The following is a 45,063-nucleotide window of genomic DNA, read 5'->3' on the forward strand; positions in this document are numbered from 1 at the left end:
ACGCTCGTACTCGCGAACGAACTCACGGACCTCTTCGACGGTGAATCCCACAACGCTGACCATGCGAGATCACTCTCCTTTGCTTGATCGTGACTGACTCACAACCAGCTTGGCAAAGAGGGTACATACGCATATACGCGCATGTACTGCAGGTTTGCGCATGTGATGCGGCAGCGACCGGCCCGAGCCGTCCCACCATGCCGACATGAGATGATTTGCCTATGACCCAAGCACCGGCCCCGATGTACACGCGCGCGGCCAGACGAGCGGCCCGCACGGTGATCGGACGCTACTCCACCAGCTTCTCCCTGGCCTCCCGCCTGCTGCCCAGCCCCGTTTCGGAACGTATCGGCCACCTCTACGCAATGGTCCGCGTGGCCGACGAGGTCGTCGACGGCGCCTGGCCGGACGCCACCGGCGCACAGAAGATCGCGGAGCTCGAGGCCTTCCGCGCCCGCATCGTCCGTGCGGTGGACTGCGGTTTCTCCTCCGATCTGATCGTTCACGCCTTCGCCCAAACCGCCAGGGCGACCGGGATCACCGCCGAACTCTGGGACCCGTTCTTCGCCTCGATGGCCGCCGACGCGGACCCCGAACCCCACACCCCCGAAACGCTGGCCGCATATATCCACGGTTCCGCCGAGGTCGTTGGACTGATGTGCCTGCGCATCTTCCTCGCCGACGCACCGGTCCCGGCCGCGCGCCTGACCCGGTTGGAGGACGGGGCCCGGGCCCTGGGCTCTGCATTCCAGCGCGTGAACTTCCTGCGCGACCTGGCCGAGGACGCGGACGAGCTGCACCGCGCCTATCTGTGCGCATGCCCCGAAACCGGGGAAACACCCCCGGATACCGGGGCATCTTCCCGGTTTGGGGGCATGAACGCCACTGGCATGAACGCCGAGGCCAAGGACCGTGAAGTCGCCGTTATCCGCGCAGACCTGGCCAGGGCGGCGGCCGTCATCGACGAACTGCCCGCCCCCGTACGGCCCGCCGTCTGGGCGGCCCACGACCTGTTCGCCGAACTCACCGAGCGGCTGGACGCCGCACCGGCCGAACTCCTGGCCACTTCCCGGATCCGGGTGCCCGATGCGAAGAAACTGGCGATCGTGGCCGGCGCCGTGTGCCGGGGCGCGACCTCCCGCTCCGGGCAGGCGGGCTCCCCGACACGCACTCTGCTGGAGCGCGCCCTGCTGCCGCACGCCCCGCGCAGCCTGCGCCGAAAGAGCCGGCAGCAGGCGGACCAAGCCCGGGCGGACCAACACCGAACAGACCCGCATGACGAGGACCGGCACGCATGAGAATCGGTGTGATCGGTGGGGGGATCGCGGGTTTGGCCACCGCCACCCTGTTGGCCCGCGCGGGCGCCGATGTGGATCTGTGGGAGAAGAACCCTCAGCTCGGCGGCCGCGCCGGCATCATCGAGGACTCCGGTTTCACCTTCGACACCGGCCCCAGCTGGTACCTGATGCCCGAGGTCTTCGAGCACTTCTTCAACCTGTGCGGCACCTCGACGGACGAACAGTTGGACATGGTCACGCTGGACCCCGGCTACCGCATCTTCGATACGGCCGGCTCCGGTTCCATCGACGTCCCCGGCGCCATCCCGACCGGAGGTCACAGCCCGGCGGCCACGACCGCCCCCATCCACACCGGATCGACCGGAGGTCACGGGGTCCCCCGCGAGCGCGTGCTGTCCCTGGCCGAGTCCCTCGAACCCGGCTCGTCCCACACGTTGGACGCCTACCTGGACGGAGCGAGTGACACCTACCGGCTGGCCCTCGACTCCTTTCTCTACACAACTTTCACGGGCGTGCGCGGCTACTCCGCACTGGCCTCGGCCCGGGTGCTTAGCAGGCTGCCGCGGCTGCCGGGACTGCTGGCCGGCAGCCTGGGGCACCGCGTCGAGCGGACGGTCGAGCACCCACTGCTGCGCCAGATGCTGGGCTATCCCGCGGTCTTCCTGGGCACCGAACCCCGGCGCGCGCCCGCGCTGTACCAGCTGATGAGCCATCTGGATCTGGTCGACGGCGTGCAGTACCCCCTGGGCGGAATGCACACGATCATCACGGCGATCGCGGGTCTGGCGCGGGCCGCGGGCGTGCGCATCCACACCGGCGCCGAGGTCGTGGCAGTGCGGGCGGACCGCCCCACCTCCCGCGGCATGCGGGGCTCCGGCCGGAGCGGCAGTGTGCACGAGGTGCTCATCCGGCGCTCGACCCCGCGTCCGATCCCGCTCTCGACTCCACACGGGGATCCGGCGGGAACCGGGCCCTCGCTGGAGTCGGTGCCGCTGGACTTCCTGGTCGTGGCCGGGGACCAGCACCACTTCGAGACGCGTCTGCTGCCCGGATGGGCGCGCACCGTGCGTCCCCAGGCCTGGGGACGCACGGTGCCTGGTAGGGCGACTATCCACAGCCCGGTGACGCACGGTGGCACACGCGAGCGCGTGGCATCGGCGCTGGGAGGCCGCAAGGACCCCGGCTTCGGGGCGCTGACCCTGATGCTGGGGGTACGCGGACGCCTGCCCGAGCTGACCCACCACAATCTGTTCTTCACCCGCGACTGGGACCGCAACTTCGACCAGATCTTCACCGAGCGCGTCCTGCCACAGCCGGCCAGCGCCTATGTGTGCGCACCATCGGTCACGGACCCATCGGTGGCACCGGCGGACTGCGAGAACCTGTTCGTCCTGGTCCCGGTCCCCGCCGATGAACAGCTGTGCGCAGGCCGGAACGACGTCGAGGACTATGCCGACGGCATCGTCGATGCCATCGGCGCACGCATATACGCCCCGGATCTGCGTGAGCGCACGCTAGTCCGCCATCTGCTGGCCCCCGGTGACTATGCGCGCGCCTATTACGCCTGGTCGGGCACCGCACTGGGACCGGCGAACACGCTGTTCCAGTCCGCGATGTTCCGCGGGCGCACGCTGAGCCGGCGCGTGGGGAACCTGGCCTATGCCGGAACCTACGCCGCGCCGGGGGTGGGCCTGCCGATGGCGCTGATCAGTGCGGAGAACGTCCTCAAGGCACTGTTGGACGACCGCTCCACACATCCGCTGGAGCCCGCGGCACTGCGCAAGGAGGCCCTGCGCGGGGAAACACCGTGCCCGGGAACGCTGCAGCCGGGCGCCGGCCGCACGGGGGTACAGCACCCATGACCTTCGCCTACCTCGGCTGCCTGCTGGGCGGGCTGGCCTGCATGGGATTGCTGGACTGGCGCTTCGGCCTGTTCTGGTTCGCCGATGCTCGCCGCGCCGCCTGGGTGCACGGGATCGGCTTCGTGTGCTTCATCGCCTGGGACCTATTGGGGATCGGCTTCGGCGTGTTCACCCGTGGCCCCAGCCCCTATTTGTCCGGCATCGAGATCGTCCCCCACCTGACGCTGGAGGAACTGTTCTTCCTGGCCTTCCTCATCTGGTGCACCATGGTCCTCTACACGGGATCGGCGAGGATCCTGCACACCCTGCGCAAGCGCCCCGGCGGCTCAGGGGACAGACGATGACCTATACCCTGATCAACCTGGTCTTCCTGGTCCCCGCCGCCATCGTGTTCGGCGTGGCGCTGCGCCGCGGCCGGCAGTCGCGCCGCGGCGGACTGTCGTGGCGCGCGGGGCTGAGCGCCGCCGCGATCCTGTTCGCGCTGACTATAGTGTTCGACAACATCATGATCCTGGTGGGGTTGATGGAGTACAGCAGCGCACACTCCAGCGGAGCGCGCATCGGCCTGATGCCGGTGGAGGATCTGGCCTACTCGCTGTTCGCCGCCCTCGCCCTGCCGGCGCTGTGGAGCCTGTTGGGTCCGACACCACAGCGCGGGCAACCGAGTACCCTGGCCGATACAGGCGAGTCGTCGACGGGAGGAACGCACACGCATGCAGACGAACGCTGAAACCATCCACACGGCAGACGGTCACGCATCCCTGGGCGATGTCATCCGCTCCTCGCGGCCGATCTCCTGGATCAACACGGCCTTCCCCTTCGGCGCCGCCTACCTGCTGGCCGGCGGCAGCCCGGACTGGACGTTCTGGATCGGCTGCCTGTTCTTCCTCATCCCCTACAACCTCGCGATGTACGGCATCAACGACGTCTTCGACTACGAATCGGACCTGCGCAATCCACGCAAGGGCGGCGTCGAGGGGCACCTGGTGCCACCGGGCCACCATCACACGATCATCACCTCGGCCATCCTGAGCTGCCTGCCCTTCATCGCGTACTTCGTGGTCGTCGGCTCCTGGGCGATGGTCGGCGTGCTGGCGCTGAGCCTGTTCGCGGTGGCCGCCTACAGCGTCAAGGGGCTGCGGTTCAAGGAGGTGCCGATCCTGGACTCGGTCACCTCGTCCGTACATTTCTCCTCCCCCGCCTGGTTCGCCCTGGCCTGCGTGGGCGCCTGGCCCGACGCCACCGGCGCCCGCGTGCTGCTGGCCTTCTTCCTGTGGGGCGTGGCCAGCCAGGCCTTCGGCGCGGTGCAGGACGTGGGCCCCGACCGCGCGGCCGGCCTGAAGTCCGTGGCCACCGTGCTGGGCGCCAGGGCCACCTGCCAGCTGGCGGTGCTGCTCTATGCGGTGGCCGGCGTCCTCGTCGCCTTCGCGCCCTGGCCCCTGTGGCTGGGCTCGCTGCTGGCCGTGCCCTATCTGGTGATGGCCGGGCGGTTCTGGAACATCTCGGACGAGGACTCCGCCCGTGCGCACGACGGCTGGAAGTTCTTCATCCGCATCAACTACGTGGTGGGCTTCTTCACCACGGTCCTCATGATCATCTGGAAGGTAGTTCTGTGACAGACGCTGCACCCGCCGGCTTCCCGGCCGCTCCCGCCGCCCATGACGGGTCCGCCCCGCTCATCCACTTCCTGGCGCTGGGCGGCACGATCGCCTCGGTCCCGGCGGATTCCGGGAACGCCGGCGTGACCCCACAGGTAGGGGCCGAGGCCATTGCGGCTGCCGCGCGCCTGGACACCCTGCCGGGCACCGGGCTGGCCGGCGGTCCGGGACCCGAGCTGCTGGGCCCGGAGGGCGCGCCGGCCGGCGGGGTGCGCGTGACCTTCGAGCAGATCGCGCAGGTGGGCTCCGGCGCGATCACCCTGGACCACCTGGCACGCGTTGTGCGCGCCACCCGCAGAGCCGCTGCGGCGGGCGCCCGCGCCGTGGTGCTCACGCAGGGCACCGACACCCTGGAGGAGTCCGCCTTCGCGCTGTCGGTGATGAACGATGCGGGCATCCCGATCGTGCTGACCGGCGCGATGCGCGGGCCATCCCTGCCAGGCGCCGACGGTCCCGCGAACGTCCGCGCGGCCGTGGTCACCGCGCTCGACGAGCAGATGTCGTTCCTGCCGGCCGTGCTCGTGTTCAACGACGAGGTGCACGACCCGACGTTCGTGCGCAAGGCGCACGCGTCCTCGGCGTCGACCTTCACCTCGGGTCCCGCAGCCGGGCCCTTGGGCTGGGTGTCCGAGGACCAGCTCGTCCTGGCGCATATGCCCGCCCGGGTGCCCAGCCCCTTCGGCGTGCCCGAGCAGGAGCCGGGGCCGGAAGGCGCGGCGGGCGCTGGAGCGAACGGCGCGGCGGCCTCGGGCGAGCCTGGCACCGAGCTGCCGGAGATCGCCGGGCGCGGCACCTATCCGGACGTCGCGCTGATCGAGGTGGGCATGGGCGAATCGCTCAAGCTGCTGTCGTACCTGCCGGATGCGGGCTACGCCGGCGCGGTGATCGCGGGTGTGGGCGGCGGCCATGTGCCGTTCTGGGCCCTGGGCGAGGTCGAGGCCCTGGCCAAGCGGGTGCCCGTCGTCTATGCCTCGCGCACCGGCTCGGGCCGGACCCTGGAGTCCACCTATGGCTATCCGGGCTCGGAGTTGGACCTGCAGCGGCTGGGGCTGATCCCCGCGGGCTTCGTCGATGCCAGGAAGGCCCGCCTGCTGTTGACCCTGGCGCTGGCCGCGGGCGCCGAAAGCGAGCAGATCGCCCAGGTCTTCGCCTTCTTCCGCGGGTAGGTTCCCACTCGATGGGGCATGCGTTCATCGAATGTCCCGGCACCGTGAAGTTCTAAACCCCGAGGGGCCCCCACGTTTCGGGAGCCCGCCACCGCGTCCATTCCGGGGAGAACGCCCAGTGGGCCGGGTGTGCCCCGTCTTCGAGGGCAGCCAGCGCGATCTGCGAGTTCGCGCGGATCCGCTCCGTGATCCGGGGTGTCCACATGCCGAATTCGACCGCGCCGGCCAGCTCATCCTCATCCTTGAAGCGCCGGCTCCCATCGGGGCGCACCACCACGTCGAGGATGTGGTCGGCGGTGAACAGGTCTGCTGCGACTCCGACGTCCCCGCTGTCCAACAGCCGGTGCTGCTGTTCGAGGTTGATGTACCAGGACTTGTGCGCCCCGGTGCGGTCGCGGAAGACCCAGACGGAGAAGGGGCTGTCCGCCGGCACAATGCGCAGCACCCCGCTGCCGTACCAGGAGCCCGGCACCTGCACCCGGGTGGGCGGATCCGGCACGAAGCGCACGTCGAAGGGCACCAGGTGCGGATTGATGTCCGCGTAGCCGACCAGCCGGGACTCGACCGTCACACTGTCCCCCGCCAGCCACAGCACGATGCCGCGCTCATCGTGGGCGACCACGCGCAGCGGCTGGACGACCTCGGTCAGGTGACGCGGGTAGTCGTGGCGGCGGAAGTGCCAGCGCACCACATCGCCGTGTTCCAGGTAGGGGCCCGAGGCGACCGGCCGGGTGCCGACCGGCAGCTCCAGTCCGAAGGGGTCGGTGGCACCGCGCACCGACTCCGAGGCGCCAGAGCCCTCTGCGCCCGAAGCCCTCACGCCTGGCCCACCAGCTCTTCCCACTCCCAGCCCAACCAGGGGCTGAAGGCGAAGGGGGTCGCGCGCAGCGCCTGAGTGAGTTGCTCGGGGGCGACCCAGGCGAAGTCCATGACTTCGTCGGCGCGGGCACGCACATCGCCGTCGATCTGCGCGGTGTAGACGGGGCAGATCTCGTTCTCCACGATGCCCGAGGCGTCGATCGCACGGTAGCGGAAGTCCGGCAGGACCTCGGTGATGTCGGTGATGCGCATACCCAGTTCGTCCTGGGCGCGCCGCGCGATGGCCTCGGTGTCGGGTTCGTCCGGACCGGGGTGCCCACAGAAGGAATTGGTCCACACGCCGGGCCAGGTCTTCTTGCTCAGCGCGCGGCGGGTCAGCAGGATCTGGCCCTGTTCATTGTGGACGAAGCAGGAGAACGCCCGGTGCAGGGGCGTGTCCTCCGTGTGCACGGTCGCCTTGGGCGTGGTGCCGATCGGATTGCCGGCGTCGTCCAGGAGTACGACCAGTTCTTCGCTCATTGCGCGCGGGTCCCTTCGAAGATGCTGTTGGCTGTGTGCCGTATGACTGTGTGCCGGGGGCCCGGATGCGCAATCGCACTCGGTATCCTCGGCGGTCATCCCATCCTAATCAACGGCACTGTCACACCGTTCATTCCGGTCACACCCCTGAATGACTTCCACTACTTACCGAAGTGGTGAAAATCCGGCATTTCGGCTCGGAAATCAACATTTCGGTAAGTAGTGGAAAGAGAGGGCCCGGGAGCCGTCGTCAGCGGAGTGGAGCCGGGGCTCGCACTCCGGGGGATCTCACCGCTTGGAGGCGCGGTAGCCGGCATGACGCGCGGCAGCTGCCGAGGAGAAGCACTCCTCCGGGTTGGTCCGGTCGTAGTAGGTACCGCCGGGCACATGGTAGATGCCGGACTGGTTCCCCTTGATCGGGTACGCCCTGGGGCAGTTCCAGCCCGAGGGGACGTAACGCGTCCCGCGCTTCTTCTTGGCCTTCGCCTTCGTCTTGATCACCTTGAGCGTCTGCTTCTTGGAGACCTTGTAGACCTTCTTCTTGCCCTTGAGCGAGTACTTCACGGTCGTCGTGACCTTGTATGTGCCGGCCTTGAGCTTGACGGACTTCTTGTTCTTCGCGACCGTCTTCTTGCCCTTCTTGACGGTCAGCTTGGCGGACTTGACCTTGACCTTCTTGCCCTTGGAGTACTTGGGCTTGACGGTGGCCTTGGCGGATCCCTTGACCTTCTTATTGGGGATCTTCTTGACGGTGACCTTCTTGGCCGCCGAGGTCGCGGCCTGGGCCGTGGCGACCGTCGCCTCGGGTGCCAGGGCCTGGATGGCGGGGGTGCCACCGGCGACGAGGCCGAGGGCCACTGCCGCAGAGACGAGGACGCGGGAGATGCGGGATGTTGCGCTCATATTCACTTTCATGAGTGGGTCCGCCCAATGCGGACTACCTGAGCAGAACTTTAGCGGAAGCTCCGAGAAACATAAGGTGAGGTGCATTACAGTGCGATGGCGAGGAGCACCCCGTATGTCGGCGGAACAGTCCGATGTCAGACCTCCCGGCTAGCATGGTCGCATGACCACTAGCCCGCTCCAGACACCCACGCTGTTCGATGATCCTCTACAGCGCGCCAGGAGCTTTCCGCGTCTGCGGTACATGGGATCGAAGTACCGGCTACTGCCCGCGCTCTGGGAAGTCTTCAATCACGTGGGTGGCACCACTGCGGTTGATGCTTTCTCCGGATCCGGAGTGGTCTCATATCTGTTGAAGTCCATGGGGTTCTCCGTGGTCAGCAATGACTTCCTCCATTTCCCCACGACGATCACCCGGGCCACGGTAGAAAACCAGCACGCCACCCTACCTACAGACCTGGTGGAGAAGATCTGTGGACCGGCAGCAGATGACCGCGACTTCATCCAGAGCACATTCGACGGATTGTACTTCAGCGCCGAAGACAGGGCATTCCTCGACTCGGCTTGGTCCCATATCGACCAGTTGGACGACTACACCCGCGACATCGCGCTTGCCGCCTTGGTTCTGTCCGCCGCCCGCAAACAGCCGCGAGGCGTCTTCACCTTCACCGATTCGTCCCGCTATGCCGATGGCCGCCGCGACCTCCAACTCCCACTGCACCAGCACTTCCGCGAACACGTCACAGATTACAACTCAGTGGTCTTCGAATCGGAGCGGACCAGCATGTCCGTCCATGGAGACGTGTTCGAACTCCCGCAGGACTCCCCCGACCTGGTCTACCTGGACCCGCCCTATGCCCCGCCCAGTGACGACGCCGACTATATGAAGCGCTATCACTTCCTCGAAGGCCTCAGCCTGTACTGGCGCGGAGTCACCATCATGGAGAATACGAAAACCAAGAAGATCGAGAAGAAATACACTCCCTTCGCATACAAACGGACGATTGAAGATGCGTTGGACCGCACTTTCGACAAGTTCAAAAACGCCGGGGCGATCATCCTGTCCTATTCGTCGAACGCGTTGCCCGGACGCGACCGCATCATTGAAATCCTTCAGGCCTACAAACCGCGGGTGGAAGTACGCGAAGTAGACCATACCTATGCGTTCGGAACGCACTCCGCTGCCACCAGACGAAACGTAACCGAATACATCTTCGTGGGCAGGGACTGATGAGCACTCCTGTCACCTTCGACGACTATCTATCCTCGCTCGGCCGATTGACACCCCATATCGACCCGACTTCGACAACTGCCCAAACAGAAGCGATCAAGGGTGCAGCCCAGAGCCTTGAATGCATACAGGAGATCAGCGTAGAGGCCCTTGCCGATTGGGTTATCCGCTACCCGGCAGACGTCCCCGTCCTCGGGCTCATGGTCGGGCTCAGCCAGGAAAAGCTCAAAAACGCCCTGCGCAACCGCTTCGACACATCCGGCTGGACGACCTTGGCCAAAGCAGAGCCCGAAGCTCTCATCACCTGGTTCGATGAAGAGTTCGACCTGGTCAGGCTGACGGCCGCACAGCTGAACCACTCCTACACCCTGGGCGACATCTTGGTGGCCAGGGCCGGTACCAGAGTCACGGCTACCCGTGCGGGCGTATCAGGGCGCAGAGTTGAGGACCGAATCGAAGCGGTAGCCATCGAGCTCGGTCTGCCCTATGCCACTCGGACACGATTCACCGGCCGCAATAACCGCAGCGCGCCGTGCGACCTCGTGATTCCAGGAACTGCGGACCCACAGATCGTCGTAGCGGCCAAGGGATTCGATTCAACCGGAAGCAAGCTGACCGATGCGGTCAGGGAGATCGAGGAAATGGCAGAAGTCCGCTTGCCCCGCCAATACGTTATGGCAGTCATCGACGGCATCGGCTGGAAGTCCCGTCAATCGGACCTGCGGAAGATCCATCAGTTGTGGACCGACCGGCAAATCGACGGAATGTACACCCTGAAATCCCTCGACACATTTCGGGATGATCTGCGATCCGCCGCGTTGAGGACGGGGCTGCTTCCAAAGGTCTAATCGGATCACTTCCAGCCGCCGCCCCCGCACCACACCCACCCCACCCCGCTCCCATCGCGGACAGCACCCCGACCCAATCGGGAGACATGTATAGCATGGCTATATGTCTCCCCGCTCACACGCTCAGCCCACCCCAGCACATCCCCCCAAGGCCCCCGGCATCCTCTTGTTCGTGCTCGTCGCGACCATGGCGATCGGCCCGATCTTCAACTACTCGCTGGGCGCGCTGAGTTCCGAAGTGGTGCGGACCTATGGCATCACCGAGGGACAATACGGCCTCATCATCACCCTGCTGTTCATCATCGCCGGCGGCAGTTCGATCGTGCTGGGCATCCTGTCGGACCGCATCCCCGTACGCCTGCAGATCACTCTGATCTTCCTGACCATGGTCGTCTCCTTCCTGGTCAGCATCACGGCCCCGACCTATGCGGCACTGCTGGTCGCCGCGGTCTTCGCAGGCCCCGCGGCGGCCCTGTCGAACCCCGCGACCAACCGGATCATCGCACACAGCGTCCCCCTGCGACAGCGCGGCGCATGGATGGGCTGGAAGCAGTCGGGCGTGCAGTTCGGCCTCCTGTTCTCCGGTTTGACAGTCCCGCTGGTTGGCGGCCTGGCCGGCTGGACCGGCGTCGCCATCATGTGCGCGTCCGTCGCCGGCGTACTGCTGGTCGTCGCTTGGTTCGTCATCACCCGCCTACAAAACTCCCCCACCGAGGCCACCACCCGGCAGGTGCTCCCCGAGGACGCGACGGACGCCACCGACTCCGGCGCGGAACCCGCCGGGGCACCCCGGCCGAGCGATACCGCCGGCCCGGCCGAGGCCTCGGCCGGGGAACCGCAGCCGGCGCGCCTGCCGCTGGCCGTCTGGCTGTTCGCCGTCTGCTCCTTCCTCAACGCGGTGGGCACGCAGGGCCTGAACGCCTACGCCTCGCTGTTCGCCGTGCAGACCGTCGGATTCCCGATCCAGTTGGCCGGCCTCCTACTGGCCGCGATCGGCGTGGCCGGCATCCTCAGCCGCAACGCCTGGGGCCGGATGGCAGGCCGCTTCGCCCGGCCCGCGGCGATGATCAAGACGATGAGCCTGGGCGGAATCGTCGGCCTGGCCTGCCTGGCCGCCGTCGCCCTGTGGCACATTCCCGTGTTCCTGTGGCTCGGCGTGCTGCTGCACGCGGCGTTCCCCCTGGCGGCGAACGTCGTCATCAACTCCGGCGTCATGGCGGTTGCGCCGAGGTCCAAGATCGGTGTGGCCTCGGGCCTGGTGGCCGCCGGGATGAACTTCGGGTTCGCCGTGGGCCCCGTGCTGGTGGGCTTCGGTTTCGACAACTGGAACAGCTACCTGCCCGGCTGGATCGTACTGGCGATCATGTACGCCGCCTGCTTCGCAGTGGCCGTGTGGTTGGGCCGCGCCCAAAGGGGACACGGCGCACCCGCGGTGGGCTGAGCACTGCCCAGCCGACCACCAGCCGTCCGGGCGCCGGCCAGCCGCCCCTTCCCACCTCGTGTTTCACGTGAAACACCACTCAACCGACACACCACTCAACCCGCGGCCGGCTCCCCCACCTGCAACGAGCCCGCACCGTGCCCGGACACCCAATCGCGCACAACGCCGTGCCGATCGATGTGGACAGTGGGTCCCGTTGTCGATGAGGAGACGACCTCCGCGCCCGACTGCACGGCCCGAATCGCCAGGTCGGCCGCGTGCAGCCGCTGTTGCAGGGGCCCGTAGGCGGCGTCGTTGATCGGCACCAGCACCAGGTCGGCCTCCCCGATCCGGGCGACACTGTCCGGATAGTGCATGTCATAGCAGACGTAGGCCGTCACCGCGCGCCCCGCCAGCCGCACCGACCCGGCGGAGTACTCCCCCGTGCCGATCTCGTCCGGGGCGATGTGGAGCTTCGCATTGACCAACACCTGGCGCCCCTCGGCGTCGACCATGATGACCCGCTTGAGGTGGTCCGCACCGCGCACCTCGACGGCGTGGAAGACGATGGCCACGTCCAGCTCGCGGGCCGCCTCGGCCGCCCGGGGCCGCAGATCCCAGGACAGCGAGTTCTCCGGCCATACGACCACGGTCGGCCCCGCCGCGGCGCTCCGCGCGCCGGATTCCTCCAGGGCCGCCGAAGTGGCCCGTTGCAGTGCGCCGACGTCCTCCCGAGTCGCGGGCACATCGACGCCTCCGGCGGTCGGTTGCTGGAGCGCGAGGATCCGCGCGGGACCCGACGCCGGCCCCGCACCGGGCATCCGCCAGACTATGACGTTGGCCCCGGCGACCACGCCCATGAGCACCACGGCGAGCGCGGGACCGGCCAGCGTCCGCGCGAGGCGCGCCCGCGGAGTCGGCAGCGCTCGACCGGCGAGCCCGGCCCTGCCGGCGGACGGCCTCCCGCTGGCCGGCAAGGTCCCGCCAACAAGCGCCGCCCGCCCCACGCCCACGAGCAGCCACGCGATCAGCGCATTGGCCAACACGACCGCGGCCTCGAGCGTGGTCTCGCCGCCGAGGGGGCCCGGCCCCAGGCCCGCCAATTGCAGCACCCCGCTGTTGCGCCACACCGCATACCCCAGGTGCGGGATCCACCAGTCCTGCGTCACGGGCAGGTGCATGCGGACGAATGTCAGCGCGGGCCAGCAGACCACCAGCAGGGCCAGCACGAACGGGAATGCGAGCCGGCGCAGTTCGAACAACCGGAACAGATTGGCCGCCAGCGCCACATAACCCACGCTCGCCAGCACGGCCAGCCACACGGGCATGAAGGTGTAATACCAATACGTGGTGGGCAGCAGCCAGGCTGCGAAGAAACACAGTCCGGCCGGGTAGCAGCGTCGCGGGGGAATCCGCCGGGCCAGGGCCAAGGACGGGGCGATGGCACAGAAGGCCGGCAGCTGGAGCCACCACACGTCGAGGAAGGTCGCCAGGGCGACCATCGCCCCACCGGCCGCGAAGACGAACCACGCGCCCTTACCGAGGAGCACACCGGACGGTCGGCCACCGAAGCCCGCCGCATCGCCCGCCGCGCCGCGCCTCACTGTGTGATCGGCCATGTCCGAACCCCGTCCCCGGGCCGACTGTGGCCCGTCACCCAATCATCGTAGTAGCGGCTCAGCAGTCACACCGCCCAGAACGGTCTAAGGTGGACCTCGGCCCGCGCACGGTCGGACCGGTGCGCAGCGGACAGTTGCACCAGGGCCGATCCGAAGGGAACACCATGCCCACACCACCGAACAACGGCCACTTCGCACATTCGGGCACGCACGAACAGGCGTGGCCGGCACTGTGGTCGATGATCATCGGCTTCTTCATGATCCTGGTCGACGGCACCATCGTGTCGGTCGCGATGCCGCGCATCGCCGGGGACTTCGACCGCAGCGTCACCGATGTCATCTGGGTCGTCAGCGCCTATCTGCTGGCCTATGCCGTGCCACTGCTGGTGACCGGGCGGATGGGAGACCGCTTCGGCCCCAAGCGCGTCTACCAGATCGGCCTGGTCGTCTTCACCCTGGCCAGCCTGTGGTGCGGCCTGTCCGGCGGGCTGGCCATGCTCATCGTGGCGCGCGTGGTCCAGGGCCTGGGCGCAGCCCTCATGTCCCCGCAGCCCATGGCCGCCATCACCCGCCTGTTCCCCGTCGAACGGCGCGGACCGGCGATGAGCGTCTGGGGCGCCACCGCCGGCGTGGCCACCCTGGTGGGCCCGATTCTGGGCGGGGTGCTGGTCGATGCGGTCGGCTGGCAGTGGATCTTCTTCATCAACGTACCCATCGGGATCGTGGCCTTCATCCTGGCCGAACGCAATGTCCCGCGCATGGCCGTGCACTCCCACCGCTTCGACATCCTGGGCGTCTTCCTGTCCGCCGTGGGTATGTTCCTCATCGTCTTCGGCATCGAGGAGGGCGCGAAGTACCGCTGGGGCGTCATCACCGGGATCCTCTCCATCCCCCTGCTGATCGGCCTGGGCGTGGTGTGCATGGTCGTCTTCGTGATCTGGCAGGGGGTGCAGCGCCGCACCGAACCACTGGTGCCGCTGCGCCTGTTCCGCGACCGCAACTTCACCCTGGCCAATGTCACGGTGGCCACGATCGGCGCGTCCATCAGCACCTTCGCGCTGCCGCTGGTGACCTGGGCGCAGACCGTCCCCGGGTATTCGCCCGCACAGTCGGCCCTCATCATGGCACCGCTGGCGGTGATCGGCGGGGCCCTGTCGCCCATTGTGGGCAAGAACCTCAACCGGTGGAGCCTGCGCTGGACGGCCTGCATCGGGTTGGCCTGCTTCGGCATCGGCCTGGCGCTCGAGGCCGCGGTCATCTCGACGAATCCGCATTGGTTGTGGGTCGCCCTGGCCTCGATCCCGATGGGCATCGGCAACGCCGCGATGTGGGCGCCGCTGTCGATGCTGGCCACCCGGAACCTGGGCCCGCGCGAGGCCGGGGCGGGTTCGGGCATCTTCAACACCACGCGGCAGATCGGCTCCGTGGTGGGAGCCGCGGCGGTCGCGGCGATGATGACGGCGCGCCTGAACACCCGGCTGGCCGAGGCCGCAGCCGGGATGGGCGGTACCGGCGGCTCGGGTGGTGGCGCGGGTTCCGCCGGGACCGGCCAGGACGGCGCTGGTGCCGGCGATGCGGGTGCCGGTGCGGTCGAGCAGGGGGCGGGTGCGGCCTCGCTCCCCGACTTCCTGCACGGCGCGTTCTCCCAGGCCATGGGCGACACGCTCTTCCTGCTGGTGGCGATCGTGGCCGCGGGCGTCGTCGCCACCCTGTTCATCAGCTCGGGACGGGCGCTAAGTAGGAAGTGACGGGGCGGGTGCAGCGCCTGGGGTGACTGCGCACACGTAGGCTGGAGCCCTATTCATTCATCCGCCTTGTACACAAAGGAGGCACCCATGCGCATGCCCATCGGCGAGTTCCTGCTCACGCGCCTGGTCCAGGCCGGCGTCACCGAACTCATCGGCGTCCCCGGCGACTTCAACCTCAATCTGCTCGAGCAGGTCCCGCAGGTCCCCGGCATCCGCTTCGTCGGAACCACCAACGAGCTCAATGCCGCCTATGCAGCAGATGGCTACTCGCGGGCCCGCGGTCTGTCCGCCCTGCTGACCACCTATGGAGTGGGCGAGCTCAGCGCCCTGAACGGGATCGCGGGGGCTGCGGCCGAACACGTGCCGGTCGTCTCCATCGCCGGCGCTCCCCCGCTGTACGCCACCGAGGGCCGCTGGGAACTGCACCATTCGATGGCCGACGGCGACTTCAGCAATATGCTCTCCTCGATCGGCCAGTTCACCGCCGCAGCCGTGCGCATCACCCCGATCAACGCGGCCGAGGAGATCGACCGCATCCTGCACACCGCGATCCGCGAGAAGCGCCCTGTGCACATCCAGGTGCCCAGCGATATCTCGCATCTGACGATCGAGGTCCCCGACGCCCCCTTCGACCCCGGACTGCCGAGTTCCGATCCGGAACGTCTGGCCGCCGCGGCCGATGCCGTGCTCGAGCTATGGGCCAGGGCCCAGCGCCCGGCCATGCTGATCGACCAGGATGCGGACCGCCATGGTTTCGCCACGGCTCTGCAGGCCCTGTCCCGCCTGACCGGCACGCACTATGCGCAGTTGGGCACCGGCAAGGGGATTCTCAGCGAACACGATCCGCTGTTCCTGGGCACCTATGGCGGGGCCAACTCCCCCACCGGGGTCCGCCTGGCGATCGAAGACGCGGACTTCCTGCTGACCACCACACCGCGCTTCATCGAGACGAACTCCGGATCCTTCACCCATCATCTGCCCCAGCAGGCGATCGTCGACATCGGCGACCAGCACGTCAGCGTGCACGGCGCCGAATACGTGGGGATCACGGTGAGCGAGCTGCTGGCGGTGCTGGTCGAACGACTCGAGGACGGTTCGGGGGCCGCTGCGCCGGGCGGAAGCGCCACGGCGGGTGACACCGCCGCCGGAGCCGGCGTGGCCTCGGCCCCGAAGGCACCCGCCGCAGACGTGGCCGGCCCGGACATGCCCGGCCCGGACGCCCCGCTGGACCACGCGCGCCTGTGGCCCCGGATGGCGGCCTTCGTGAACCCCGGCGACACGGTGATCGCAGAGGCCGGGACCTCGCACATCGGCCTGTCCGTGCAGACGCTGCCGGAGGGCGTGCGCTACATCAACTCGGGCATCTGGGGTGCGATCGGCTTCACCCTGCCGTGCCTGTTCGGTTCCCAGCTGGCCGAACCGGAGCGTCGGCATCTGCTGTTCATCGGGGACGGCTCGTTCCAGCTGACCGCGCAGGAACTGTCGACGATCCTGGCCCATGAGCAGGCGCCGATCATCTTCCTGCTGAACAACCGCGGCTATACGATCGAGCGCTGGATCATGGGCATGGACGCCGCCTACAACGATGTGGCCGACTGGGACTACGCCGCTCTGCCGCAGGTGTTCAAGCGCGACTCCGCGATGCGCAGCCACCGCGTGCACACCTTCGGGCAGTTGGAGGAGGCGCTGGCCGCCGCCGGCGCGGCGCAGGAGCGCGGCGTCGGTTCGTTCGTGGAACTGCACCTGGACGCCGAGGACGCGCCGGCCGGGCTCAAGGCCTTCGGTCCCGCGACGGCCCGGTTCGACTACGGCCCGCGCGGTCCGGTCAACGGCTGAGCCGCACGGACGCCGGCATCTTTGGACCATCTGTCTCAGATTGGACCGGACGAACGGCCCAATCTGAGATAGACGGTGCGAAGTTGCCGCGCACCGACACCGCGCACCCGCCACACACCCGATAGACGTGATACCTGTCACATTCATGAAACATCGACTCACTACGGTAGCCGCATGACATCGACTGCACAGACCCCGGCCGCAGCCGGCACCGAAGCCCTGGTGGACATCCGCAATGTTGAGAAGTACTACGGAGACTTCCACGCACTCAAGGACATCAACCTGCAGATCGCCCCCGGCGAGGTGGTGGTGGTGATCGGGCCCTCGGGCTCCGGCAAGTCCACCCTGTGCCGGACGATCAACCGGCTCGAGACGATCGAGTCGGGCACGATTTCCGTCGATGGTGCACCCCTGCCGGCCGAGGGCGCGGCGTTGGCGAATCTGCGCTCGGAGGTCGGCATGGTCTTCCAGTCGTTCAATCTGTTCGCGCATATGACGATTCTGGAGAACGTGACCCTGGGTCCGATCCGGGTGCGCCGGCTGTCGAAGGCACAGGCCGAGGCCGAGGCGATGGAGTTGTTGGCCAGGGTGGGGGTGGATCATCAGGCGCAGAAGTATCCCGCGCAGCTCTCCGGTGGGCAGCAGCAGCGTGTGGCGATTGCGCGGTCTTTGGCGATGAAGCCGAAGGTGATGCTCTTCGATGAGCCGACCTCGGCTTTGGATCCGGAGATGATCAACGAGGTCCTCGATGTGATGGTGGGCCTGGCCAAGGAGGGGATGACGATGGTGGTGGTGACCCATGAGATGGGGTTCGCGCGCAAGGCCGCGGATCGGGTGGTGTTCATGGCCGATGGGCAGATCGTGGAGGTGGGCACGCCCGAGGAGTTCTTCACCAATCCTCGCTCGGAGCGTGCGCAGACGTTCTTGGCCCAGATCCTCGGCCACTGATGCGAACGGCTCGAACAACCGCCGGCACCACGGCCCCCGAAACCCCCACGGGATCCGCGCCCACCCACCCCATGCGGGACCTAGCCCGCGCCGCGGCTCTGACGGACCCGGCCCCCGATGCCCCGATCGTCTGGGTCTCCGAACCCATCGCGGCCTCGGCAGTGGCCGAACTCTCCGACTTCCTGGTCGTCCCCGGCTACGGCCCCACCGCGGTGCCGTACGCGCGGATCGCCCCGGTCGTGGCCGCCGTCATGCTGCGCAGCAGGGCCTTCCCCGCCGCCGAGGTCGCGGCCGGCACGAGCCTGCGGATCATCGCCAGGCACGGAGTCGGCTTCGACGCCGTGGACATCGGCGCGGCGGCCGCCCGCGGCATCCCCGTGACCAACACACCGGGCGGCAATGCGGTGGCCGTGGCCGAGCTGACCCTGGCCCTGATCCTGGCGGTCTACCGCCGCCTGCCGATCGCCGCACACGCCACCGACCGGACCCCGGACGGCTTCGAGGCCCTGCGTGGGCACAACGTCCAGGGCAAGACCCTGACCCTGGTGGGCGCGGGCTCGATCGCCAGGGCGGTGGCCGTCCGCGCGCTGGCCTGCGGAATGCGGGTGCGCCTGGCGATCATCGACTCCGCGGACGTGGACCGGGTCGAGCGGATCCGCCGGACGGCGGCGGAACTCTCCGAGGTGGCCCCCGCACTCGGCTCGGCCGAAACCCCATCCGGCTCGGCCGCGGCACCGACAATCGAAACAGTCGAGGCCATCGACCTGGATACCGCCCTGGCCGACACGGACGTGCTCAGCCTGCACGTTCCACTGAGCGACCGGACCCGCCACCTGATCGACGCTGCGGCCCTGGCCCGGCTGCCGGACAGGGCGATCGTCGTCAACACCGCCCGCGGGGGCATCGTCGACGACACGGCCCTGGCCTCGGCCATCGCCGCAGGGGATCTGGCGGGCGCCGGGCTGGACTGCACAGAGGTCGAGCCGGTTCCCACCGACCACCCACTGCGCAAGCTGCCGGGTGTGATCGTGACCCCGCACATCGGCGCACTGACCGCGGAGACCGCCGACATCGTGGGCTGCCAGGCAGCTCGGCAGATCGCCGCTGTGCTACACGGCGGCCGGCCGCAGCACGTGGTGAATGCGCATCTGCTGCCCGCGGCGGACTGATCCGGCGCCAGACTGACGCCATCGGAACCCACCCGCTTCGAAACACCTCCGAAACACGCTCTTCGCTCGACCGATACACCCCACTCCTAGGCTCACTATCAGTGATGCACATCACACTAGAAGAATGTGAGTACCAAATGAAGAAGCTCGTCACCGGAATCCTGTCCATCACCGCAGTGGGCGCCCTGGCCCTGACCGGCTGTGGCAAATCGGGCAGCCCCACCGATTCCGCCGACGGCGGCACGGAGGCGCCGGAATACACCGTCGCCTCCGATGTGAAGCTCGACGGCAGCCCCACCATGAAGCGGATCGAACAGAACGGCAAGATCAAGATCGGCATGGCCATGGACTCGCCGGGCCTGAGCTACAAGGGCACCACGGACAAGGAGCCCAAGGGCTACAACGTGGAAGTCGCCAAGATCGCAGCCGCCTCCCTGGGCCTGGGCCCGGACAAGATCGAATACGTCGACACCTCCACGCCCAACCGCGAACCGTTCCTGCAGAACGGGCAGGTCGACATGGTGGTCTCCAGCTACACGATCAACGATGAGCGCAAGAAGGTCATCGACTTCGCCGGCCCCTATTACAACGCCGGCCAGGACCTGCTGATCAAGGACGACGACGATTCGATCAAGTCCAAGGGGGACCTGGCCGGCAAGACCGTGTGCTCCACCGCCGGCTCCACCCCCGCACAGAACATCAAGGCGAACTTCAAGGAGACCAAGCTGGTCACCTACGACAACGGCAGCAAGTGCCTATCGGATCTGCAGAGCGGGAACGTCGACGCCTACACCACCGACGACATCGTGCTGCGCGGTTACGCCGCCGCCAATGAGGGCCTGAAGGTGGTGGGCGATCCGTTCACCGAGGAGCCCTACGGCGTCGGCCTGCCCAAGGGCGACAAGGAGATGCGCGAGGCGGTCAACGACGGCCTGGAGAAGGGCGGGGAATCCGGCAACGGCGATATGAAGAAGGCCTGGAGCTACGTCTTCAAGACCGAGGACGGCTACCAGGACCCGAAGGTCGACCGCTACTGAGCCCGGGGCCCGGGCCGGCTCGGAACCGGCCCGGGCCCTCCGTCCTGCCGAGGGAGAACCCCGCCCATGTCCCTGAGTCAACTCATCGTCAACTTCGGCCACGGCATCCTGGGCACGCTGCAGATCTTCGTCCTGACATTGATCCTCAGCCTGATCCTGGGCGCCTTCCTGGCCGTCCTGCGGGTCAGCCCCGTGCCGATCTTCCGGTTCATCGGCGGCCTGTACGTCAACATCATCCGCAACACCCCCGGCGTGCTCATCCTGTTCTTCTGCGCGTTCGGCCTGCCCTACCTGGCGGTGCGGTTCAGCTCCGATCCGGGTGTCAATTCGTACTTCTACGCGGTCCTGGCCCTGTCCCTGTACACCGCGGGCTTCATCTGCGAGGTGTTCCGCTCCGGGATTTCGACAGTGCCGTTGGGCCAGTCCGAGGCGGCACGGGCCATCGGCCTGCGGTTCGGCCAGTCGTTGCGCTTCATCATCCTGCCGCAGGCCATCCGGACGGTCATCCCGCCGTTGGCCAGCGTCATCATCACGATGCTCAAGTCCACCTCGATCACCTCGGCGTTCAACAACCAGGAGATCATCTTCGCGATGCAGAACGCGATCGAGAAGCGCGGAGACATCGTCGTGCCGATCCTCATCGGCACCGCGGCCGTCTACATCGTGTTGAACTTCCTGCTGGGCCGCGCATTCAAACTCATCGAGAAGAAGGCGGTGATCCTGCGATGACGAACGCGGCCCTGGCCCACTTCGACGTCCCCGGTCCCAAGCAGAAGCGCACCATCAACATCGTGTCCGTCATCGGCACCGTGGTGTTCATCGGCCTGATCGCCTATGTGATCTACCGTTTCCAGGTGACCGGCCAGCTGGACCCGAAGAAGTGGGACCCCTTCACCTATTCCGATATCCAACTGGCCCTGCTGCAGGGCCTGTGGTCGACCATCCGGGTTGCTCTGATGTCCGCGGTGCTCACCCTTGCGATCGGCTTCATCTTCGGCCTGGCCCAGTTGTCCCGGGTCAAAGCCGTGGCCGGCACCGCCACCGTGCTCATGGAGCTGTTCCGCGGAGTCCCCGTGCTGCTGCTCATCTTCATCATGTTCTACATCGGTGCGGGCAATCTGAGCCCCTACTGGTCGGTGGTGCTGGGCGTGGCGGCCTACAACGGCATGGTCGTCGCCGAGATCATCCGCGCCGGCATCCTGTCGGTGCCGGCCGGCCAGCAGGAGGCGGGCAAGTCGATCGGCCTACGCAGCCCGCAGATCATGATGCTCATCCTGCTGCCACAGGCCCTGCGCGCCATGACGCCGACCCTGGTCAGCCAGATGGTGGTCATGCTCAAGGACTCCGCACTGGGCTACCTGGTGACGTACACCGATCTGCTCTACGTGGTCAACAACATCGGCCGCGACTTCAACAATCTGCTGCCCACCTTCATCGTGGGCGCCGCCCTCTACGTGGGGCTCAACCTGTGCATCTCCGGTGTGGCGAAACTGCTGGAGATGCGACAATCGCTCAAACTGTCCTTCTCACTCAAGGGCGTCGGCCCCGCCGCCCGCCAGTAAGTACCGTGGCACTATCCGCACCGAAGCGAAAGAGGAATGTCCGTGTCCACTGACTCCCCCGCCCTCTACACCCCCGCCGCCGACTTAGCCGCCATGATGGCGGCCAGCCTGCGCGGGGAGGCCACCTCCTACCCCGCCGACTGCGTCGACATCTCGAAGGGCGAACCGGATTTCGACACCCCGGCGCCCATCATCGACGCCATGACCGATGCGCTGCGCTCGGGCTATACGCACTACACCTCGCTGGTGGGCGACCCCGAGCTGCGCGCGAAGATCGCCGCGAAGTACGCCCACTGCCCCACGCCGCCGGATGCCGCCGATGTGCTGGTGACCCACGGCGGGGCGGCGGCCATCATGTCGACCATGTCGGCCGTACTCAATCCGGGCGACACCGTGGTCATCCCCGAGCCCACCTTCTCCGTCTACGCGGACACCGCAAGGTTCCGGCAGGCCAAGGTCGAGTTCGTGCCGCTGACCACCGATCTGCACCTGGACCTCGACGCACTGCGCACGGTCCTGCCGGGGGCCCGGCTGCTGGTCCTGTGCAATCCGGGCAATCCGACGGGTGCCGTGTGCTCCCGGGCGGACCTGGAGGCGGTGGCGGACATGCTGGCCGGCACCGACACCCTGCTCCTGGCCGACGAGGCCTATGAGAACTTCGTGTTCGAAGGCGAGTTCACCTCTGCGCTTGACGTGCCGGGGCTGGCCGAGCGCACCATGCTGGTCCAGACCTTCTCCAAGTCCTATGCGATGACCGGGTGGCGGCTGGGCTACGCCATCACCCCACCGGGGGTCACGCAGGTGGTCCAGCGGATGCACCGGCTGATGAACGGCAGCGTGTCCACCGCGGGCCAGCGCGCCGCGATCGCCGCGCTGGATCTGGGCGAGGCGGGCTATGCGGACATGGTGGCGACCTTCCGGCACCGCCGCGACTACGTCTCGGAGCGCCTGGACGACATGCCGGGCGTCACACACGTCAAACCGCAGGGTGCCTTCTACACGCTGTTCGCCTATCCGCAGGACCTGCCCAGCACCACGATGCTGGCCCGGCTGGGAGAACGCGGAGTGGCGCTGCGGGCCGGTGCGGAATACGGGCCATCCGGCGAAGGCCACCTGCGCCTGTCCTTCGCCGCCGACATGGCGACCCTGGTCCGCGCGATGGACATCATCGAACTGGGGATCAAGGAGATCGAGGGGTAGGCGGGTGCCCGAACACGTCGTTCCCACGGAAACACGGTGCCCTAGGGGCGTGTTTGCGTGGGAACGACGTGTTTAACTCTGCTGACAAGGAGCCACACCCAGTAGACAAGGGCTGCCAGTGTCGAAATCACCCCGAGGAAGAATGCAATGGGCGCCGAGGTGAACCAGTAATCAACCGATACCGTCGTTGGACCAGCAACCGGACCATAACCACACGACACGTGCGGCGGGAACTCCTCGATCGATACACCAGAGCCAAATGTGATCATGTCAGTTTCATGCCCCACACAACCCACCGCTGCTGACCGGGCCCGGATCGACCAGAAATCCAAGTAGATCAACACATAGTAGGACAGTGCGATCAGCAAGGGACCGGCGATGGACAGCGTGATCATCAGTCTTCGCAGGGCGACTGAATTGCTCATCCGGATCTCCTCGCAATATGGTTCAGCAGGTTATCAAACATGCGTCCTTGTGGGTGAGCATCTTGGGATCATGCGTTTCAGATTGGGCCGGACGAACGGTCGAATCTGAGACAAACGGCCCAACGATACAGCGCGGGCGGCCGTACACCCCTACAGGTGCAGGAATTTGGCGAGTTCGTGGCGGAGCTCGGCGCCGCGCGCCAGGGGGATGGTCAGCAGGGTGAACAGGCTCAGGCAGGCGCTGAGCACCGAGGGCCAGGGATTGCTCACCCAGCCCAGGGCCAGGAACACCAGCGGCACCAGGCCCAACAGCACCGTCAAACCGCTGTAGACGATGTGCTCGCCCACCTCGATCCGCAGTGAGAACACCGTGATGAGGACCGCCACGATCATCGCGGCGCACACGATCGGCACGGCATAGGTCAAGCCCCAGTCGTGCCAGCCTGTCAGATAGTCCCAGTACACGGCCACCAGGGACAGCACCACCACCAGGGACAGAGCCGTGCGCGCCACATTGCGCCGCTGGCTGGCCGCGGTGAGCACCACCAACCACATGGCAGACACGCCCAGCCACAGGGACCGGAACACGCCTACACCGGAGAAGCTGCGCTCGAATAGCAGCTGCACCGCCAAGGACCCCAGCACCACCGCCAGCGACGATGCGGCCAGGGCGCGGAACAGGCGCCGGCGCGAAAAGGTCAGGGGGACCTCGGGGAAGGGGCCGGGCAGAGGATCGCCGGTCAGCGCGGTGGTGCACAGGGGGCAGCGCGTCCAGTCGCCCAGCACGTGTGCGCTGCAGGCGGGGCAGTACCGGCCGGCCGCGCCGGGGTCGGGCTGATCCTGCCCGCCGGGCCGCTCTTCCGGTTCGCCGGCTCCCCTCACGGCGTCCGCCCCGGTCACGAGGCCGCCCTTTCCAGCTCGGCCTCGGTCACCCGGGCAGCTGCCACGGTCACGGGCACCCCGCGCTCGGTCAGCAGGCGGACGAACTCGGCGATGTGGCCGGTCTGGGAGAACGGCGAGGTGAAGGTAAGCGTGAAGGTCCCCGCGTGGGATGCCACGCAGAACTGCGGGCGGGCGGCGGAGACCTGGCACTGCAGTGGGCCCACGTGCCGAGCTGCGGCAGGAGGCAGTTCGACGCGGCCCAGGTTCGACACCGCGATCGACAGGCTGTGGTTGTTCAACCAGTTGAGCAGGCGCAGGATCGGGTCCTTGAGCAGGCGTGGGACGGCGCGCAGCAGCGGATTGCGTTCGAAGGCGATGAGCCGGCGCAGCCCGCGTTCGAGTTCGGCGGGTTCGATCAGCGGGACGAACTGCGATTGCAGATCGCGACAGACCGTGGACAGGGAGTCGGGGTCGGTCCGCCGAGCCGCTGCATCGTCATTCGGGCGGGTGGGGTCCCCAGCGCGCAGCGGGCCGTAGGCGTGGGCGATGCGCACCGTTGCGAAGAAGTTCCGCGGCGAGGTCGAGGGGAAGAACTGCCGTAGGTTCACCGGCACGGATGCCGCCAACGTCTGGGGCCTTTTGAACGCTTGGGGATCCGCCGCGCGCAGGGCCTGGAAGAACAGGGCGGTGAAGTAGATGGTGGGCGAGACCGCTTCGGCCTTCGCCAGGTTCAGGGCGGCACGGGCCGGCATGGTCAGTTCCACCGCCCGCGTGCGGTTGTCCGGGTTCCGGGCGCCGCGGACCCGGTAGGCCCGGCCCGGCCGGGAGCGCTTCGTGTTCGCAGTTGCCGATGCGGTTGAAGTCTCCGGGCCGGGGCGGGAACCTCGCGGGTCCGAAGCATCAGGTTCCGAGCTACCCGGGTCTGAGGTATCCGGACCCGGAGTGCGCCAGGAATTGCGGCGGAAGTGCTGGGCGAAGCTGTCGACGGCCAGGTCGAGTTCGGACTCGACACGGGCGGATCCGGGGTGTGGGCCCGCACTCCCCGCGGCCTCGGCCGGGGCCGCAATCCCGGTATCCGCTGTCCCGACGGTGGCGTCGTCGGCTCCATCCATCCCGCCGGCCGGTGCGGCGGGGAACTCCTGTGGATAGCGCAGGCGCGAATACGCTTCCAACAGATCGCTTAAGAACCACAGAGCACCGGTGCCGTCGGACAGCGCGTGGAAGACCTCTACGCTGATGCGGTCCTCGTGGTAGACCACGCGAAACAGCAGATTGCGCCGCTCCGGATGATAGAGCGCGGCGCAGGTCGGCAGGTCCTCCTGTTCGACCCGCGGACGCAGATCGCTGTCCTGCAGGTAGTACCAGAAGACCCCGCCGCGCAGCACCGCGTGGTAGAGCCGGTAGCGGTCGAAGGTCTCATCGAGGGCGCGCTGCAGAAGTTCGGGATCGACCGGCGCGTCCACGGTGCCGCCCAGTCGAAAGACCTTCGGATCGGACTCGGTGCGCGCGGCCAGAAAGATATTGGAGGCGTTGTCCAGGCGCACCCAGGTGCGACGGTCCGGAACGCTGCGGCGGCCTCGGCGGCTCATGGCGTGCCCTCCTGCGGCCCCGCATCGGGCGCCGCGTCGGGAGCTGTATCGCCCGCGGATGCCGGGCTGTCCCCGGCCTCGGCGCCGTCGAGGAATTCGTTGATCACACGGTAGGACTCCCGCAGGGCGCTTGCGAAGGTCGGCAGGGTGATGAAACCGTGCAGGGCGCCGGGCACCCGGTGGATGCGCACCCGGTTTCCGGCGGCGCGCAGGGCCCGACCATAGGCCTCTCCCTCATCGCACAGCAGATCGAGTTCCGCGCTGATGAGCAGAGTGTCGGGCTGTCCGGCCAGTTCTGCGGCCGGGGCCTCCAGGGGTGCTACCCGCGGGGTCCGGCGGGTGGCCGGGTCCGGCGCGTAGAGCTCGAGGTATTCGTCGATCTCCGTATTGGTCAGCCGGTAGTCCTCCCCGTGTTCCCTGACCGAGGCGAACGGCGAGCTGGCGGGGTCGTGGTTCCAGTGCGTGACGGGGTACAGCAGGATCTGGCGGCGCGCCGTCGGCACACCGCGTTCGGCCAGCACCTGGGAGACCACTGCGACCAGATTGCCACCGGCCGAATCCCCCATCAGCACAATGCGCGAGGCATCGACGACCCCTGCGCGATCCGGTTCGGCCAGCAGCAGGCCCGCGACCCGCACACAGTCCTCGAGCCCCGCGGGGAACGGGTGTTCGGGTGCCAGACGGTAGTCCACGGAGGCGACCACGCAGCCGGTGGCCTCGGCCAGGTGGGCGCAGGCCGGTGTATAGGACTCGATGTCCCCTGTCACCCAGCCCCCGCCGTGGAAGAACAGCAGCACGTCCTCGCGGGTGCGCGTGCGCGGTTCGAATACGCGCACGGGAATGGTGTGGGAACCGGTTTCCGCCTGGATCTGCGTGTCGAGGAAGTGATAGCGCGGTACGGGCCGGGCCGCCAGGCCGCGTTGGACCTTCCGGACCTTCTCGTAGTCACGGCGCATATCGATCCGGGGCGCGGCGAAGAGTCGCAACACGGCCCGCAGCAGCGGATTCATGTACCAAGCATAGGGGCCGGGGCTGACACGGGCTCACAGTCTGCGAGCACTGGATGGGCGCGGGGCCCACTCGCTCCCCCGCAAACACCACCCCAGCGCGAGAACAACCGGTAAGCGCGAGAACGCCGTGCTACAGCAAGTCATTCGCGCGCCGGCCTGGTGTCCGTCGAGGTGTTCATGCGGTCGTCGGATAGAGCACGCCGCTCACCGCATCCGCGACGATTCCCACCAACGCCGAGGTCTCCCCCGGCCCGGTCGATTCCCCCGCGGCCGCTGTGCCCCACCGGGCGACACCGGACACCAGGTCCAAGAGGACCGCGAGCGCTGCGAGTCGGCGGGGTTCCGGCGCGTCGAAGGGCTCCAGCACCGCCGAGACCCGCGCGACGAACCCGACGGTGGGCTCGCCCTGTGCGGCATCCGGTGGGATCTGCGCCAGCCAGGCGTGCCTCCGGTGCAGCTCGACGAGCTCGGCGATGAGGCTTTCCAGACGCCCCCGCCGCAGGGCTCGGGCGGCTTCGGTCCCGGTACTGGATCCGGCGGCTGTGCCGGGTACCGCCACTGCCGACCGGTCCTTCGCTGAGGCGGCGTCATTGCAAACCGCGTCATCGCACAGCACCGCGTCACCGCACGTCGCACCGTGGCACAGCGCAGCGCCGTCCACCACCGCATCGCGCATCGCCGAGAGCAGATCGGAGCGGTTCGCGACGTGCCGGTACAGGGCCGCCGGGGTCGCGGACAGATGCGCGGCCACACTGCGCATGGTCACGGCACCCAGTCCCTGCTCGTCCGCCAGAGCCACCCCGGCTCCCGCAATGGCCCGCCGTGTCAGCCGCGGCGGGCGGCCGGTGCGGACTGGACGGCTCGGGCGGCTCGGACGCGCCGTCACAGTCCGGCCACCCAGGCGCGCAGCCCGGCGGTACTGGGGAGCACCGGGCCGGGCAGGCCACAGACCTCCCCGCCGGACCTGGCCCCGGGCTCATCGCAGGTCGGGTGCCCGCTGCTCCGATGCTCGCCGTCGTGCTGCCAACCGTCCCCGGCCTCGGCGGCCAGGGTCCGACTCAACCGTCCGGCCACCTCCCGTGGGCCCGGGTCGCCCACCACATGGTCCACCGCGGCCGCAATCGCCTCGGGCGAAGCGCCCTGCCGCCCCACCAGGTCGACGCCCGCGCCCAGGGTTCGCACGCGCGCGGCCCAGAAGAACTGATCGGTGTGCTGCGGCAGCGCCACGGCGGGCACCCCCGCGCGCAGACAGGCCGCGGTGATCCCCGCACCCGCCTGGTGGATGCACGCCGATACCAGCGGCAGCAGCCGGGCGTGCGGCACATCGCCCACCGCGCGGACCCGCCCCGCGGAGTCGGCGAGGATCGACTCCCAGCCCGATCCCTGCACGATGATGCGGCGCCGGCTCGTGCGGACGAATTCGCGCAGGCCCGGATGCGCGCCGGTGGCCACACTCCCCATGCTCACCAGCACGGGGGCCGAGCCGGCATCGGGGACCACCCCGGCTTCGGCGGCAGCCCCGGTGGCTCCGGGGTCAGCAGCGGCCCTGGCGGTTGTCAGGAAATCACGCAGGTCCGCATCGGGACTCCAGTCGACGTCCAAGGGCCACCACGGCCCGTCCAGGCTCAGATTGTCCGGCCAGTCGGCGGGCCGGGGCATGATCGTCGGGCTGATCCCGTGGTGCACGGGCAGGCCGGCGCGCAGTCTGCGCCGCCTGGCGGCCGCCGGCGACTCGCGTGGCAGGCCCAGTTCGGCCCGCAACCAGGCCGAGGCCCGGGTCACCGGACTGGGCATCCGCGCGAACAGTCCGCCCAGGGACAGGTTTCCCAGGCCGCCGGGGTTGAGCCGGGCCGCGACTCGGGAATCGACCAGGCGGGAGAGTGTCATGGGCGGGTAGGCGCGGCTGGGCTGATCGGGTTGGAGCAGGGCCTCGGCCGAGGGAATCCCCAGGGATTCTGCCAGATCGTGGCCGTAGGGCGAGATCGGATTGGTGAGCACCGCGCCGAACGGATCCCCGGAGTCCGAGGCCAGCCGCGCGGCGTGCAGAGCGGCCTGCGCACCGGCGCGCATATAGGTGTGCAGATGCGCCAGATAGGCCGAGGCCCCCGGCCGACCGGTGGCCCCGCCCTGCTCACCGGCAGGCCCACCGGCAGGCTCCGGGGGCTCCAGCGGAACGTCGAACGGCACCAGGCCGGCCCCCGCCCGCTCGACGATCCCGGCATAGTCGCGGTGGGCCACGAGCGTGACCCGGTGCCCCTCGTAGCGCAGGTCGTGGGCGATCCGAGCCGCGGGCTCCACGTCCCCACGCGAACCGGGGGCCAGAATCAGAACGTGCATGGGCGGACACCTCTCGGGTGGGGTTGAATAGGACTTAGTAAACAACGTTAACTAAGTCTACCCCGAGGCTCCCTCGCATGAGCACCCCCGCAAACACCATCCCAGCGCGAGAACGACCGGTAAGCGCGGAAACGTCGCGCCACAGTAGGGCGTTTGCGCGCCAGGATGGTGTCTCCACGATCGCCCGGACCACCGCGCACCCTGCAAGCCCAACCCCGCCCACGAGGTCCGGCTTCCGGGACGATGCACCCCGCAGCGACGCGGCCTCGTTAGGCTAGGGGCATGAAGTACATCTCCACGCGTGATGCCCAGGCCCGTCCCGTCGGCTTCACCGACATCCTGCTGGGCGGCCTGGCGCCCGATGGCGGCCTCTACCTGCCGCAGGAGTACCCGCAGATCGACGCCGCCACCCTTGAGGCCTGGCGCACCGTGCTGGCCGAGGAGGGCTACGCCGCCCTGGCCGCCCGGGTCATCGGCCTATTCATCGACGACATCCCGCAGGCCGACCTGGCCGCGATGACAGCGCGCGCCTACTCCACCCCGAAGTTCGCGACCGAGGCGATCGTCCCGGTGACCGATCTGGAGGACGGCATCAAGCTCGCCCACCTGTCCGACGGCCCCACTGCGGCCTTCAAGGACATGGCGATGCAGCTGCTGGGCGAACTCTTCGAATACGTCCTGGCCCACCGCGGCGAGTCGATCAACATCCTGGGCGCCACCAGCGGCGACACCGGATCCTCGGCCGAATACGCGATGCGCGGGCGCGACGGGATCCGCGTCTTCATGCTGACCCCCGCCGGGCGCATGAGCCCGTTCCAGCAGGCGCAGATGTTCGGCCTGGACGACCCCAATATCTTCAACATCGCGCTCGATGGCGTGTTCGACGACTGCCAGGACGTGGTCAAGGCCGTCTCCGGCGACGCCGATTTCAAGGCCGAATACCGCATCGGCGCGGTCAACTCCATCAACTGGGCCCGCCTCATGGCCCAGATCGTCTACTACGTCTCCAGCTGGCTGCGGGCGGCCGAGCCGGCTGCCGCCTCGGCCGCGGACCAGGCACAGTCCGCCGGTGCCGAGGCCCCCGCCGGGCAGCCGCAGCGGGTTTCGTTCTGCGTTCCAACCGGCAACTTCGGCGATGTCTGCGCCGGGCACATCGCCCGGCAGATGGGCCTGCCGATCGATCGGCTGATCGTCGCGACGAACGAGAACGACGTGCTCGACGAGTTCTTCCGCACGGGCGCCTACCGGGTCCGCGGCGCCGCCGAAACGCAGGCCACGTCCAGCCCGTCGATGGACATCTCCAAGGCCTCGAATTTCGAGCGCTTCGTCTTCGACCTACTGGGCCGCGATGCCGCGCGCTGCGCCGATCTGTTCGGCGCACATGTGCCCGCAGGCGGCTTCGATCTGGCCGACGACCCCGCCTTCGCGCAGGTGGGCACGGACTACGGTTTCGCCTCGGGCGCATCGACGCACGCGGACCGGCTGGCCACGATCAAGTCCTGCTGGTTCTCCGCGGGAGTGCTCATCGACCCGCACACCGCCGACGGCGTCAAGGTCGCCCGCGACTTCCGCGCGCAGCACCCGGATGCCGCACCCATCGTGTGCCTGGAGACGGCGCTGCCGGTGAAGTTCGCCGACACGATCCGCGAGGCCATCGGCACGCAGCCGCCGGCGGACACGGTCCCGGAGCGGTTCCGCGATGTGCTCAACGCGCCGCGCCATGTCACGGACCTGCCCGATGACGTGGACACGGTGAAGAACTTCATCCGCCAGGCCATCGACTGAATCTGCTCGCTTCGGTCACAGACACCATCCTGGCGCGGGAACTACCCACTATAGCGAGTCGTTTCCGCGCCAGGATGGTGTCTATGCGGTCCAGGAGACGCGGAAACGTCAGCTGAACTGCATGCCTCCGTCAACCAGCATCGTCTGCCCCGTGACGTAGTCGGAGTCCGGCCCGGACAGATAGGACACCATCCGCGCCACATCGTCGCCCACGGAGACCCGGCCCAGGTAGATCGCCTTGGCGTTCTCGGCCAGAGCCTCGCCGCGCTGCTGACCGTGCTTGGCCGCCAGCTTCTCGTCGATCAGATCCCACATCGCCGTGCCCACGATGCCGGGCCCGTAGGCATTGACGGTGATGCCGTGCGTGGCCCATTCCATGGCGGCCGCCTGGGTCAGCCCGCGCACTGCCCACTTGGTCGCCGAATACGGCGCCAGCATCTCGAAGGGGCGGAATGCCACGATCGAGGCCGCGCCGATGATCTTGCCGCCGAACCCCTGGGCGACCATCTGCTTGGCTGCTTGCCGGTAGGAGTTGAAGACGCCGGTGATGTTGACGGCCAGGATCTTCTGGAAGTCCTCGGCGGAATAGTCCAGGAGCGATTCGACCTGGGCGATTCCCGCGTTCGCCACGAAGACGTCGAGCCGTCCTCCGGCCGCCACCGCCGCCTGCACGAGGCCCGCGACCGAGTCCTCGTCCGTCACGTCGACGGTGGCACCCGTTGCCGTGCCGCCGGCTTCCGCGATCGCCGCCACCGTCGAGTCGATGCCGTCTTGCATCGCTGGCAGATCGCCGACGATCACGTGGAATCCGTCCCGGCCCAGGCGTTTGGCGATCGCCTCGCCGATTCCGCGGGCCGACCCGGTCACGATCGCCACCTGTTGTCCGGCGGGCGCCTTCGCCCTGGCCGCTTCGACGTAGGATTCCTGGTCGGTCTTCTCAATGCCGTGTTCGGACCTGGTTTCTCCTCCTTGAGAATCGTCCTGCAGTCCGGTCCGAGGCGATGGTAGCCGCCTCACCGACCACGCTAGGCACCCGGCGCACGGCGGGGAAGGGGCGGTTATCGGTGCGCGATAATCGCGCTTTCCGGGGCCGAGGCGGCACTCAGTGCCGGTGCACGGTACCCTGCGCCGGGCCCAGTGCCGCGAGCTCGGCGGCCAGGGCGTCTGTGGCGTCGCCCCAGTGGGAGACGGACACCTCGTGTAATCCCTGCCAGGCGGCGGCCCGGGCGACGGCAGCGGCCGCGTGGGAGGCGAGCTCGGAACCGGATGGGCCGGCCGCACCACCCACCGCTTCCAGCGCCCACGGCTCCCACCAGGCCGACTGCACCAGCAGGCGTCCGCCCGCGCGATCGGCCTTGAGGTCGATCCGTCCGGCGATCCGCTCGCCGATCAACAGGGGCAGTGAGTAGTAACCGAAGCGGCGCTTGGCCGCTGGGGTGTAGATCTCTATCCGGTAGTCGAAGTCGAACATCCGGTGCGCACGTTCACGGAACCACACCACCGGGTCGAAGGGGGTCAGCAGAGTGGCCGCCTCAATGCGCCTGGGTACCCTCGAATCACGGTGGCGCCAGGCCGGAATCGGCTTGCCCCCGCGCTCCCAGCCACGCACGCGCACCGGCACCAGGACACCGGCCTCGACCAGTTCGTCCACCGCGGTGCGCACCGTGGCGCGCTTCATCCGGTAGTAATCGGCCAGGTCCGACAGGGTCGCCACGCCCTGGGCCCGGGCCGCGCGCTCCACCAGGGTGCGGATCGCCTGCTCGGCTGGGACCCCGGCATCCAACAGTCGCCCCGGCAATACATGTTCGGCCAGGCCGTAGCGCCGTTCGAAGCCGGTGCGCCCGGCGATCACCACATCGCCGAAGCGCCACATCATCTCCAGCGCCCGCTTGACCTCGTCCCAATCCCACCAGGGACCGCGTGGGCCGGACTCCGCATCGCGTTCGATCTCACCTGCGCGCAGCGGTCCGCGCGCCGCCAGTTCGGAGCGCACCCAGTCCACGGTCCGCCGGTTCGCGGCGAACCAGGATTCGGCGTGGCCGTAGCGCTGCCGCATCCGCTCCCGGCGGAAGCCCCACAGGGGCCAGTCGGCGGCAGAAGTGAAGGTCGCTTCGTGCGCCAGGTACTCGATGAACTCCGGGGCCCTGCGCCCGGCGACCGGAGCCAGCACCTGGCGGTCCAGCAACTCCGTGTCGTAGACGCCCAGCCGCGAGAAGATCGGCATGTAGTGGGAGCGGGAGAACACATTGACCGAGTCGATCTGCAGCACACCCATCCGGGCGATCTCGGCCTTGATCCTCCGGGTCCCGGGGAGCGTTGCGGGCTGGGCAGGCTCATCAGTCCCCGACAGCGCACCGGCACCGCGGAAAGGCTCCGGCAGCGCCCGGCCGAAGCCCTGCGCGCCCAGCGCCAGGCGCCGGGCCTCCCCCGGGGTCAACGTGTCCTTCACAGCGCACCTCTATTCGCCGAACCGTCACTTATATCGATTCTAAGCCCAGATAATCGAATATTTGTGACGGCTCGGCGGAGGGGTTAATCGGTGAGTTTGTTCAGCAGGTCATCGCCGGCATCGGTGCCGGCAGAACCACCGGTGCCACCGTCAGCACCCGCACCACCCGCAGCAGCGGCCCCGGCAATCCCACTCCTGGCCCCGTCTGCGACCTGGCGCTGCGAGGCGATCACCGCATCCTGGATCTGTGTCTCACCGCGTTCCAGCGCGTCCAGATTTCGCGCGCGCAGGGCTCGGCCGGCCTTGTCTGCCGTGACGATCGCGGAGCACTGGGCCTTGACCGAATCGATCACCGACCAGATGGTCTCCTCCGTGATCACCGGCGCCTGCGCCGCATTGGCCACAGCCTCGACGGACTTGGCGGTCTCCTCGAAGGACCGCTGGATCAGCTTATTCGTCCCGGCCTGCACCGATTCGCCCAGCTGCGCGCCCTCCTTGGCGAAGGCCGCCTGCTGCCACAGGGCCAGCGACTGCCGAGCCGCCGGCAGACCCATGGTCCGGAATGCCGCCAGGCGCCGCCGCAGGGAGAAGGTCGTGACGACCAGATTGCGGGTCGCCGGTGCGTGGGCGAAGCCCAGGAAGAACTGCGAGCGCCAGTCCGCCCAGGTCTTCTCCGTCTCCGACAGCACGAAGGACAGATTGGAGTGGATCTCACGCAGCTTGCTCACCGTGACGGATTCACCCTTGTAGGTGGCGGATTCCCCGCCGGAGGATTCCGCGGCGCGCAGGGCTGTGTCGACCTCGTCGAATTGGCCCTGCAGTTCCTCGATGACCTGCTCCAGGGCTGCCAGCACGGCGACCACATCGTCCATATTGGACAGCGTCTGCTTGTGCAGCAGCTGACCGCGGCTGATGTTGTCCGCCAGTGCCGTCTCCATCTCCTGGAGTTTCAGTTCGGCCAGGTCGATCTTGTCGGCGATGGGCTTGGATTCGCGCACCATGGTCGACAGCGTGTACTTCTGGCGCTTGAACCAGCTGCGCACCGATTCGACGGCGTTCTCCAGTTTGACGGAGCGCCACTTCTTCTCGAAGCCATCCATTTCGCGCAGCATGTCGTTGACGACCTGGTCGGCCTCCGGCACCTTGATGTGGCGCTGCGCCTCCAGCAGCTGCACGGAGGCGTCGTTCATCTTCTTCATGATCGGCCCGCCGAAGTTCACGATCTGGTTGACGTCGGCGGTGAACTTCCCCGCCAGCACCGGTGCTCCCTTGGCCAGGTCGTCCCGCTGTTTGTCGGTCAGCAGGCTGCGAAACTGGAACTGCGCCTGCTGCGGCGTCGCATCGGTGACGGCGGTGGTCTCGGCCGCCGGGACCTCGGCCAGGGCGGTTTCCAGGGGGCTGCCGGCCACTTCGTTCGCCTGGGTGTCGCCCGGGTCCAGGAGGGCTGCGAAGTCGACCGCGACGGTTTCTGCGGCTTGCTGCTCTGACATGGTGTGCTCCTGTGCGTAAGGCCCGGGCTCAGTACCCGGGAGCGGAGGGTGGTGGTCGGTGGTCGCCGGGGGTGCTGTCCGGGGTGTCCCGGTCGCTGTAGACGTCGGAGAGTTTCGCCTCGGTCACGGACTTGCTCAGGGAGTCCAGGGCGACCTGGAATTCCAGGTCGCGGGATTCGTTGACCTGCCGAATGTTGTCAACGGCCTGCTGGTCGACGGATTCGATGGCGCGGCGCACCTCGTCCAGCCGCCCGCCCGGGTTCGACCAGTACTGCGGATTGGCGCGGATGTCGCCGTAGTAGTCCGGGCCCAGGGCCTTGAGCAGCTTGCTCAGGGTGTCCTTGTAGCGGCCCTGCAGCAGCCTCACCTGTTGGTCGGTGCCGCGCTTGCGCACGCGCACGAACAGTTCGGACACGTGGTGGGTCAGGGCCGGCAGTCTGCCGCCGAGGTCAGGATAGGCCTGCGCGATCTCCTCGAGTTCGTCGATCGCCTGGGAGACGAATTCGCCGTCCTCGCCATTCAGGGCGTCGTCCAGATCCGCCTCCAGCCGGCGGTCGGCCTCCTTGCGGGTCAGCACGCGTTTCTTCTTCTTGTTCCGGCGCACGGCGATGACAGAGCTGATGGCTGCGACGATCGCCACCACCGCCACGGTCCCGGACACGATTGCCACACCCCCCAGACCGCCTCCGTCGTCCGGTCCGTCCGCTGCGGGCACAAGCTGCCCACTGATCGCGGCGACGGCGGCCCCACCGTCGGCCTGGCCCTGGGAGTACAGGTCCTTCGAGATCTGCGCGGCGTCCCCCGTGCTCGAAACGGCGAAGCGGTCGGACCCCGGCTGGTCCTCGATGACGATGACCGTGTCCTTGCCCGACTGGGCCCGCACGGCTTCGGCCACCGAATTCGATGACACGGCCTGGGCCTGGTCGGGGCGCGGAATCACGACCACCTGAACGCCCTGGGGCAGCGTGGACTGCAGGTCGTCGGCATTGCCGATCTGCGCCCCATCGTAGAGGCAGACCTGCTGCTTGGCGCAGCTCGAGACGATTGCATCCGTTCCCATATGCCCCAGCCTAGAAGTTGTTCATGACCGACTGGAAGGTCTCCTGGATCTTCGTCGGGTCAGTCGCGTCGAAGACCTGTCCGCCGGATGCCGAGGCGATCTTCTCCAGTGGTTCCGTGTCCGCTTCGCCGGAGTAGGCGATTGCGAAGACGCGCACGGGCTTGTCGTTGCCACCCTCGCCCTGGTCGGCGTTGATCTTCTGCACGAGGGATTCCAGGCTCATCTCCGAGCCCGCGTCCTCACCGTCGGACAGGACGACGATGGCGTTGATCCGGCCGGATTCGGCCTTCTTCTTCATATAGTCGTAGGACTGGGAGACCGCGTCGTAGAGCGGGGTGCCACCGCGGCGGCTGTTGGCCAGGTCAGCGATGTCGTCCTGCAGGCCCTCCTTGTCACCGCCCAGCTTGCCGAAGGGCCGCACCACGCCGATCCCGGGGTAGTTCTTCTTATCGATCATGCTGTTGATACCGGTGGTGAAGGCCCAGACGCCGATCTCATCACCGGGCCGGACCTGTCCCAGGGTGGTCTGCGATCCTTCGATCGCCCCGTCCAGGCGGGTCTTGCCGGAGCCGATGCTCTTGTTCATCGAGCCCGAGGTGTCGATGATCTGCAGGACCGCGGACGGTTTGCGGATCTTGGCCCACTGGTCCAGGGCCGCCGAGACGACGCCGGGCGCAGGCTGGGGCAGGGTGGTCTTGGGCTGGGCAGGGTCGATGCCCACGTCCTTGTTCAGGTGCTTGGACACGTCGACGCTGCCGTCGATGGGCCGGAAGCCGTATTCCGGCAGCAGTTCCTGGGCCGGCTTGGTCTTCAGGAAGTTCACGAAGGCCTCGGCCCCGGACTTCTGCTCCGGGCCGACCCAGTCCGCGTTGAGCGCCACGGCCGGGTTGTCTGAGAACATCGAACCGTCGCTGGGGTAGACCCCCACGAGCTTCTCCTTGGGTGGGGTCAGCTGTTCGCCCGGCTGCACGGTGTGGGAGTCCGGGTTGCCGATGTTGTAGTTGTAGAGGCTGGTCTCCTCCAACGCGATCGCGCTGACATAGGAGGAGCCGCCGCCCGATGCGCTGTCCGCCAGGTTCTGCAGCACCTTGCCGGTGGTGTCGCCGTAGTGGATCGCCCCGGATTCGAAGACCTGTGAGAAGTCCTTGGCCTTGGTGATGTCGCCGGCCGACAGGTCCTTCTTCTTGCCCGTGGCGGCGTAGGACTGCATGAGCAGGGTGGACAGGCCGGTGGTCGAGCTGTTCGGGTTGGTCTTGGCGACCTTGAACGAGCCCCACAGGTCCTTGCCGACCGCGCCCCAGCCCTTCTTGTCCTTGATCAGGTCGTGGATCTGCTTCATACTGATCTGCTTGCCCGGGTAGCCCAGGGCCTTGGCCATGGATTCCGGCATACCGAAGACCACAGGGGACTTCGCGAAGCTCTGCGCATCGCCGGAGTACACCTTGTTGCCCGCCACCGAGGCGACCCGCTGGGTCCACACGGTCGAGGCGGGCGACCAGATGGCCGGGGCGCTGTCGGCTCCCAGCGGCCAGTCCTTGGTCGATTTGCTCAGATAGTCCGCGGCCTTGCCGGAGGCGACGTTGACCGGTTTGATCGTCACGCAGTCCTTCAGGCCCTTGGCCTCATCGGAGTCCTGGAACCGCTCCCCCAGCTTCTCCATCAGGTTGACCTTCTCCGAAGAGGTCGCGACGACCACCGGGGAACAGTCGCCCTTGGACTGGGAGGCACCGGGGCCGTCACCGGGCGAGCACGCGGCCAGTGCCGTGGTGCTCAGACCCAGGACGGCGGCCATGCTCACAATGGTTCGGGTCAGTTTTCTCCTGGACATGAGTCGGCCCTCCACGGCGCGGTCCCTCAGGTCGCCTTGTGACGCCGACCCTCCATTAACGCTTCTCAGTGTATCTCAGCTCACGGACACGGCCCGCTCAGCCCCTGTGCAGTCCCTGCTCAGGGGGCCGAGGGGGTCGGAAGGCCGGAACCCCCATCGGTCGGGGTCTGCGCCGCCGGCGGCTCGACCGCACCGCGCTTGACCTCCATCTGCCCGGTTCCCGCGAACCGCAGGGTCAGCGTGTCCGATCCCAGCTTGTCCTTGGGGAAGAGCGCGTACATGTACTGCGCCGCGGCATGGGCCGTGTAAGGGGTGTAGATGCTCGTCGACTGCATGCACAGGCAGTCGGTCCCGCCCGCCTTGATCGGCTCGGCCAGGAGTTTTCCGCCCTTGTCCCACAACGCCACATTGGCAGCACTGGGAAGGGAGCTGTCCGTCGCATAGGGATTCGGGCCGAACGGCAGGGCCCGTTCGTTGCCGGTGCCCCCACCGAAGGCGTTGGGGTCGTCCCGGCCCGATGCGGTCTTGAAACTGTAGACCAGCTTCAGATAATCTCCGACGTCCTCGAGCTGCCACACGTCGACGGTCAGCTTCGGGCTCACCCCACCCTTGGGCGTCGGCAGTTCAGCCGCCGGTTCTTGGCCCGGTTCGCCTCGATCGGCTTGCCCTTCGTGTCCTTGTTCGGCACCCGCGGCCCGGTCTGTCCGTAACCCTTGGTTCGCAGGGTGATCCCCGCGTCCTCGACCAGGGGCCGCAGCACCTTCTCCACCGCCAGAGCGCGACGTTCGGACAGACCCTGGTTGTAGTCCTTCGCCCCCTGATCGTCGGTGTGGCCCTCGATGGTGACGGTCTGCCCCTTGGCGGCCGTCGCCAGTTTCTTGGCGATGGAGCCCAACACCTTCGTGGCCCTGGCGTCGAGCTTGTCCGAATCCAGGGCGAACAGCACGTCGGCACCCACGGACAGATTCGTGGTGCCCTTCTTCTCCTGCACCGTGCTGTCCGTAACCGAGGACACCGACTCGTCCAGATCCACAATGCGCCTGAGCTTCGCGCCGGCACCGTATCGCCCCGGCAGCGCGTCGCCGCCACTGTTGATGAAGGAGAAGCGGCCCAGCTCATCGGCTTCGAACCTCTGCCCGGAACTCACCGGCACCTGAGAGAAGAACGCGTCTCCGTCGCCCAGCAGCACGTCGACGCTCGCACCGGCCGGGGCCGGGAAGTCGACGTAGAACAGATTGGTCCGGTTGGGAGCTCCGGTCGCGTCCTTGTCAGCGGCGTTGACCCCGTACGAACAGATGCACGCTGCCTTGCGCGCATCGTCGTCAACCTCTCCGATGTCCTGGACGTCGCCCGGATCCGCAGAGCTCCGGCTCTCAGCTCCGTTGGCCTGCAGGGGTTCGTAGAGTTTCTGCGCACCGCCGTCGACCAGTCTGACCCATGGCCGCTGCCTGGCGCCCTTGGACCCGGCCACACCGAGGGGGGAGGAGATCGGCGCACCGTCGACCGGCGGCAGGACCGCTGCGACCAGGCGCGCGTTCTGCCCGTCGGAGTCCAGGGACAGGATCTGCACCTTGGCGCTGGTCTCCCCACCGGCAGCAGGCTGGCGCACCACCTGCTCGGCCACCGGATCGGGCAGGGTGTTGGCCCGCCAGTACCCCTCGGCGTCGACGATGGCGGGGGTCTCCTGCTGTGTGGGCCGACTGGAGGCGGCTGCGCCACCGTCATCGGGTGCGCCGGCAGCGGGAGACTCCCCACCACCTCGCGTACACGAGCTGAAAACGAGCACGGCGGCCAGGGTGGTGCACAGAATCTTCATATTCTTCATCGGTGTCAACCTGCAGCATCGTCACGATGGGTGGATGGGGCGATCGTGTGACACATTACACGCTGCTAGGCGATGAGGACCGCCGCCGGGTCGAGGCGGGCCGCGCGCAGCGCCGGATAGGCGCTCGCCACGGCCCCGACCTCAATCCTCGTCCGCGTATTCGGACTCATTGGGTGTGACCCAGATGTCGCCGGTGTTCGTCGTCGCCCTCAAGCGCACCCCGGGGGTCTTCGCATCGGCGTGCGCGGTGCGCGGCAGCGTGTCCTTGACCCGCCCGGTGGCGGACTTCGCCTCGATGTTCCAGGGCTTGAGCGACTGCGCCTTGAACCCGGTGGGCACAAAGAGGTGGACATTGCCGGAGTAGGTCTGCACGTCGACCCCGGACGTCGGCTGGACGAAGGGGATGCGCTGGCCCAGATCGACCTTGACGTTGCCATCCGTGCTGTTGACCCGCGCGTTCTTCGACACTGCGCCGTTGACCTCGATATTGCCGGACTTGGTCGACGCGTCGACGGTGGTGAAGCGGCCCTCGAGCGCGATATTGCCCGTCGTGGCATGGGCGGTCATGACCTGTACAGCCACATCCGATACGTTCAGGTACCCGGATTCACTGTGCAGGTTCATGCCCTTGAAACCGAACTTGCGGGCGAGGTCGTCGGCCCTGGTTACCGTGTCGATGAATTCGTCCTCCGCCGAATGCGGCGCCTCATCGTCGTCCTCATCCGAATAGTCCTCAACGGCGTCCTCGTCGATGAAATCGTCCGAATCGTAGACCGAGCTATCGGCGTACGCATTGACCGATCCATAGGCCGCGTCCACGTTCAGGGTCATCTCCCTGGCCCGGTCCGCCGGAATGTAGACCCGGGCCTCGGCCAGCACCGAACCGAAGATCCGGCGCGAGGCGTCCGACCTCAAATCGACCAGCGCCTTGTCCCCGTCCACGCTCGTGTTCACCTGGGGCTTGCGGTTCGAACCTCCCAGGTAGCGCAGTTCGACCCTGGGCTTCTGCCCCGTCGGCACGATTCCCACGTCGATGTTGAAGTTCGCCCCGCGCACGGTCAGTTCCCGCGCATCAGCAGGGATGTCCTCGGTGGCCGATACATAGGAGCTCGCCGCCATCACCACGCCGATGCCGCCGGCGCCCACCACCATGGCCAGCACGGTCAGCACCGCGAACACGATGAGGATGGCGCGCACGGCCGTCCGCGTGCCGGATTGGATTGCGATCTTGACCATGGCTCAGGCCCCCAGGAACTTCAGTACGGCCATCACGCGGCGGTTCTCATCGGAATCCGGCGCCAGGCCCAGTTTGGTGAATACGTTCGAAATGTTCTTCTCCACAGCGCCCGCGCTGAGGAACAGTTCGGCGACGATCGCGGAGTTCGACTTGCCCTGCGCCATCAGCCCCAGCACCTCGCGTTCGCGGGGGCTGAGCATGGCCAGGCCATCCTGTTTCCTGGACCGCACCATGATCTGGGCGACCACCTCGGGGTCCAGAACGGTGCCGCCGCCGGCCACCTCGTCAACTGCCGTGAGGAAATCGTCCACGTCCGCGACCCGGTCCTTGAGCAGATAGCCGAAGGCGCCCTTGTTCTCCGCGATCAGTTCCGCGGCATAGCGCTCCTCGACGTACTGGCTGAGCACCAGCACCGCGACCTTCGGGTTCTGACTGCGCACCAGCACCGCCGCGCGGATGCCCTCATCGGTGAACGTCGGCGGCATCCGCACATCGACGATCGCCAGCTCGGCGTCCGGGTGGGCCGACACCGCGGCCAGGAACTCGGTGGCGTCGCCGGCGGTGGCGGCGACCTCGTGCCCGGCATCGGTGAGCAGGCGGACCAGGCCCTCGCGTAACAGGACGGAATCTTCGGCGATGATTATGCGCATGGGACCTCCACGACGATAGTGGTGGGACCGCCCACCGGTGATGTGAGTGAGAACGTGCCGCGGGCCGCCGTGACCCGGTCGGCCAGGCCCGCCAGGCCCGTGCCGGAACCGTCGCGCGCCACCCGCGCCCCGCCCCTGCCATTATCGGAGATGACGACCTGCAGGGTGCCGGGGGCCGAGGCCGCAGGCCGCGAGGACGGCGCCCCGGCGCCGCCCGCAGGCGTGGCCGCACCCGGCAACAGCGAGACCCGCACCATAGCGCCGGCCGCATGGGCGTGCTTGTTGATGTTCGTCAGGGATTCGGCGATCACGAAGTAGGCCACCGATTCCGCTTCGGCGCCGGCCCGGAAGCCCGCCGGCAGGTCCACCCGCAGGTCCACCGGGACCACCGAGCGGGCGGCCAGAGCCGAAACCGAGGCGTCCAGGCCCCGGTCCTCGAGCACCGCCGGGTGGATGCCGCGGGCCAGCTGGCGCAGTTCGGTGATCGCGGCCTTGGAATCCGAATGGGCCTCGGCCACCAGGGTCCGCGCGCCCTCCAGGTCCTTCGGCCTGCTGCCGGCGGACGGATCCTCCGGGTCGTTCGGCACCGCCGCCAGCTTGTTCTTCGCCATCCCCAGCTTCATCGACAGGGCCACCAGCATCGGCTGGACCCCGTCGTGCAGATCGCGTTCGATCCTGGCGCGCTCGCCTGCCGCGGACTCCACCGCGCCGGCACGGGCTGCGTCCAGGTCGGTCACCTCGTCGGACAGGCGCTGGGTCTGCGCGGACAGGCGTTCGGTCTCCGCCCGCAGCACCTCGGCCTTGGTCGGCGGGAGCAGCCAGCGGTCGATCGCCCGGTCGCCGTAACCCGCGAACCACAGGCCGGCGAAGGGCAACAGGATGCACAGTCCGGCGATGATCCCGAACAGGATGCGCAGGCCCGGAGTCGTCAGTTCGGGGATCTCGAAGCCGAAGACCAGGCCCTGCTGGGACACGCCCACGGAGTACTGGGCCGCCACCAGCACGATGCCGGCCAGGAACATGAGGAAGCACACCGTGCACACCACCAGGCCGTAGAGCACCTTGAGGTAGTGGTACAGCGCGGTACGCCAGAAGGACCACGACTTCAGGTGGTTCCACTGGGTCAGGACGTGGCCCTTGAAGCCGGGTGCGGGGTTGGGGACGACATAGGGCGGTTGGAAGCCCTCGGCGTAGACCAGTTCCGACCACCAGTAGGAGGCGATGTTGATCCCGCGCTGCAGATAGAACCAGGCGACCAACAACAGGATGCCCGAACCCAGCGCCGGCAACGCGGCGATCCCCCCGGTCAGCAGGCCAACCGGCACCCAGACCCAGATGAGGCCCAGGACCCCGAATAGTATGACGTTGGCGGTGCCCAGGACTCCCGGTCCGCGCCGTCTGGTTCTCTCATTCATAGCCTCAACGCTACGTGGCCGGCGGCGCATGCCACTATGCCGCTTTCCGCCGAGGTCCCCGTCGGGTTTTCCCTACCGGGGAGGCGGGGCTGCGATTTACACCGGGCGCTCATCGTGGCCGGTTACTGTGGGCCTATGCCGACCGGACCCTTGCAGCAGCATCAGCCACACGCCGATCCCCCGCGCACCAGGACCCGCACGATCGTCCTGTTCTGTCTTGCCCTGGGCACCGGTGTGATCATGTCGGCGGTCTTCCACTTCCTGCAGTACATCGGGGTGGCGGTGACCAATCCCAGTGCTTCCACCGGTGGCAGCGCCGTCGACGTCTGCATCGACAGCGCACTGGGCATCCTGGCGCTGGCCCTGCTGCCCTCGGCCATCGCCCACGACCCCTCGGAGCGCCTCGAGGGGTATATCGGACCGCCCTCGGCCCTGGTGGCCAGCCTGGTGATCCTGTGCGTGTGGATGGTATCCGTCCTCGCGGCCCCGGCCGGAGCCGTTGTGCTCATCTCCGTGTCCGCGCGTCTGAGCCTGACCTGGACCGCGCCGGCCTTCGCAGCATCCGTGCTGTCGCTGGTCGTCAGCCAGCTCACCACCTTCGGCACCACCCCGACCTCAAGCTTCCGGATGGTCGCCGGCGGAGTCGTGCTGACCGCCCTGCTCATCGGAATGGGAAGCGTCCGCGGGCTCATGCAGCGGCGGGCCGCCCCGGAGGCCGGGGCTAACCCGGAGAGTGGGGACGGGGGCCGAATGGAGGCCGGGCCGGCAGGTGGTGGACAGACGGCTGGGTCCGGGACTGCTAGCCCGGCAGGGAAATCCCCAACTGGCCGCTCGGCGCAAACGCCTGAACGGCGTAACTGATAATCGACCAGCCAGCCATTATCAGTTATGGCGATAAGTGATAATGGCACAGTCCCTCCGGCTGGAAACCCTGAGGGACCACGTAGACTCCGCAGCGTGGATCTTCAGGGGCGCACAGCCGTCATCACCGGGGGCAGCAGCGGGATCGGACTCGAAATCGCCCATGGGCTGGCCGCCGCCGGGGCCCGGATCGTCCTGCCGGTGCGCAATGCCGCCAAGGGGGACCTGGCCTCGGCCGCTATCCGTGATCGGCTGAAGGGCGGACCCGTGGACGTCAAGACCGAGGCCCTGGACCTGGCCAGGTTGGACACCGTGCATGCGCTGGCGCGCCGGTTGGCCTCAGGTCCCGTGGACGTGTTGGTGCTCAACGCCGGCATCGTCACCCTGGGCGAGCACGGCCGCAGGCTCACCCCCGACAGTTTCGAGCTGAATTTCCAGACGAACTTCCTGGGGCACGCGGCTCTGCTGCTGGATCTACTGCCCACCCTGCGCCGCTGCGGCACCCGGGTCATCGTGCAGTGCAGCATCGCCGCTGCCCGAGGCCACCTCGACCGAGCCGATCCGCACGGCAGGCAGCCCTTCCACGCCTACGCCGCCTCGAAACTGGCATTGGGCCTGTTCGGGATGGAACTGCAGCGGCGGGTGGGGACGCCCGGTAGCGCTGTGCGGGACGGGGCGTCCTGCGGCGCCGGTCGGGCCGGGAGCGCCGGTCGGGCCGGGAGCGCCGGTCGGGCCGGGGGCGCCGAGGACGCCGGTACGGGCCGGCCCGGAGTCTCCGTGCGTCTGTGCCATCCGGGTATCACCCCCGGTTCCGCGATCGCCCCGGCGATCCGCGCGATGGTGCCGGACGGGCTGGTCGACTGGGCCTCGGCCCATCTGGGCAACACCCCGGCCGAGGCCGCGCAGACCGCCCTGGCCGCGCTCGCCTGGGGTGCAGGGCCCGACGCTGAGGCGGCGTCCGGCAGAGCCCCCGGCGCGACGCCGGACGAACCGCCCATGTTCGCACCCGGCGGGCCCCTCCAACTGGCCGGACCACCGCGGATCCACCGGCCCTTCGCCACCCTGCGCCGGACCTCGGACGCGACCCGCTTGTGGAAATGGACCCGGAACCTGCTCGAGAGCATCGATCACTGAGGCGCCAGCGCCCGCGTCCGGAATGCGGCCTCAGCAGCGCAGGCAGCGCAGGCAGCGCAAGCAGAGTGGCCTCAGCAGCGCATGCGCAAACCTGCAGTACATGCGCGTATATGCGCATGTACCCTCTTTGCCAAGCTGGTTGTGAGTCAGTCACGATCAAGCAAAGGAGAGTGATCTCGCATGGTCAGCGTTGTGGGATTCACCGTCGAAGAGGTCCGTGAGTTCGTTCGCGAGTACGAGCGT

40 protein-coding genes are annotated in these 45,063 nt (G+C 67.9%); 20 read left to right on the plus strand and 20 right to left on the minus strand.

Translation table 11 applies throughout. From position 1 onward, the window contains the following. Nucleotides 1-221: 221 nt before the first annotated feature. From NQ034_RS13445 to NQ034_RS13470, 6 genes are read left to right on the plus strand one after another with little or no spacing between them, the layout of a single operon-like run. Nucleotides 222-1,298 carry a phytoene/squalene synthase family protein gene (locus tag NQ034_RS13445; RefSeq protein ID WP_257049452.1) on the plus strand — a complete coding sequence of 359 codons (1,077 nt, stop codon included), beginning with the start codon at nt 222-224 and terminating at the stop codon, nt 1,296-1,298. Then, a complete protein-coding gene (locus tag NQ034_RS13450; protein ID WP_257049453.1) occupies nt 1,295-3,160 on the plus strand; it encodes an FAD-dependent oxidoreductase in 1,866 nt (621 codons plus the stop codon). Before NQ034_RS13445 ends, NQ034_RS13450 begins: the two co-directional genes overlap by 4 nt. Then, nucleotides 3,157-3,504: a lycopene cyclase domain-containing protein gene (locus tag NQ034_RS13455; protein ID WP_257049454.1), complete on the plus strand. Its 348-nt coding sequence runs from the start codon at nt 3,157-3,159 to the stop codon at nt 3,502-3,504. Before NQ034_RS13450 ends, NQ034_RS13455 begins: the two co-directional genes overlap by 4 nt. After that, nucleotides 3,501-3,890 carry a lycopene cyclase domain-containing protein gene (locus tag NQ034_RS13460; RefSeq protein ID WP_257049455.1) on the plus strand — a complete coding sequence of 130 codons (390 nt, stop codon included), beginning with the start codon at nt 3,501-3,503 and terminating at the stop codon, nt 3,888-3,890. Before NQ034_RS13455 ends, NQ034_RS13460 begins: the two co-directional genes overlap by 4 nt. Continuing rightward, a complete protein-coding gene (locus NQ034_RS13465; protein WP_257049456.1) occupies nt 3,874-4,776 on the plus strand; it encodes a prenyltransferase in 903 nt (300 codons plus the stop codon). Before NQ034_RS13460 ends, NQ034_RS13465 begins: the two co-directional genes overlap by 17 nt. Beyond that, nucleotides 4,773-5,984 (plus strand): asparaginase domain-containing protein, encoded by a 1,212-nt coding sequence (locus NQ034_RS13470; protein WP_257049457.1) that lies wholly within the window; start codon nt 4,773-4,775, stop codon nt 5,982-5,984. Before NQ034_RS13465 ends, NQ034_RS13470 begins: the two co-directional genes overlap by 4 nt. Nucleotides 5,985-6,036: 52 nt before the next feature. Here the strand turns inward: NQ034_RS13470 and NQ034_RS13475 are convergent, their stop codons facing one another. The 3 genes from NQ034_RS13475 to NQ034_RS13485 all read right to left on the minus strand — a co-directional run bounded on the left by NQ034_RS13475 (nt 6,037) and on the right by NQ034_RS13485 (nt 8,225). Further along, nucleotides 6,037-6,804, minus strand: a complete 768-nt coding sequence (locus NQ034_RS13475; protein WP_257049459.1) for a DUF402 domain-containing protein — start codon at nt 6,802-6,804, stop codon at nt 6,037-6,039. Then, nucleotides 6,801-7,322 carry an isopentenyl-diphosphate Delta-isomerase gene (gene idi, locus NQ034_RS13480; protein ID WP_257049461.1) on the minus strand — a complete coding sequence of 174 codons (522 nt, stop codon included), beginning with the start codon at nt 7,320-7,322 and terminating at the stop codon, nt 6,801-6,803. The genes NQ034_RS13475 and idi overlap by 4 nt, the downstream gene beginning before the upstream one ends. Before the next feature lie 288 nt (nt 7,323-7,610). Then, nucleotides 7,611-8,225 (minus strand): sunset domain-containing protein, encoded by a 615-nt coding sequence (locus tag NQ034_RS13485; RefSeq protein WP_257049463.1) that lies wholly within the window; start codon nt 8,223-8,225, stop codon nt 7,611-7,613. A 163-nt stretch (nt 8,226-8,388) separates the two neighbouring features. Here NQ034_RS13485 and NQ034_RS13490 point away from each other — a divergent pair, with 163 nt between their 5' ends. The 3 genes from NQ034_RS13490 to NQ034_RS13500 all read left to right on the plus strand — a co-directional run bounded on the left by NQ034_RS13490 (nt 8,389) and on the right by NQ034_RS13500 (nt 11,745). Then, the gene (locus tag NQ034_RS13490; RefSeq protein WP_257049464.1) at nt 8,389-9,456 is read left to right on the plus strand and encodes a DNA adenine methylase; all 1,068 of its coding nucleotides are present in this window, start codon (nt 8,389-8,391) and stop codon (nt 9,454-9,456) included. Beyond that, entirely contained in the window at nt 9,456-10,304 is an 849-nt protein-coding gene (locus NQ034_RS13495) for a hypothetical protein (protein WP_257049465.1), read from the plus strand. Before NQ034_RS13490 ends, NQ034_RS13495 begins: the two co-directional genes overlap by 1 nt. A gap of 103 nt (nt 10,305-10,407) precedes the next feature. Further along, on the plus strand, nt 10,408-11,745 hold the full coding sequence (locus tag NQ034_RS13500) for an MFS transporter (protein WP_257049467.1): 1,338 nt from the start codon (nt 10,408-10,410) through the stop codon (nt 11,743-11,745). A gap of 95 nt (nt 11,746-11,840) precedes the next feature. Here the strand turns inward: NQ034_RS13500 and NQ034_RS13505 are convergent, their stop codons facing one another. After that, nucleotides 11,841-13,343 carry a hypothetical protein gene (locus tag NQ034_RS13505; protein WP_257049469.1) on the minus strand — a complete coding sequence of 501 codons (1,503 nt, stop codon included), beginning with the start codon at nt 13,341-13,343 and terminating at the stop codon, nt 11,841-11,843. Nucleotides 13,344-13,507: 164 nt separating this feature from the next. On the opposite strand from NQ034_RS13505, the gene NQ034_RS13510 reads away from it, so the two are divergent. From NQ034_RS13510 to NQ034_RS13545, 8 genes are all read left to right on the plus strand, one after another. Next, a complete protein-coding gene (locus tag NQ034_RS13510; protein WP_257049470.1) occupies nt 13,508-15,091 on the plus strand; it encodes a DHA2 family efflux MFS transporter permease subunit in 1,584 nt (527 codons plus the stop codon). 87 nt (nt 15,092-15,178) lie between these two features. After that, nucleotides 15,179-16,927: an alpha-keto acid decarboxylase family protein gene (locus tag NQ034_RS13515; RefSeq protein ID WP_257049472.1), complete on the plus strand. Its 1,749-nt coding sequence runs from the start codon at nt 15,179-15,181 to the stop codon at nt 16,925-16,927. Between the two features lie 174 nt (nt 16,928-17,101). Beyond that, the gene (locus NQ034_RS13520) at nt 17,102-17,875 is read left to right on the plus strand and encodes an amino acid ABC transporter ATP-binding protein (protein WP_373566599.1); all 774 of its coding nucleotides are present in this window, start codon (nt 17,102-17,104) and stop codon (nt 17,873-17,875) included. Continuing rightward, nucleotides 17,875-19,044 (plus strand): NAD(P)-dependent oxidoreductase, encoded by a 1,170-nt coding sequence (locus NQ034_RS13525; RefSeq protein WP_257049473.1) that lies wholly within the window; start codon nt 17,875-17,877, stop codon nt 19,042-19,044. The genes NQ034_RS13520 and NQ034_RS13525 overlap by 1 nt, the downstream gene beginning before the upstream one ends. Before the next feature lie 137 nt (nt 19,045-19,181). Continuing rightward, a complete protein-coding gene (locus NQ034_RS13530; protein ID WP_257049474.1) occupies nt 19,182-20,081 on the plus strand; it encodes a glutamate ABC transporter substrate-binding protein in 900 nt (299 codons plus the stop codon). 66 nt (nt 20,082-20,147) lie between these two features. Next, nucleotides 20,148-20,810 carry an amino acid ABC transporter permease gene (locus NQ034_RS13535; RefSeq protein WP_257049476.1) on the plus strand — a complete coding sequence of 221 codons (663 nt, stop codon included), beginning with the start codon at nt 20,148-20,150 and terminating at the stop codon, nt 20,808-20,810. Next, nucleotides 20,807-21,643, plus strand: coding sequence for an amino acid ABC transporter permease (locus NQ034_RS13540; protein WP_257049477.1), 837 nt, complete (start codon nt 20,807-20,809; stop codon nt 21,641-21,643). Before NQ034_RS13535 ends, NQ034_RS13540 begins: the two co-directional genes overlap by 4 nt. A gap of 42 nt (nt 21,644-21,685) precedes the next feature. Beyond that, entirely contained in the window at nt 21,686-22,843 is a 1,158-nt protein-coding gene (locus NQ034_RS13545) for a pyridoxal phosphate-dependent aminotransferase (protein ID WP_257049478.1), read from the plus strand. 41 nt (nt 22,844-22,884) lie between these two features. Here the strand turns inward: NQ034_RS13545 and NQ034_RS13550 are convergent, their stop codons facing one another. The 6 genes from NQ034_RS13550 to NQ034_RS13575 all read right to left on the minus strand — a co-directional run bounded on the left by NQ034_RS13550 (nt 22,885) and on the right by NQ034_RS13575 (nt 29,086). Continuing rightward, entirely contained in the window at nt 22,885-23,268 is a 384-nt protein-coding gene (locus NQ034_RS13550; protein WP_257049479.1) for a hypothetical protein, read from the minus strand. Nucleotides 23,269-23,418: 150 nt separating this feature from the next. Further along, nucleotides 23,419-24,168: a DUF6320 domain-containing protein gene (locus tag NQ034_RS13555; protein ID WP_373566596.1), complete on the minus strand. Its 750-nt coding sequence runs from the start codon at nt 24,166-24,168 to the stop codon at nt 23,419-23,421. Next, the gene (locus tag NQ034_RS13560) at nt 24,165-25,739 is read right to left on the minus strand and encodes an alcohol acetyltransferase (protein WP_257049480.1); all 1,575 of its coding nucleotides are present in this window, start codon (nt 25,737-25,739) and stop codon (nt 24,165-24,167) included. The genes NQ034_RS13555 and NQ034_RS13560 overlap by 4 nt, the downstream gene beginning before the upstream one ends. Beyond that, the gene (locus tag NQ034_RS13565; protein WP_257049481.1) at nt 25,736-26,749 is read right to left on the minus strand and encodes an alpha/beta hydrolase; all 1,014 of its coding nucleotides are present in this window, start codon (nt 26,747-26,749) and stop codon (nt 25,736-25,738) included. Before NQ034_RS13565 ends, NQ034_RS13560 begins: the two co-directional genes overlap by 4 nt. A 175-nt stretch (nt 26,750-26,924) precedes the next feature. Next, complete coding sequence (locus NQ034_RS13570) at nt 26,925-27,548, minus strand: TetR family transcriptional regulator (protein ID WP_257049482.1); 624 nt, start codon at nt 27,546-27,548, stop codon at nt 26,925-26,927. An 83-nt stretch (nt 27,549-27,631) separates the two neighbouring features. Beyond that, on the minus strand, nt 27,632-29,086 hold the full coding sequence (locus NQ034_RS13575; RefSeq protein WP_257049483.1) for a glycosyltransferase: 1,455 nt from the start codon (nt 29,084-29,086) through the stop codon (nt 27,632-27,634). 282 nt (nt 29,087-29,368) lie between these two features. On the opposite strand from NQ034_RS13575, the gene thrC reads away from it, so the two are divergent. Then, nucleotides 29,369-30,871 carry a threonine synthase gene (thrC, locus tag NQ034_RS13580; protein WP_257049484.1) on the plus strand — a complete coding sequence of 501 codons (1,503 nt, stop codon included), beginning with the start codon at nt 29,369-29,371 and terminating at the stop codon, nt 30,869-30,871. Nucleotides 30,872-30,979: 108 nt separating this feature from the next. On the opposite strand, the gene NQ034_RS13585 is transcribed toward thrC, so the two are convergent. From NQ034_RS13585 to NQ034_RS16270, 10 genes are all read right to left on the minus strand, one after another. Continuing rightward, complete coding sequence (locus NQ034_RS13585) at nt 30,980-31,888, minus strand: SDR family NAD(P)-dependent oxidoreductase (RefSeq protein ID WP_257049485.1); 909 nt, start codon at nt 31,886-31,888, stop codon at nt 30,980-30,982. Nucleotides 31,889-31,973: 85 nt separating this feature from the next. Next, nucleotides 31,974-33,320 (minus strand): winged helix-turn-helix domain-containing protein, encoded by a 1,347-nt coding sequence (locus NQ034_RS13590; RefSeq protein ID WP_257049486.1) that lies wholly within the window; start codon nt 33,318-33,320, stop codon nt 31,974-31,976. Between the two features lie 83 nt (nt 33,321-33,403). Further along, nucleotides 33,404-34,810, minus strand: a complete 1,407-nt coding sequence (locus tag NQ034_RS13595; protein ID WP_257049487.1) for a toxic anion resistance protein — start codon at nt 34,808-34,810, stop codon at nt 33,404-33,406. A gap of 28 nt (nt 34,811-34,838) precedes the next feature. Then, complete coding sequence (locus NQ034_RS13600; protein ID WP_257049488.1) at nt 34,839-35,870, minus strand: hypothetical protein; 1,032 nt, start codon at nt 35,868-35,870, stop codon at nt 34,839-34,841. 10 nt (nt 35,871-35,880) lie between these two features. Then, entirely contained in the window at nt 35,881-37,662 is a 1,782-nt protein-coding gene (locus NQ034_RS13605; RefSeq protein WP_257049489.1) for a substrate-binding and vWA domain-containing protein, read from the minus strand. A gap of 155 nt (nt 37,663-37,817) precedes the next feature. Further along, nucleotides 37,818-38,300, minus strand: coding sequence for a hypothetical protein (locus NQ034_RS13610; protein ID WP_257049490.1), 483 nt, complete (start codon nt 38,298-38,300; stop codon nt 37,818-37,820). Beyond that, nucleotides 38,297-39,523 carry an OmpA family protein gene (locus NQ034_RS13615; protein ID WP_306428312.1) on the minus strand — a complete coding sequence of 409 codons (1,227 nt, stop codon included), beginning with the start codon at nt 39,521-39,523 and terminating at the stop codon, nt 38,297-38,299. The genes NQ034_RS13610 and NQ034_RS13615 overlap by 4 nt, the downstream gene beginning before the upstream one ends. Before the next feature lie 141 nt (nt 39,524-39,664). Beyond that, on the minus strand, nt 39,665-40,759 hold the full coding sequence (locus tag NQ034_RS13620; RefSeq protein WP_257049492.1) for a DUF4097 family beta strand repeat-containing protein: 1,095 nt from the start codon (nt 40,757-40,759) through the stop codon (nt 39,665-39,667). Nucleotides 40,760-40,762: 3 nt separating this feature from the next. Beyond that, a complete protein-coding gene (locus NQ034_RS13625; RefSeq protein ID WP_257049493.1) occupies nt 40,763-41,410 on the minus strand; it encodes a response regulator transcription factor in 648 nt (215 codons plus the stop codon). Beyond that, on the minus strand, nt 41,401-42,825 hold the full coding sequence (locus NQ034_RS16270; RefSeq protein ID WP_306428313.1) for an ATP-binding protein: 1,425 nt from the start codon (nt 42,823-42,825) through the stop codon (nt 41,401-41,403). The genes NQ034_RS13625 and NQ034_RS16270 overlap by 10 nt, the downstream gene beginning before the upstream one ends. A 135-nt stretch (nt 42,826-42,960) precedes the next feature. Between NQ034_RS16270 and NQ034_RS13640 the strand changes: the two genes are divergently transcribed. Together NQ034_RS13640 and NQ034_RS16275 are read left to right on the plus strand one after the other, a co-directional pair. Continuing rightward, nucleotides 42,961-43,686, plus strand: a complete 726-nt coding sequence (locus NQ034_RS13640; RefSeq protein ID WP_257049495.1) for a hypothetical protein — start codon at nt 42,961-42,963, stop codon at nt 43,684-43,686. A gap of 96 nt (nt 43,687-43,782) precedes the next feature. Further along, a complete protein-coding gene (locus NQ034_RS16275; RefSeq protein ID WP_373567221.1) occupies nt 43,783-44,820 on the plus strand; it encodes an SDR family NAD(P)-dependent oxidoreductase in 1,038 nt (345 codons plus the stop codon). Nucleotides 44,821-45,063 lie beyond the last annotated feature (243 nt).

It is taken from the genome of Brevibacterium moorei (assembly GCF_024580735.1).
Classification (GTDB): Bacteria; Actinomycetota; Actinomycetes; order Actinomycetales; family Brevibacteriaceae; genus Brevibacterium; species Brevibacterium moorei.

Coding starts and splice junctions, on each gene's coding strand:
- NQ034_RS13540 (WP_257049477.1), top strand. CDS start 20,807: ATGACGAACGCGGCCCTGGCCCACTTCGACGTCCCCGGTCCCAAGCAG.
- NQ034_RS13620 (WP_257049492.1), bottom strand. CDS start 40,759: ATGGTCAAGATCGCAATCCAATCCGGCACGCGGACGGCCGTGCGCGCC.
- thrC (WP_257049484.1), top strand. CDS start 29,369: ATGAAGTACATCTCCACGCGTGATGCCCAGGCCCGTCCCGTCGGCTTC.
- NQ034_RS16270 (WP_306428313.1), bottom strand. CDS start 42,825: ATGAATGAGAGAACCAGACGGCGCGGACCGGGAGTCCTGGGCACCGCC.
- NQ034_RS13485 (WP_257049463.1), bottom strand. CDS start 8,225: ATGAGCGCAACATCCCGCATCTCCCGCGTCCTCGTCTCTGCGGCAGTG.
- NQ034_RS13505 (WP_257049469.1), bottom strand. CDS start 13,343: ATGGCCGATCACACAGTGAGGCGCGGCGCGGCGGGCGATGCGGCGGGC.
- NQ034_RS13455 (WP_257049454.1), top strand. CDS start 3,157: ATGACCTTCGCCTACCTCGGCTGCCTGCTGGGCGGGCTGGCCTGCATG.
- NQ034_RS13560 (WP_257049480.1), bottom strand. CDS start 25,739: ATGAGCCGCCGAGGCCGCCGCAGCGTTCCGGACCGTCGCACCTGGGTG.
- NQ034_RS13565 (WP_257049481.1), bottom strand. CDS start 26,749: ATGAATCCGCTGCTGCGGGCCGTGTTGCGACTCTTCGCCGCGCCCCGG.
- NQ034_RS13500 (WP_257049467.1), top strand. CDS start 10,408: ATGTCTCCCCGCTCACACGCTCAGCCCACCCCAGCACATCCCCCCAAG.
- NQ034_RS13445 (WP_257049452.1), top strand. CDS start 222: ATGACCCAAGCACCGGCCCCGATGTACACGCGCGCGGCCAGACGAGCG.
- NQ034_RS13640 (WP_257049495.1), top strand. CDS start 42,961: ATGCCGACCGGACCCTTGCAGCAGCATCAGCCACACGCCGATCCCCCG.
- NQ034_RS13450 (WP_257049453.1), top strand. CDS start 1,295: ATGAGAATCGGTGTGATCGGTGGGGGGATCGCGGGTTTGGCCACCGCC.
- NQ034_RS13575 (WP_257049483.1), bottom strand. CDS start 29,086: ATGCACGTTCTGATTCTGGCCCCCGGTTCGCGTGGGGACGTGGAGCCC.
- NQ034_RS13525 (WP_257049473.1), top strand. CDS start 17,875: ATGCGAACGGCTCGAACAACCGCCGGCACCACGGCCCCCGAAACCCCC.
- NQ034_RS13615 (WP_306428312.1), bottom strand. CDS start 39,523: ATGAAGAATATGAAGATTCTGTGCACCACCCTGGCCGCCGTGCTCGTT.
- NQ034_RS13530 (WP_257049474.1), top strand. CDS start 19,182: ATGAAGAAGCTCGTCACCGGAATCCTGTCCATCACCGCAGTGGGCGCC.
- idi (WP_257049461.1), bottom strand. CDS start 7,322: ATGAGCGAAGAACTGGTCGTACTCCTGGACGACGCCGGCAATCCGATC.
- NQ034_RS13460 (WP_257049455.1), top strand. CDS start 3,501: ATGACCTATACCCTGATCAACCTGGTCTTCCTGGTCCCCGCCGCCATC.
- NQ034_RS13465 (WP_257049456.1), top strand. CDS start 3,874: ATGCAGACGAACGCTGAAACCATCCACACGGCAGACGGTCACGCATCC.
- NQ034_RS13520 (WP_373566599.1), top strand. CDS start 17,102: ATGACATCGACTGCACAGACCCCGGCCGCAGCCGGCACCGAAGCCCTG.
- NQ034_RS13605 (WP_257049489.1), bottom strand. CDS start 37,662: ATGGCCGCCGTCCTGGGTCTGAGCACCACGGCACTGGCCGCGTGCTCG.
- NQ034_RS13510 (WP_257049470.1), top strand. CDS start 13,508: ATGCCCACACCACCGAACAACGGCCACTTCGCACATTCGGGCACGCAC.
- NQ034_RS13515 (WP_257049472.1), top strand. CDS start 15,179: ATGCGCATGCCCATCGGCGAGTTCCTGCTCACGCGCCTGGTCCAGGCC.
- NQ034_RS13495 (WP_257049465.1), top strand. CDS start 9,456: ATGAGCACTCCTGTCACCTTCGACGACTATCTATCCTCGCTCGGCCGA.
- NQ034_RS13550 (WP_257049479.1), bottom strand. CDS start 23,268: ATGAGCAATTCAGTCGCCCTGCGAAGACTGATGATCACGCTGTCCATC.
- NQ034_RS13490 (WP_257049464.1), top strand. CDS start 8,389: ATGACCACTAGCCCGCTCCAGACACCCACGCTGTTCGATGATCCTCTA.
- NQ034_RS13625 (WP_257049493.1), bottom strand. CDS start 41,410: ATGCGCATAATCATCGCCGAAGATTCCGTCCTGTTACGCGAGGGCCTG.
- NQ034_RS13535 (WP_257049476.1), top strand. CDS start 20,148: ATGTCCCTGAGTCAACTCATCGTCAACTTCGGCCACGGCATCCTGGGC.
- NQ034_RS13600 (WP_257049488.1), bottom strand. CDS start 35,870: ATGGGAACGGATGCAATCGTCTCGAGCTGCGCCAAGCAGCAGGTCTGC.
- NQ034_RS13595 (WP_257049487.1), bottom strand. CDS start 34,810: ATGTCAGAGCAGCAAGCCGCAGAAACCGTCGCGGTCGACTTCGCAGCC.